The organism is Azotobacter bryophylli (genome assembly GCF_042643485.1).
GTDB classification, from domain to species: Bacteria; Pseudomonadota; Gammaproteobacteria; order Pseudomonadales; family Pseudomonadaceae; genus Azotobacter; species Azotobacter bryophylli.
Genome location: NZ_JBHRSJ010000012.1, coordinates 54,998 through 110,656, shown reverse-complemented (window position 1 = coordinate 110,656; position 55,659 = coordinate 54,998). Strand labels below are relative to the sequence as shown.

The 55,659-nt window shown below is 67.9% G+C and carries 53 protein-coding genes, 1 pseudogene and 1 riboswitch (2 of these 55 only partly in view); of the genes and pseudogenes, 30 read left to right on the top strand and 24 right to left on the bottom strand.

The annotated features are described in order from the left end of the window. From pilO to ACFOJE_RS06690, 8 genes are all read left to right on the top strand, one after another. A protein-coding gene (pilO, locus tag ACFOJE_RS06725; protein WP_377813519.1) for a type 4a pilus biogenesis protein PilO crosses the window boundary here: on the top strand, positions 1-339 show its 3' portion. It extends 285 nt beyond the left edge of the window; 339 of the gene's 624 nt are visible here — the last part of the coding sequence; its start codon lies beyond the left edge, outside the window; its stop codon occupies positions 337-339. After that, a complete protein-coding gene (pilP, locus tag ACFOJE_RS06720; RefSeq protein ID WP_377813518.1) occupies positions 336-860 on the top strand; it encodes a type 4a pilus biogenesis lipoprotein PilP in 525 nt (174 codons plus the stop codon). The genes pilO and pilP overlap by 4 nt, the downstream gene beginning before the upstream one ends. 53 nt (positions 861-913) lie before the next feature. Continuing rightward, on the top strand, positions 914-3,034 hold the full coding sequence (gene pilQ / locus ACFOJE_RS06715) for a type IV pilus secretin PilQ (RefSeq protein ID WP_377813517.1): 2,121 nt from the start codon (positions 914-916) through the stop codon (positions 3,032-3,034). Positions 3,035-3,038: 4 nt separating this feature from the next. Continuing rightward, positions 3,039-3,557, top strand: coding sequence for a shikimate kinase AroK (aroK, locus tag ACFOJE_RS06710; protein ID WP_377813516.1), 519 nt, complete (start codon positions 3,039-3,041; stop codon positions 3,555-3,557). 51 nt (positions 3,558-3,608) lie between these two features. Next, a complete protein-coding gene (gene aroB, locus ACFOJE_RS06705) occupies positions 3,609-4,712 on the top strand; it encodes a 3-dehydroquinate synthase (RefSeq protein ID WP_377813515.1) in 1,104 nt (367 codons plus the stop codon). A 7-nt stretch (positions 4,713-4,719) separates the two neighbouring features. Continuing rightward, positions 4,720-6,318, top strand: coding sequence for an AAA family ATPase (locus tag ACFOJE_RS06700; RefSeq protein ID WP_377813514.1), 1,599 nt, complete (start codon positions 4,720-4,722; stop codon positions 6,316-6,318). 190 nt (positions 6,319-6,508) lie between these two features. Then, positions 6,509-10,954 (top strand): glutamate synthase large subunit, encoded by a 4,446-nt coding sequence (gene gltB, locus ACFOJE_RS06695; RefSeq protein WP_377813513.1) that lies wholly within the window; start codon positions 6,509-6,511, stop codon positions 10,952-10,954. Positions 10,955-11,062: 108 nt separating this feature from the next. Then, positions 11,063-12,484, top strand: coding sequence for an FAD-dependent oxidoreductase (locus ACFOJE_RS06690; RefSeq protein WP_377813512.1), 1,422 nt, complete (start codon positions 11,063-11,065; stop codon positions 12,482-12,484). Positions 12,485-12,562: 78 nt separating this feature from the next. Here the strand turns inward: ACFOJE_RS06690 and ACFOJE_RS06685 are convergent, their stop codons facing one another. Genes ACFOJE_RS06685 through ACFOJE_RS06670 form a run of 4 tightly spaced genes read right to left on the bottom strand, consistent with a single transcriptional unit; the run spans position 12,563 to position 15,668 of the window. Next, entirely contained in the window at positions 12,563-13,075 is a 513-nt protein-coding gene (locus ACFOJE_RS06685) for a DUF3299 domain-containing protein (protein WP_377813511.1), read from the bottom strand. Positions 13,076-13,086: 11 nt separating this feature from the next. Then, positions 13,087-14,352: an ABC transporter permease gene (locus ACFOJE_RS06680; RefSeq protein WP_377813510.1), complete on the bottom strand. Its 1,266-nt coding sequence runs from the start codon at positions 14,350-14,352 to the stop codon at positions 13,087-13,089. A gap of 2 nt (positions 14,353-14,354) precedes the next feature. Then, complete coding sequence (locus ACFOJE_RS06675; RefSeq protein WP_377813509.1) at positions 14,355-15,062, bottom strand: ABC transporter ATP-binding protein; 708 nt, start codon at positions 15,060-15,062, stop codon at positions 14,355-14,357. A gap of 45 nt (positions 15,063-15,107) precedes the next feature. Next, positions 15,108-15,668 carry a DUF2796 domain-containing protein gene (locus ACFOJE_RS06670; RefSeq protein ID WP_377813508.1) on the bottom strand — a complete coding sequence of 187 codons (561 nt, stop codon included), beginning with the start codon at positions 15,666-15,668 and terminating at the stop codon, positions 15,108-15,110. A 115-nt stretch (positions 15,669-15,783) separates the two neighbouring features. On the opposite strand from ACFOJE_RS06670, the gene ACFOJE_RS06665 reads away from it, so the two are divergent. Then, entirely contained in the window at positions 15,784-16,122 is a 339-nt protein-coding gene (locus tag ACFOJE_RS06665; RefSeq protein ID WP_377813507.1) for a hypothetical protein, read from the top strand. 16 nt (positions 16,123-16,138) lie between these two features. Here ACFOJE_RS06665 and trxA read toward each other — a convergent pair whose 3' ends face one another. After that, positions 16,139-17,011, bottom strand: coding sequence for a thioredoxin (gene trxA, locus ACFOJE_RS06660; protein ID WP_377813506.1), 873 nt, complete (start codon positions 17,009-17,011; stop codon positions 16,139-16,141). A 209-nt stretch (positions 17,012-17,220) separates the two neighbouring features. Between trxA and yedE the strand changes: the two are divergent. Both yedE and yedF read left to right on the top strand, forming a co-directional pair. Then, a pseudogene (gene yedE, locus ACFOJE_RS06655) lies at positions 17,221-18,442 on the top strand (selenium metabolism membrane protein YedE/FdhT); the annotation flags it as partial. After that, positions 18,417-18,659 carry a sulfurtransferase-like selenium metabolism protein YedF gene (yedF, locus tag ACFOJE_RS06650; protein WP_377813880.1) on the top strand — a complete coding sequence of 81 codons (243 nt, stop codon included), beginning with the start codon at positions 18,417-18,419 and terminating at the stop codon, positions 18,657-18,659. The pseudogene yedE and the gene yedF, both read left to right, overlap by 26 nt. Before the next feature lie 10 nt (positions 18,660-18,669). Here the strand turns inward: yedF and ACFOJE_RS06645 are convergent, their stop codons facing one another. Both ACFOJE_RS06645 and ACFOJE_RS06640 read right to left on the bottom strand, forming a co-directional pair. Continuing rightward, positions 18,670-19,329 carry a class I SAM-dependent methyltransferase gene (locus tag ACFOJE_RS06645; protein WP_377813505.1) on the bottom strand — a complete coding sequence of 220 codons (660 nt, stop codon included), beginning with the start codon at positions 19,327-19,329 and terminating at the stop codon, positions 18,670-18,672. After that, positions 19,326-19,784, bottom strand: a complete 459-nt coding sequence (locus ACFOJE_RS06640) for a YbaY family lipoprotein (RefSeq protein WP_377813504.1) — start codon at positions 19,782-19,784, stop codon at positions 19,326-19,328. The genes ACFOJE_RS06645 and ACFOJE_RS06640 overlap by 4 nt, the downstream gene beginning before the upstream one ends. Positions 19,785-19,893: 109 nt before the next feature. Between ACFOJE_RS06640 and nrdR the strand changes: the two genes are divergently transcribed. The 12 genes from nrdR to ACFOJE_RS06580 all read left to right on the top strand — a co-directional run bounded on the left by nrdR (position 19,894) and on the right by ACFOJE_RS06580 (position 28,825). Beyond that, positions 19,894-20,358: a transcriptional regulator NrdR gene (gene nrdR / locus ACFOJE_RS06635; RefSeq protein WP_377813879.1), complete on the top strand. Its 465-nt coding sequence runs from the start codon at positions 19,894-19,896 to the stop codon at positions 20,356-20,358. After that, a complete protein-coding gene (gene ribD / locus ACFOJE_RS06630; protein ID WP_377813503.1) occupies positions 20,355-21,458 on the top strand; it encodes a bifunctional diaminohydroxyphosphoribosylaminopyrimidine deaminase/5-amino-6-(5-phosphoribosylamino)uracil reductase RibD in 1,104 nt (367 codons plus the stop codon). Before nrdR ends, ribD begins: the two co-directional genes overlap by 4 nt. A 69-nt stretch (positions 21,459-21,527) precedes the next feature. Then, positions 21,528-21,680: riboswitch (FMN riboswitch) on the top strand. 136 nt (positions 21,681-21,816) lie between these two features. After that, positions 21,817-22,479 carry a riboflavin synthase gene (locus ACFOJE_RS06625; RefSeq protein ID WP_377813502.1) on the top strand — a complete coding sequence of 221 codons (663 nt, stop codon included), beginning with the start codon at positions 21,817-21,819 and terminating at the stop codon, positions 22,477-22,479. Between the two features lie 11 nt (positions 22,480-22,490). Continuing rightward, complete coding sequence (gene ribBA, locus ACFOJE_RS06620; protein ID WP_377813501.1) at positions 22,491-23,570, top strand: bifunctional 3,4-dihydroxy-2-butanone-4-phosphate synthase/GTP cyclohydrolase II; 1,080 nt, start codon at positions 22,491-22,493, stop codon at positions 23,568-23,570. Positions 23,571-23,664: 94 nt separating this feature from the next. After that, complete coding sequence (gene ribH, locus ACFOJE_RS06615; protein ID WP_377813500.1) at positions 23,665-24,141, top strand: 6,7-dimethyl-8-ribityllumazine synthase; 477 nt, start codon at positions 23,665-23,667, stop codon at positions 24,139-24,141. Further along, on the top strand, positions 24,138-24,626 hold the full coding sequence (gene nusB / locus ACFOJE_RS06610; RefSeq protein WP_377813499.1) for a transcription antitermination factor NusB: 489 nt from the start codon (positions 24,138-24,140) through the stop codon (positions 24,624-24,626). Before ribH ends, nusB begins: the two co-directional genes overlap by 4 nt. A gap of 9 nt (positions 24,627-24,635) precedes the next feature. Continuing rightward, a complete protein-coding gene (gene thiL / locus ACFOJE_RS06605; RefSeq protein WP_377813498.1) occupies positions 24,636-25,601 on the top strand; it encodes a thiamine-phosphate kinase in 966 nt (321 codons plus the stop codon). 4 nt (positions 25,602-25,605) lie between these two features. Continuing rightward, entirely contained in the window at positions 25,606-26,079 is a 474-nt protein-coding gene (locus tag ACFOJE_RS06600) for a phosphatidylglycerophosphatase A family protein (protein WP_377813497.1), read from the top strand. Between the two features lie 86 nt (positions 26,080-26,165). Then, entirely contained in the window at positions 26,166-26,813 is a 648-nt protein-coding gene (locus ACFOJE_RS06595; protein WP_377813496.1) for a retropepsin-like aspartic protease family protein, read from the top strand. A 123-nt stretch (positions 26,814-26,936) separates the two neighbouring features. Further along, on the top strand, positions 26,937-27,569 hold the full coding sequence (ribA, locus tag ACFOJE_RS06590) for a GTP cyclohydrolase II (protein WP_377813494.1): 633 nt from the start codon (positions 26,937-26,939) through the stop codon (positions 27,567-27,569). An 18-nt stretch (positions 27,570-27,587) separates the two neighbouring features. After that, positions 27,588-28,028: an MFS transporter gene (locus ACFOJE_RS06585; RefSeq protein WP_377813493.1), complete on the top strand. Its 441-nt coding sequence runs from the start codon at positions 27,588-27,590 to the stop codon at positions 28,026-28,028. Then, positions 28,028-28,825, top strand: a complete 798-nt coding sequence (locus tag ACFOJE_RS06580; RefSeq protein ID WP_377813492.1) for a cobalamin-binding protein — start codon at positions 28,028-28,030, stop codon at positions 28,823-28,825. Before ACFOJE_RS06585 ends, ACFOJE_RS06580 begins: the two co-directional genes overlap by 1 nt. Here the strand turns inward: ACFOJE_RS06580 and ACFOJE_RS06575 are convergent, their stop codons facing one another. After that, positions 28,826-29,224, bottom strand: a complete 399-nt coding sequence (locus ACFOJE_RS06575; protein ID WP_377813491.1) for a Rho termination factor N-terminal domain-containing protein — start codon at positions 29,222-29,224, stop codon at positions 28,826-28,828. A gap of 139 nt (positions 29,225-29,363) precedes the next feature. Between ACFOJE_RS06575 and ACFOJE_RS06570 the strand changes: the two genes are divergently transcribed. Continuing rightward, positions 29,364-30,245: an esterase/lipase family protein gene (locus ACFOJE_RS06570; RefSeq protein ID WP_377813490.1), complete on the top strand. Its 882-nt coding sequence runs from the start codon at positions 29,364-29,366 to the stop codon at positions 30,243-30,245. Position 30,246: 1 nt separating this feature from the next. On the opposite strand, the gene ACFOJE_RS06565 is transcribed toward ACFOJE_RS06570, so the two are convergent. The 13 genes from ACFOJE_RS06565 to ACFOJE_RS06505 all read right to left on the bottom strand — a co-directional run bounded on the left by ACFOJE_RS06565 (position 30,247) and on the right by ACFOJE_RS06505 (position 46,148). Then, positions 30,247-30,603 (bottom strand): DUF6152 family protein, encoded by a 357-nt coding sequence (locus tag ACFOJE_RS06565; RefSeq protein WP_377813489.1) that lies wholly within the window; start codon positions 30,601-30,603, stop codon positions 30,247-30,249. 96 nt (positions 30,604-30,699) lie between these two features. After that, positions 30,700-31,965 (bottom strand): Hsp70 family protein, encoded by a 1,266-nt coding sequence (locus tag ACFOJE_RS06560; protein ID WP_377813487.1) that lies wholly within the window; start codon positions 31,963-31,965, stop codon positions 30,700-30,702. A gap of 103 nt (positions 31,966-32,068) precedes the next feature. Then, positions 32,069-34,882, bottom strand: a complete 2,814-nt coding sequence (locus ACFOJE_RS06555; RefSeq protein WP_377813486.1) for a hybrid sensor histidine kinase/response regulator — start codon at positions 34,880-34,882, stop codon at positions 32,069-32,071. 114 nt (positions 34,883-34,996) lie between these two features. Continuing rightward, positions 34,997-36,277, bottom strand: a complete 1,281-nt coding sequence (purD, locus tag ACFOJE_RS06550) for a phosphoribosylamine--glycine ligase (protein WP_377813485.1) — start codon at positions 36,275-36,277, stop codon at positions 34,997-34,999. Positions 36,278-36,400: 123 nt separating this feature from the next. Then, positions 36,401-38,008, bottom strand: coding sequence for a bifunctional phosphoribosylaminoimidazolecarboxamide formyltransferase/IMP cyclohydrolase (purH, locus tag ACFOJE_RS06545; RefSeq protein ID WP_377813484.1), 1,608 nt, complete (start codon positions 38,006-38,008; stop codon positions 36,401-36,403). A 76-nt stretch (positions 38,009-38,084) separates the two neighbouring features. Beyond that, positions 38,085-38,405, bottom strand: coding sequence for a DNA-binding transcriptional regulator Fis (gene fis, locus ACFOJE_RS06540; RefSeq protein WP_377813483.1), 321 nt, complete (start codon positions 38,403-38,405; stop codon positions 38,085-38,087). Then, a complete protein-coding gene (gene dusB / locus ACFOJE_RS06535) occupies positions 38,402-39,400 on the bottom strand; it encodes a tRNA dihydrouridine synthase DusB (protein ID WP_377813482.1) in 999 nt (332 codons plus the stop codon). Before dusB ends, fis begins: the two co-directional genes overlap by 4 nt. Positions 39,401-39,565: 165 nt before the next feature. Continuing rightward, a complete protein-coding gene (locus ACFOJE_RS06530; RefSeq protein WP_377813481.1) occupies positions 39,566-40,783 on the bottom strand; it encodes a DUF3426 domain-containing protein in 1,218 nt (405 codons plus the stop codon). Positions 40,784-40,909: 126 nt separating this feature from the next. Then, entirely contained in the window at positions 40,910-41,788 is an 879-nt protein-coding gene (gene prmA, locus ACFOJE_RS06525; RefSeq protein WP_377813480.1) for a 50S ribosomal protein L11 methyltransferase, read from the bottom strand. Positions 41,789-41,907: 119 nt separating this feature from the next. Beyond that, positions 41,908-43,251, bottom strand: coding sequence for an acetyl-CoA carboxylase biotin carboxylase subunit (gene accC / locus ACFOJE_RS06520; protein ID WP_377813479.1), 1,344 nt, complete (start codon positions 43,249-43,251; stop codon positions 41,908-41,910). 17 nt (positions 43,252-43,268) lie between these two features. Further along, a complete protein-coding gene (accB, locus tag ACFOJE_RS06515; RefSeq protein WP_377813478.1) occupies positions 43,269-43,733 on the bottom strand; it encodes an acetyl-CoA carboxylase biotin carboxyl carrier protein in 465 nt (154 codons plus the stop codon). Positions 43,734-43,756: 23 nt separating this feature from the next. Next, positions 43,757-44,200, bottom strand: a complete 444-nt coding sequence (aroQ, locus tag ACFOJE_RS06510) for a type II 3-dehydroquinate dehydratase (protein WP_377813477.1) — start codon at positions 44,198-44,200, stop codon at positions 43,757-43,759. Between the two features lie 133 nt (positions 44,201-44,333). Further along, positions 44,334-46,148, bottom strand: coding sequence for a protein-disulfide reductase DsbD (locus ACFOJE_RS06505; RefSeq protein WP_377813476.1), 1,815 nt, complete (start codon positions 46,146-46,148; stop codon positions 44,334-44,336). A 187-nt stretch (positions 46,149-46,335) separates the two neighbouring features. Between ACFOJE_RS06505 and ACFOJE_RS06500 the strand changes: the two genes are divergently transcribed. The 4 genes from ACFOJE_RS06500 to speA all read left to right on the top strand — a co-directional run bounded on the left by ACFOJE_RS06500 (position 46,336) and on the right by speA (position 50,365). Continuing rightward, a complete protein-coding gene (locus ACFOJE_RS06500; RefSeq protein ID WP_377813475.1) occupies positions 46,336-47,406 on the top strand; it encodes a DUF2333 family protein in 1,071 nt (356 codons plus the stop codon). Continuing rightward, the gene (locus tag ACFOJE_RS06495) at positions 47,406-47,933 is read left to right on the top strand and encodes an NUDIX hydrolase (protein WP_377813474.1); all 528 of its coding nucleotides are present in this window, start codon (positions 47,406-47,408) and stop codon (positions 47,931-47,933) included. Before ACFOJE_RS06500 ends, ACFOJE_RS06495 begins: the two co-directional genes overlap by 1 nt. A gap of 85 nt (positions 47,934-48,018) precedes the next feature. Then, positions 48,019-48,390, top strand: a complete 372-nt coding sequence (locus tag ACFOJE_RS06490; RefSeq protein ID WP_377813473.1) for a translation initiation factor Sui1 — start codon at positions 48,019-48,021, stop codon at positions 48,388-48,390. A gap of 55 nt (positions 48,391-48,445) precedes the next feature. After that, entirely contained in the window at positions 48,446-50,365 is a 1,920-nt protein-coding gene (gene speA, locus ACFOJE_RS06485; protein ID WP_377813472.1) for an arginine decarboxylase, read from the top strand. A gap of 58 nt (positions 50,366-50,423) precedes the next feature. Here speA and ACFOJE_RS06480 read toward each other — a convergent pair whose 3' ends face one another. The 3 genes from ACFOJE_RS06480 to ACFOJE_RS06470 form a co-directional block, all read right to left on the bottom strand. Next, positions 50,424-51,767, bottom strand: a complete 1,344-nt coding sequence (locus ACFOJE_RS06480) for an MATE family efflux transporter (RefSeq protein ID WP_377813878.1) — start codon at positions 51,765-51,767, stop codon at positions 50,424-50,426. A 50-nt stretch (positions 51,768-51,817) separates the two neighbouring features. Then, the gene (locus tag ACFOJE_RS06475; protein WP_377813471.1) at positions 51,818-52,111 is read right to left on the bottom strand and encodes a hypothetical protein; all 294 of its coding nucleotides are present in this window, start codon (positions 52,109-52,111) and stop codon (positions 51,818-51,820) included. A gap of 73 nt (positions 52,112-52,184) precedes the next feature. After that, a complete protein-coding gene (locus ACFOJE_RS06470; protein WP_377813470.1) occupies positions 52,185-53,036 on the bottom strand; it encodes a universal stress protein in 852 nt (283 codons plus the stop codon). A 240-nt stretch (positions 53,037-53,276) separates the two neighbouring features. Here ACFOJE_RS06470 and selA point away from each other — a divergent pair, with 240 nt between their 5' ends. After that, entirely contained in the window at positions 53,277-54,683 is a 1,407-nt protein-coding gene (gene selA, locus ACFOJE_RS06465) for an L-seryl-tRNA(Sec) selenium transferase (protein WP_377813469.1), read from the top strand. Then, on the top strand, positions 54,680-55,659 hold the 5' portion of the coding sequence (gene selB, locus ACFOJE_RS06460) for a selenocysteine-specific translation elongation factor (RefSeq protein WP_377813468.1). The gene runs 937 nt beyond the window's last position; only the first 980 of its 1,917 coding nucleotides appear in the window; the start codon lies at positions 54,680-54,682; the stop codon falls past the right edge of the window. The genes selA and selB overlap by 4 nt, the downstream gene beginning before the upstream one ends.

Sequence of the window (55,659 nt, the reverse complement as noted above, 5' to 3'; positions counted from 1 at the left end):
TTCGGCGCAATGTTGAGGCAGCTGCCCAGCGACACCGAGGTCCCCGGACTTCTCGAAGATATAACTCGTACCGGATTGGGTAGCGGCCTCGAGTTCGAAGAGATCAAGTTACTCAATGAAGTTACCCAGCAGTTCTATATCGAACTGCCGATCCAAATATCCGTAGTTGGTGCTTATCACGATCTGGCTACTTTCGTTAGTGGCGTTTCCAGCTTGCCTCGAATCGTCACTTTGCATGATTTCGAAATTAAGCCTGTGAAGAGCGGTGACTCTTCGAAGTTGCGCATGAGCATTCTGGCCAAGACTTATCGATATAACGACAAGGGGCTGCAGAAATGAAAGGCGCCCGTTTGATATTTGTTGCAGTTGTCGCGGGGCTTGCAGGTTGCGGTACGGGTAACGATTTTCAGGATTTGCAGGCTTATATGGATGAGGTCCGCGCGCGACCGAAGGGAAGTATCGAGCCATTGCCGATTTTCCAACCCTACGAAGCCTTCACCTACAGTGCATCGCTGCTGCGCAGTCCATTCCAGCCGCCGCTCAAGATCGAACTGGCCCAGCGTCAGAAGGGCTCCAAGGACATCAAGCCCGACGAGAACCGGGTCAGGCAATACCTCGAGGGCTTCAATATCGAGATATTCGAGATGGTCGGCACCTTGTCCAACGAGACCGGCATGTATGCCCTGGTCAGTGGGGCGGGCGGCGTTCACCGGCTGAAGGTCGGCGACTACTTGGGGCGCAATTATGGCCGTGTGGTCAATATCGGCGAGTCTGCCATAGAAGTGGTGGAGATCGTTCCGGACGGAGAAGGCGGTTGGCTCGAGCGTCCGCGCACTCTCACGTTGAAAGAGCGCTCGTAGAGAGAGAATTCCGCATGAATACCAATTCCCGTTCTGCATTACGGAACCCCTCAATGAATACCACTCTTTCGCGTCTCGGCCTTTCGGCTCTGGCTGGGTTGATGTCGCCGCTGCTGCTGGCGGCCGATCTGAAAGGCCTCGATGTGGCCGCTCTGCCCGGCGATCGGGTCGAGCTCAAGTTTTCCTTCGACGAACCCGTGCAGGCGCCACGCGGATATACCATCGACCAGCCGGCTCGTATCGCTCTGGATCTACCCGGGGTATCCAACAAGCTCGGAACCAAGAATCGCGAACTGGGCGTCGGAAATGCCCGTAGCGTCACCCTGGTCGAGGCCCAGGGGCGTACTCGGGCGATCGTCAATCTGACCTCCCTGGTTCCGTACAGTACCCGGAGCGAGGGTAACAACCTCTATGTGGTGGTAGGAGAAGCGGCGGGAGCAGCGCACCAGGCGCGTTCAACCCAGCCGGCGACGGTGCAGGCACCAGCCCCCAAGGTCAAAGAGTACGCGCCGGTCGGCAAAGCCATCCGGGCGATCGATTTCCAGCGCGGCGAACAGGGGGAGGGCAATGTCGTCATCGACTTGTCCGATCCGGGTATGAGCCCTGCTATCCAGGAACAGGGGGGCAAGATCCTGCTGGATTTTGCCGGAGCCCAGTTGCCGGAGTCCCTGCGTGTGCGGCTGGATGTCAAGGATTTCGCCACCCCGGTGCAGTTCGTCAGCGCCTCCAGGCAGGGGGACAAGAGTCATATCGTCATCGAACCAAGCGGTGCATATGACTATCTCGTCTACCAGGCTGACAATCGGCTGACTGTCAGCGTCAAGCAGCTCGCCCCGAAAAGCACGGCCGGCGTCAACCCCGACCGCTTTGTCTATAACGGCGAGAAGCTATCGTTGAATTTCCAGGATATCGATGTCCGCTCGGTGCTGCAGTTGATCGCGGACTTCACCAACCTGAACCTGGTGGCCAGTGATACGGTGCAAGGCAATATCACCCTGCGTTTGCAGAATGTGCCCTGGGATCAGGCGCTCGATCTGGTGCTCAAGACCAAGGGGCTGGATAAGCGTAAGGTCGGAAACGTCCTGCTAGTGGCTCCGGCCGATGAAATCGCGGCGCGCGAGCGGCAGGAGCTGGAAGCGCAGAAGCAGATCGCCGAGCTGGCTCCCCTGCGCCGTGAACTGGTGCAGGTGAACTACGCCAAGGCGGCGGATATCGCCAAGCTGTTCCAGTCCGTGACCAGTACGGATGAAAGCACCGATGAGCGCGGCTCAATCACTGTGGACGAGCGTACCAACAACATCATTGCTTACCAGACCCAGGATCGGCTCGACGAATTGCGGCGGATCGTCGCCCAACTGGACATCCCGGTGCGTCAGGTGATGATCGAGGCGCGTATCGTCGAGGCCAGTGTCGATTACGACAAAAGCCTGGGGGTCCGTTGGGGCGGCTCCTACAGCAATGGTAATGGCAGGCTGTACGGGTTGAGCAGCAGTTCCTCTTCTAGCTCCAGTTCCAGCACCAGCTCGGGCTCGAGTGGTTCCACCTCGGGTACTACCACGAGCAGCACTGGCTCACTGACCTCGACGCTGGTTGACATGGGGGTAAAAAGCTTCACTTCGGGTATCGGTCTCGGCTACGTCGGCAACAATCTGACCTTGGACCTACAGTTGTCGGCCATGGAAAAGAGCGGTAACGGCGAGATCATCTCTCAGCCCAAGGTCGTCACGGCCGACAAGGAGACCGCGAAGATCCTCAAGGGGTCGGAAGTTCCCTACCAGCAGGCCAGCTCCAGTGGCGCGACCAGCGTCTCGTTCAAGGAGGCGGCCCTGTCGCTCGAGGTGACCCCGCAGATCACTCCGGACAACCGCATCATCATGGAGGTGAAGGTCACCAAGGACGCGCCGGATTACGCCAATGCGCTCAACGGCGTACCGCCGATCAACAAGAACGAAGTCAATGCCAAGGTGCTGGTCGCGGACGGCGAAACCGTCGTGATCGGTGGCGTGTTCTCCAACGATCAGGAGAAGACGGTGGAGAAGGTACCCTTCCTGGGCGACCTGCCGTACCTCGGCCGTCTGTTCCGCCGCGACGCGGTGACCGACTCCAAATCCGAGCTGCTTATTTTCTTGACACCACGTATCCTTAACAATCAGGCAATAGCTGTGAGTCGTTGAGTCAGTGCGTAATGTGATCCTCGTGGGCCCGATGGGGGCTGGAAAGAGCACCATCGGGCGCTTGCTTGCCAAAGAGTTACGGTTGTCGTTCAAGGACTCCGATAAGGAGATCGAGCAGCGTACCGGAGCCAATATTCCCTGGATCTTCGATGTGGAGGGGGAAGCCGGGTTTCGCGAGCGCGAGCAGGCGATGCTCGCTGAGCTTTGCCAGACAGACGGGATCGTGCTGGCCACCGGCGGCGGGGCGGTCCTCCGCCCCGAGAATCGCCAAGCATTGAGTTCCGGCGGTCGCGTGATCTACCTGCATGCCTCGGTGGAGCAGCAGTTGGAGCGGACCTCCCGTGATCGCAATCGCCCCTTGTTGCGCGCTGCCGATCCAGGGCGTGTGCTCGGTGAATTGATGACAATCCGGGATCCTCTCTACCGGGAAATCGCCGATCTGGTGGTGGAAACCGACGAGCGTCCGCCGCGTATCGTGGTGGAGGAGATTCTAGAGCGTCTGCGTGCCCTTCCTGCTCGTTAAAGCGGGCGCGCAACTGCGCTATCCTAGCGCCCTTTCCAGCGAGGGGGCATCATGCAGACTTTACAGGTTGATCTCGGCGAGCGCAGTTATCCGATCTATATCGGCGAGGACCTGCTGAGCAAGGCGGAGTACATAGTGCCGCATCTGGCCGGCCGCCAGGTCGCAGTGGTCACCAACGAGACGGTCGCTCCGCTCTATCTGGACAAGCTGACCAGCGCCCTGTCGTCACGGAACGTGACTCCCATCGTGCTGCCCGATGGCGAGGCCTTCAAGCAGTGGGAAACCCTGCAGACCATCTTCGATGCGTTGCTGAAGGCGCGCCATGACCGACGCACCACCCTCATCGCCCTCGGCGGCGGCGTGATCGGCGATATGGCCGGCTTTGCCGCGGCCTGCTATCAGCGTGGGGTGGATTTCATCCAAATCCCGACCACACTGCTTTCCCAGGTCGACTCCTCCGTAGGGGGTAAGACCGGCATCAATCACCCGCTGGGCAAGAACATGATCGGCGCCTTCTACCAGCCGAAGGCCGTAGTCATCGATACCTCTACCCTGGCCACCCTGCCGGCACGCGAGCTTTCCGCCGGACTGGCCGAGGTGATCAAGTACGGGCTCATCTGCGACGAGCCTTTCCTGACTTGGCTGGAAGCCCATATGGATGCGTTGCGTGCATTGGAAGGCTCGGCGCTGAGCGAAGCCATCGCCCGCTCCTGTGCCGCCAAGGCACGGGTAGTCGGTGCGGACGAGCGCGAGACGGGAGTCCGCGCCACTCTCAACCTGGGGCACACCTTCGGACATGCCATCGAGACGCACATGGGCTATGGCGTCTGGTTGCATGGCGAAGCCGTCGCCGCGGGCACGGTCATGGCTCTGGAGATGTCCCGCCGCCTGGGCTGGATCGACGAGGCCGAACGCGATCGCGGAATCCGCTTGCTGCAGCGGGCCGGTCTACCCGTGACCCCTCCGGCGGAAATGACCCCCGAGGACTTCCTCGAGCACATGGCCATCGACAAGAAAGTGCTGGATGGCCGGCTTCGCCTGGTGCTGCTCAAGCGCCTGGGCGAGGCGGTCGTGACCGGCGATTTCCCTCGCGAGACCTTGCACGCCACCTTGGCCGCCGACTACCGGGTCATGGTGGAACAGATCAGTCAATGAGACGACTATGTCCAGTTCGCATGTAGATGAAGCTCTTCTGAGCCATTACGACTTCACGCACGACCCGTTCGCGGCACGGACGCCTGGTTTCAGGTTCTTCCCGGCGCAGCGCAAGCCTCTGCTCGGGCAACTGCACCACCTGGCGCGCTACAGCCAATTGCTGCTGGTGGTCAGTGGGCCCACGGGCAGCGGCAAGACGCTGCTGCGCCAGGCGCTGGTGGCCAGCAGCAACAAGCAGGCGGTCCTGAGCGTCGTCGTCTCCGGCAAGGCTTCGGTACAGGTGGAGGGCATCCTGCGGCAGATCGCCATGGGGCTGGGCTTGGCTCGCTCCGACGAGCAGTCGATTCTGGCGCAGGTGGAGGAACTGGTCGCCGTGGGGCAGGAGGTCTACGTCCTCGTCGACGACGCCGAGCTGCTCGAGACCGGGGCCCTCGAAGCGTTGCTGGCTCTGGCCGAGGGCAGCGCCATGGGGCGGCCGCATGTCTTCCTGTTCGGCGAGCCGGAGCTTGTGTCGCGACTGCAGGCCCTGAGCGACGGCGAGGAGCGTTTCCATGCGCTGAAGCTCAAGCCCTATACCCTGGAGGAAACCCGCGACTACCTCGCCCAGCGCCTTGAGGGGGCCGGGGGGGATATAGAGCTATTCAGCGACGAGGATATCGAGCGCATCCACCAGCAATCGGAAGGCTGGCCGGGCGAGATCAACCGGGTTGCCCGCGAGGTCCTGGACGAGGGCATGTATGCGCAGCGCAAGCAGGCGGTCGATGGCGATCGGCGCGGTGGATCGGGATTGCCGAAGAAGCATCTGCTGGCATTGGGGGTGGTCACGCTGGCCGTCGCCGCCGCCTGGTTCGTGCGTACCGGCCCGGGACCCGCGGTACCGGATGCTGGGGCTCAATCCTCATCCGGGGGCGTCGGAGAAGGTGCGCCGGCGATCCAGTTCGCCGGGAGCCACACGGCACCCCAGGCGGCGCCTGCAGCGGAAGAGGCGCAGCCGGTGATTCGCGAGCCTCTGGCTCTGGCGGCAGGGGAGGATGACGCTGAAGACGGGGCGGGCGCCGAAGACGGTCCGTCCGGAGTTCCCGCGGCGGTGTCGGTCCAGGCTCCGGTGCGTGGAGCAGAAAAGCCGGAGTCGGCGCCGGTAGCGGTCGCATTCCCCCAGGCGACGAAGCCGGCACCGGCTCCTGCTCCTGTTCCACCGCCGGCCTTGGGGCCTGCACCCAAGCCAGCAGCCGCGCCGGCGCCCAAGCCGATGCCGGTTGCTGCACCGACGCCAGCTCCCGCTCCCAAGCCGACCGCCGAGCCGCTCGGTGCTCCGCCGGCAAACGACTGGTATCGGGCCCAGGCTTCGGGAAGCTATTCCCTGCAGGTCCTCGGCACCTACTCGGAAAGCAGCGCCCAGTCTTTCGTGCGAAGCCAGGGCTCGGGCTATCGTTACTTCAGGAAGATGCACCAAGGCAGGCCGTTCTTCGTGGTGACCTATGGCAGCTTCGCCACCCGGGCCGAAGCGCAGGCGGCCATCAAGGCGCTGCCTCCAAAGGTGCAGGCCAGCAACCCCTGGCCGCGCAGTTTCGCCAGTATCCAGCAGGAGGCGGCATCGGCGCGCTGAGGGCGTGCTAGCACGGCATCCGTTATTTATCTTTCAATTACGCGACACTCAGGTTCGTAAAGACGACCCGAACATTTGAGGTGCAGGGGCTGGTGTGTAACAATGCCTGCCCTTTTGCCTGCGCACGCCGGATGCCATCCCGCTCGCACGGCAAGCCTGTTCGAAAGCTTAGAGCCTGGTGAGAGTGTTTATGAAAGCAGGTCTGTACCATCCTGAAGAATTCAAGGATAACTGCGGCTTCGGTCTGATCGCCCATATGCAAGGCGAGGCGAGTCATCACCTGCTGCAAACCGCCATCGAAGCCCTGACCTGCATGACCCATCGCGGCGGGATCAATGCCGATGGCAAGACCGGCGACGGCTGCGGCCTGCTGCTGCAGAAGCCGGACGCCTTCCTGCGCGCCAAGGCGCAAGAGCATTTCAATGCCGAACTGCCCGGCCAGTACGCCGTCGGCATGCTGTTCCTCAGCCGGGACGCCGGCAAGGCCCAGGCGGCGCGCGAGCGCGTGAACGCGGAAATCGCCGCGCAGGGCCTGAGCCTGGTGGGCTGGCGCGAAGTACCGGTGGATACCTCCGTTCTCGGCCCGCTGGCCCTTGAGCGCCTGCCGCGCATCGAGCAGGTATTCGTCGGCGGCGAAGGTCTGTCCGACCAGGATTTCGCCGTCAAGCTGTTCTTCACCCGTCGCCGCGCGGAAGTGGCGCTGGCGAGCGACGGCGATTTCTACTTCTGCAGCCTGTCGCACAAGGACATCGTCTATAAAGGCCTGATGATGCCGGCCGATCTGGCCCAGTTCTTCCCGGATCTGGGCGACGAGCGCATGGCCACGGCGATCTGCGTGTTCCACCAGCGCTTCTCTACCAATACCCTGCCGCGCTGGCCTCTGGCCCAGCCGTTCCGCTTCCTCGCCCACAACGGCGAGATCAACACCATCACCGGCAACCGCAACTGGGCCCAGGCTCGCCGCCTGAAGTTCGCCAACGAGCGGCTGCCCGACCTGGAGAGCCTATCGCCGCTGGTCAACCGTACCGGTTCGGACTCCTCCAGCATGGACAACATGCTGGAGCTCCTGGTCACCGGCGGTATGGATCTGTTCCGCAGCCTGCGCATGATCATTCCGCCGGCCTGGCAGAACGTCGAGAACATGGACGCCGACCTGCGCGCCTTCTACGAATACAACTCCATGCACATGGAGGCCTGGGACGGCCCGGCCGGCGTGGTGCTGACCGACGGCCGCTATGCGGTCTGCCTGCTCGACCGCAACGGTCTGCGTCCGGCGCGCTGGGTCACCACCAAGAACGGCTACATCACCCTGGCCTCGGAAGTCGGCGTGTGGAACTACGCGCCGGAAGACGTCATCGGCAAGGGCCGGGTCGGCCCGGGCCAGATCCTCGCGGTGGACACCGAGACCGGCGAGATCCTGCACACCGACGATATCGACAACCGCCTGAAGTCGCGCCATCCCTACAAGAAGTGGCTGCGCGAGAACGCCCTGCGCATCCAGGCCACTCTGGACGAGGACGAGGGCAGCTCGGCCTACGACGCCGAGCAGCTCAAGCAGTACATGAAGATGTTCCAGGTCACCTTCGAGGAGCGTGACCAGGTGCTGCGTCCGCTGGCCGAGCAGGGCCAGGAAGCGGTCGGCTCGATGGGCGACGACACCCCGATGGCGGTGCTGTCCAAGCGCGTGCGCTCGCCGTTCGACTACTTCCGCCAGCAGTTCGCCCAGGTCACCAACCCGCCGATCGACCCGCTGCGCGAAGCCATCGTCATGTCCCTGGAGACCTGCCTGGGCGCCGAGCGCAACATCTTCGAGGAGAGCGCCGACCACGCCAACCGGGCCATCCTGACCACGCCGGTGATCTCCCCGGCCAAGTGGTACAGCCTGATGAACCTAGACCGCCCGGGCTTCGAGCGCTATCACATCGATCTGAATTACGACGAGAGCCTCGGTCTCGAGGCGGCGGTGCGCAACTTCGCCGATCAGGCCGAGGAAGCGGTGCGCAGCGGCAAGGTACTGCTGGTGCTGTCCGACCGTCACATCGCCCCCGGCAAGCTGCCGGCGCACGCCTCCCTGGCGGTCGGCGCCGTGCACCACCGCCTGGTCGAGAAGGGCCTGCGTTGCGACTGCAACATCCTGGTGGAAACCGCCACTGCCCGCGATCCGCACCATTTCGCCGTGCTGCTGGGTTTCGGCGCCACCGCGATCTACCCGTTCCTCGCCTACGAGGTGCTGGCCGATCTGATCCGTACTGGCGAAGTGCTGGGCGATCTGGACGAAGTCTTCAAGTACTACCGCAAAGGCATCTCCAAGGGCCTCTTGAAGATCCTCTCCAAGATGGGCATTTCCACCGTGGCTTCCTACCGCGGCGCCCAGCTGTTCGAGGCGGTCGGTCTGGACGACGAGGTGGTGAATCTGAGCTTCCGCGGCGTCTCCTCGCGCCTCAAGGGCGCGCGTTTCGTCGATATCGAGGCCGAGCAGAAGCTGCTGGCCGCCGAGGCCTGGAGCAAGCGCAAGCCGATCCAGCAGGGCGGTCTGCTCAAGTTCGTCTACGGCGGCGAATACCATGCCTACAACCCCGACGTGGTGAACACCCTGCAGGCCGCCGTGCAGCAGGGCGACTACGCCAAGTTCAAGGAGTACAGCGCGCTGGTCGACCAGCGTCCGGTATCCATGCTGCGCGACCTGCTGAAGGTCAAGGAAGCCGCCCAGCCGCTGGCGCTGGAAGAAGTCGAGCCGCTGGAAGCGATCCTCAAGCGCTTCGACTCCGCCGGCATCTCCCTCGGCGCCCTGTCTCCGGAGGCCCACGAGGCGCTGGCCGAAGCGATGAACCGCCTGGGCGCACGTTCCAACTCCGGCGAGGGCGGCGAGGACCCGGCCCGCTACGGCACCGTGCGCAGCTCGAAGATCAAGCAGGTCGCCACCGGCCGCTTCGGCGTGACCCCGGAATACCTGGTCAACGCCGAAGTGCTGCAGATCAAGGTCGCCCAGGGTGCCAAGCCCGGCGAAGGCGGCCAGCTGCCGGGCGGCAAGGTCAACGGTCTGATCGCCCGCCTGCGCTACGCGGTGCCCGGCGTGACCCTGATCTCGCCGCCGCCGCACCACGACATCTATTCCATCGAGGACCTGGCGCAGCTGATCTACGACCTCAAGCAGGTCAACCCGAGCGCGCTGGTATCGGTCAAGCTGGTGGCTGAAGCCGGCGTCGGCACCATCGCCGCCGGCGTGGCCAAGGCCTATGCCGACCTGATCACCATCTCCGGCTACGACGGTGGCACCGGCGCATCGCCGCTGACCTCCATCAAGTACGCCGGCGCGCCCTGGGAGCTGGGCCTGGCCGAGACCCACCAGACCCTGCGCGGCAATGACCTGCGCGGTCGGGTCCGGGTGCAGACCGACGGTGGTCTGAAGACCGGCCTCGACGTGATCAAGGCGGCCATCCTCGGCGCCGAGAGCTTCGGCTTCGGTACTGCGCCGATGATCGCCCTGGGTTGCAAGTACCTGCGCATCTGCCACCTGAACAACTGCGCCACCGGCGTCGCCACCCAGAACGACAAGCTGCGCAAGGAGCACTTCATCGGCACCGTCGAGATGGTGATGAACTTCTTCACCTACATCGCCGAAGAAACCCGCGAGTGGCTGGCCAGGCTGGGCGTGCGCAGCCTCGGCGAGCTGATCGGCCGCACCGACCTGCTGGAAGTGCTGCCGGGCGAGACCGCCAAGCAGCAGAACCTCGACCTGAGCCCGCTGCTCGGCAGCGACCAGGTGCCGGCGGACAAGCCGCAGTTCTGCCAGGTCGAGAAGAACCCTCCGTTCGACGAAGGCCTGCTGGCCGAGAAGATGGTCGAGATGGCCCGGGGCGCGATCGCCGAGAAGAGCGGCGGCGAGTATGAGCTGGACATCTGCAACTGCGACCGCTCCATCGGCGCGCGGGTCTCCGGCGAGATCGCCAAGCAGCACGGCAACCAGGGCATGGCCGATGCGCCCGTCACCTTCCGCTTCAAGGGCACCGCGGGCCAGAGCTTCGGCGTGTGGAACGCCGGCGGCCTGAACCTGTACCTGGAAGGCGATGCCAACGACTACGTGGGCAAGGGTATGACCGGCGGCAAGCTGGTGGTCACCCCGCCCAAGGGCAGCCCGTTCAAGAGCCAGGAGTCGGCCATCATCGGCAACACCTGCCTGTACGGCGCCACCGGCGGCAAGCTGTTCGCCGCCGGCACCGCGGGCGAGCGCTTCGCCGTGCGCAACTCCGGCGCCCATACTGTGGTGGAAGGCACCGGCGACCACTGCTGCGAATACATGACCGGCGGTTTCGTCTGCGTACTGGGCAAGACCGGCTACAACTTCGGTTCCGGCATGACCGGCGGCTTCGCCTACGTGCTCGACCTGGACAACGGCTTCGTCGACCGGGTGAACCATGAACTGGTGGAGATCCAGCGCATCAGCGGCGAGCCGATGGAAGCGCACCGCAGCCATCTGCAGGAGGTGCTGGCCGAGTACGTCGCCGAGACCGGCAGCGAGTGGGGCGCCAACCTGCTGGAGAACCTGGACGATTACCTGCGCAAGTTCTGGCTGGTCAAGCCCAAGGCGGCAAGCCTGAAGTCGCTGCTCTCCAGCACCCGGGCCAACCCGCAATAAATCGCAGCTACAGGCGACAGGCTCCCAGCGATCGGCCGCGGAGCCTGGCCCAAACGTATTAAGCCGCCTGCGGCGTGCAGCCTGCAGCCGCTGTTATGAGGTTTTGAAATGACTGAACGTCTGAACAACGATTTCCAGTTCATCGAAGTCGGGCGCAAGGATCCGAAGAAGAAGCTGCTGCGCCAGCGCAAGAAGGAATTCGTCGAGATCTACAATCTGTTCAAGCCGCAAGAGGCCAGTGAACAGGCCCACCGTTGCCTGGGCTGCGGCAACCCGTACTGCGAGTGGAAGTGCCCGGTGCACAACTACATCCCGAACTGGCTGAAGCTGGTTTCGGAGGGCAATATCCTCGCCGCCGCCGAGTTGTCGCACCAGACCAATACCCTGCCGGAAGTCTGCGGCCGGGTCTGCCCGCAGGATCGTCTGTGCGAGGGCGCCTGCACCCTGAACGACGGTTTCGGCGCGGTGACCATCGGCTCGGTGGAGAAGTACATCACCGACACCGCCTTCGCCATGGGCTGGCGCCCGGACATGTCCAAGGTGGTGCCGACCGGCAAGCGCGTCGCCATCATCGGCGCGGGCCCCGCCGGCCTCGGCTGCGCCGACATCCTGGTGCGCAACGGCGTGACCCCGGTGGTGTTCGACAAGAACCCGGAAATCGGCGGCCTGCTGACCTTCGGCATCCCCGAATTCAAGCTGGAGAAGACCGTGCTCAGCCGTCGCCGCGAGGTCTTCGCCGGCATGGGCGTCGAGTTCCGCCTGAACACCGAGGTGGGTAAGGACGTCTCCATGCAGCAGCTGCTCGACGAGTTCGACGCGGTGTTCATGGGCATGGGCACCTACACCTACATGCAGGGCGGTTTCCCCGGCGAGGACCTGCCGGGCGTGCACGATGCACTGGATTTCCTGATCGCCAACGTCAACCGCAACCTGTGCTTCGAGAAGTCGCCGGAAGACTTCATCGACATGAAGGGAAAGAAGGTGGTGGTGCTCGGTGGCGGCGACACCGCCATGGACTGCAACCGCACCTCGATCCGCCAGGGCGCCAAGAGCGTGACCTGCGCCTACCGTCGCGACGAGGCGAACATGCCGGGCTCGCGCCGCGAGGTGAAGAACGCCAAGGAGGAGGGCGTGAAGTTCCTCTTCAATCGCCAGCCCATCGCCATCGTCGGCGAGGACAAGGTGGAAGGCGTCAAGGTGGTGGAAACCCGCCTGGGCGAGCCGGATGCCCGTGGCCGTCGCAGCCCCGAGCCGATTCCGGGCTCCGAGGAGATCCTCCCGGCCGACGCCGTGGTGATCGCCTTCGGCTTCCGTCCGAGCCCGGCGCCCTGGTTCGAGGAGTTCCAGATCAAGACCGACAGCCAGGGCCGGGTGGTCGCGCCGATGCACGACAACCAGTTCAAGCATCAGACCAGCAACCCGAAGATCTTCGCCGGCGGCGACATGGTCCGCGGTTCCGACCTGGTGGTCACCGCCATCTACGAAGGCCGCCAGGCCGCCGAAGGCATCCTCGACTACCTCGGCGTCTGAGCGCCGGCCGGAGCAGCAGTTCGCTGCGCTCCGGTCCCTTCGTCCCGCTGAAAGACGCCCGCCCCGTGCGGGCGTCTTTCATTCCGCCAGCTCGTATCGGTAGATCCGGCTCGCCTGCATCCCATAGCCGGCCTCGGCCAGTTCGCTGCTGCTGTGCTGCACCCTGAGCGGGCCTTCGACCCAGAACGGCTGATACAGCTCTTCCAGCCGTACGCCGCCGTCGCTGCGCACGTGCACGATCTGGTTCGAGGCCGGCGGCGGCACGTGGATGCAGGCGCCGAAGTAGGGCACCAGCAGGAAATCGACCACCCGGCCGTCCGCCTCGGTTTCCAGCGGCACTATGTAGCCGGGCAGCTTCACCAGCACCCCGTCCAGGGCCCGGACCACCGGGGCCTGCGGTGCGAGCTGCGGTGCCGGCGGGCCGGACTCGTCCAGGCCGGCGCCTGGCGTCGGGCCGTGCAGCGGCGCCTGGGGTTGCAGCACGGGCGGGGCGTCCGCCGGGATCAGTTCGGACCAGGTGAGATCCCGCGGCTCGGCTGCCCACAGCGGAGCGGCGCAGACCAGCAGCAGGGCGAGCAGCGAACGCGGCATAAGGTTCTCCTTCACAGGCGGATGGACAGGCCGTCGGCCAGCGACTGGCGGTAGGCGCGCCAGGCCGGCACCCCGCCCATCAGCAGGGCGACCGCCAGGATGGCGGCGAGCAGGCTCCACTCGTAGGCGCTGGGCAGGGCAAGCGGCAGATACAGACCGTAGGCCGCCTGCAGCGGCTCCCGGGCCACGAGGATGCCGAGGTAGAGCAGGGCCAGGCCCAGCAGCGTGCCGGCCAGGGCCAGGGCGAAGGCCTCCAGCACCAGCAGTCCGGCGATGTGCCAGGGGCGGGCGCCCACCGAGCGCAGGATGGCCATCTCCCGGCGGCGCTCGTTGAGGCTGGTGAGGATCGCCGTGAGCATGCCGATCAGCCCGGTCAGCACGACGAACAGCGAGACCACGAACAGCGCCCGCTCCGCCGTGCCCATCAGGCTCCACAGCTCCTGCAGGGCCACCCCGGGGAGGATCGCCAGCAGCGGCTCGCCGGCATAGTCGTTGATCTCGCGCTGCAGGGCGAAGGTGGCGATCCTGCTGTCCAGACCGAGCAGGAAGGCGGTGATCGCCCGGGGCTGCAGGTCCATGGCCCGAGCCTGCTCGGCGCTGATCCGGCCGGCTCCCCGGGCCGGCACGCCCTGCCGCCAGTCGATGTGCAGCGCCTCCATTCCCGCCAGGCCGATGTGCAGGGTGCGGTCCACCGGCGTGCCGGTGGGCGCCAGGATGCCGACCACTCGGAACGGCTTGTCGTCGTGGCGGGTCAGGCTGACCTTGGCCACGCCGTGGGCCAGCACGATCTCGTCGCCGAGCCGGTAGCGCAGCGCCCTGGCCACCTCGGCGCCGAGCACCACCTCGAATGGGTCTGCGGCGAAGGCGCGACCTTTGCTCAGCTCCAGCGGCCGGTCGCGGCCGTAACGGTAATGCTGGAAGTAGGCGGCGCTGGTGCCCAGCACCCGGTAGCCGCGGTGCGAGTCGCCGAGGGACAGCGGGATGGCCCATTTCACCCGCGGATGCCGGGCGAAGTGCTCGAAGCTGTCCCAGCGAACGTTGTTGGTGGCGTTACCGATGCGGAACACCGAATACAGCAGCAGGTTCACGCTGCCGGAGCGGGCGCCGACGATCAGGTCGGTGCCACTGATGGTGCTGGCGAAGCTGGCCCGCGCCTCGTTGCGCACCCGTTCGACGGCCAGGAGCAGGCACACCGAAAGGGCGATGGCGAACACCGTGAGCAGGGCGGTGAAGCGGCGGTTGGCCAGACTGGCCAGGGCCAGGCGCAGCAGGTACATGTTCAGACCTCCGCCGGGCGTGCGGCGCGATTGAGTTCGGCCAGCGACAGGCTGCGGTCGAACAGCCGCGCCAGGCTCTGGTCGTGGCTGACGAACAGCAGGCTGGAGCCGGCGTCGCGGCACTCGGCGAACAACAGATCGAGGAAGGCCTCGCGGCTGTCGGTATCCAGTGCTGAGGTGGGCTCGTCGGCGATCACCAGCTCGGGCTGGCCGATCAGTGCGCGGGCGGCGGCGACGCGCTGCTGCTGGCCGATGGAGAGGGCGTCGGCGCGGCGCTCAAGCAGCTCCTCGCGCAGCCCGAGGTGGGCCAGCAGGGCGGCGGCGGCCCGGTCGACGCTGCCGTAGCGCTGCCGGGCCCGTTCGGCGCGCAGCCGGGAGAAGCGGCAGGGCAGCTCGACGTTCTCCCGTACCGAGAGAAACGGCAGCAGGTTGAACTGCTGGAAGATGTAGCCGGTGTGATCGACGCGGAACCGGTCGCGGGCGCTGGCCGAGAGCGTGCCGAGGTCGGTGCCGAGCAGGCGGATGCTGCCGCGGGCTGGTTTCTGCACCCCGCCGAGCAGGCCGAGCAGGGTGGTCTTGCCGCTGCCGGAGGGCCCCTTGAGAAACAGGCTCTCGCCGCGGTTCAGGTGGAATTCGGCGATATCCAGCAGCTCGGGCTGGCCGGGCCAGGAGAAGCCCAGGTGGGAGAGTGCGATCAGGGGGGCGGTCATGGTTCGATGCTTCGCGGGCCTCGGCTAGGCTCCTCGTGGCGAGGGTCAGAAGTTCAGGCGGGGGTGCTGCGGGTCGAGCTCCTCGCCGCGCTGGCCGTGCGGGCCGATCAACTGGACCTGGATTCTCTGCGTGGCCGGGAAGGCCTCGAACAGCGCCGAGAGGTCCAGCCCGGCGAGCGCGCCCGGCTTGGCGCAGTCCAGCCGGTAGGTGGCGCGGATCTCGCTGTGCTCGAGCGCTTCGGTCTGCTCTTCCTCGAACAGTTCGCCCTCCAGCTCCTGACGGACGACCTGACAGGCCGCCGCGGTCGGGACGCCGAACAGGACCAGGGGCTTTGACAGACCTCCACGGGCGGTGACCACCAGGGCCTTGTCCGCCTCGTCGCGTGGGGCGTGCTCGAAGCCGACCAGGTTCATCGCCGGACTGGTGAATTCCAGCTCCAGGGTCGGGCCGTCCAGCGCCAGGTTCAGCTGGGCGCTGCCGTGCTCGTGGGCGGCCAGGCTCGCGTGCTCATGCGGATCGTGCCGCTGCTCGGGATGCGAATCGGCGGCCAGGGCGGCGGTCAGCGGCAGCAGGGCGAGAAACAGGGCGCGCAGCGAGCGGGGCATCGGGATTCTCCGGGGTTTCGTTACCTTATAACGGCTTTTGCCCGGGCATTCCAGAGCGGCTTGGCGCGGTCCCGGGGGCGTGGGAGCATGGTCGTCCCGAGCGAGGAGGGAGAGCATGAGAATACGCGGACATATCGGCGAGTGGCCGGTGGATCTGACCCTGGAACTGGACGATGGGGAGTGGGCGCGCCTGGCGTCGGCGTTATCCGCCGGGGCCGGCGCGGCGGCCGAAGCGCCGGTCGCCCCGGCCGGGCAGGCCGATCGGTTGTGGGAGACGGCGCAGCAGCTGCTGCGCGAGACCGGAGAGATGCAGGGGCCGGCGCTGCTCGCCGCTCTGCAGGCTCTGGCCGGCAGCCCGGAGGCCGGCAAGCGCCTGCTGGTGCGTCTGCGCCACAGCGCTCAGGTGCGGGTGGAGAGCGGCGCGGATGCGCCGGTCTACCGCTGGCAGGGCTGAGGGCGAGCCGGATCGGTCAGTAGATGGCCTGATACAGCTTGCGGCGGTACAGGGTGACCAGCGGGTGGTCGTTGCCGAGCAGGTCGAACACCTGCAGCAGGGTCTTGTGCGTCAGGCCGTCGGCGTAGCTGCGGTTGCGCACGAAGAGCCTGAGCAGCCCGTCCAGCGCCGCTTCGTACTGTTGCCGCGCCAGTTGCTGGATCGCCAGCTGGTAGGCGGCCTCGTCGTCTTCGGCGTTCTGCGCCAGACGGCTCTTCAGGCTGGCGACTTCCGGCAGGTCGGCGGCCTGGCGCAGGAAGGTCAGCTGCGCGCGAGCGCCGGCCAGGGCCTGCTTGTGTTCGTCGCCCTTCACCGCGTCCAGCACGGCCTCGGCTTCGGTCAGCTCGCCGCGTTCGGCCAGGCAGCGGGCGTAGAGGATGAGGGCGGGGGCGTTGGTGTTGTCCTCGCTCAGCAGCTGCTTGAGCAGGTTCTCCGCCTCGCCGATCTGCCCGGCGGCGAACAGCGCCTGGGCGCTCTCCAGCAGATCGGCTTCGGGCGCCACCGGTTGCGCCACATGGGGCTCCAGCATGGCGCGGATCGCCGATTCCGGCTGGGCGCCGGCGAAGCCGTCCACCGGCTGGCCGTCCTTGAACAGCACCACGGTGGGCAGGGTGCGGATGCCGAAGCGCATGACGATGTCCTGCTCCACGTCGCAGTTGACCTTGGCCAGCAGCAGCTCGCCCTGGTAGCTCTCGGCGATCTGCGCCAGGAGCGGCATCAGCGCCTTGCAGGGAGCGCACCACTCGGCCCAGAAATCGACCAGTACCGGCTTGTGGAAGGAGTTCTCGATCACCAGCTGCTCGAAGCCGGCGGCGCCGGACACATCGAAGATATAGGGGGTTGCGCTCATCGTGACTCTCGAAAGGGCATGCGGAGGATGAAGGTTCTGCATGGTAAGTGGGGATGGCCGCGACGGAAAGCAAGCCAGCTCGACGATCCGTCGACACCGGTGCGGGAGGGGGCGATGGGCGGTCCGGCAACGTTCGGCTTACCAGTTGGCCTCGCGGCGACTAGAATCCCGCGCCTTTCACCCTCCCATCTTTAATTTCAGGAGTCCGCATGTCCGCTCTGTCCGAGTTCCGACAACGTTACCTGGTGCGATTCTGGTCGCCGCTGCCGGCGCTGGTCGCACTGGGTGTCGCATCCGCCTATTATTTCGCCATCACTGGCACCTTCTGGGCCGTCACCGGGGAATTCACCCGCTGGGGCGGACACGTCGCTTCCTGGTTCGGCTACCAGCCGCAGGAGTGGAGCTACTTCAAGCTGCTCGGTCTCGCCGGCACTCCGCTGGACCGCATCGACGGGGTGATGATCGTCGGCATGTTCGCCGGCGCCCTGTGCACGGCGCTCTGGGCCGGCAACGTCAGCCTGCGCTGGCCGACCAGCAAGCGTCGCCTGCTGCAGGGGCTGATCGGCGGTATCGTCGCCGGCTTCGGCGCGCGCCTGGCCATGGGCTGCAACCTGGCGGCCTTCTTCACCGGAATTCCGATGTTCTCCCTGCACGCCTGGGCCTTCATGCTGGCCACGGTGGGCGGCGCCTGGATCGGCGTGAAGATCTGTCTGCTGCCGTTCCTGCGCACGCCGCTGAAGGTCGGCAGCCAGGCCAGCTCGCTGTTCGCCGATCCCGCCGCCGTCGAGCGGCGCACCCGCGTCCAGGCGCGCCTGGGCATGGCGGTGCTGGCCGCCGCGCTGCTCTTCGCCGCCTGGCGCTTCGAAGTGTCGATCGCCCTGGGCATGGCAGTCCTGTTCGGCCTGTTCTTCGGCGGCATGATCGAGCGCGCGCAGATCTGCTTCACCAGCGCCGCCCGCGATCTCTGGACCACCGGCCGCACTCGCGTCGCCCTCGGCATCCTGCTGGGCATGGCGGCGGCCTGCGTCGGCACCTTCGCAGCCATCGGCCTGGGCGCCGCGCCGAAGATCTTCTGGATGGGGCCGAACGCCGTCATCGGCGGCCTGCTGTTCGGCATCGGCATCGTGCTCGCCGGTGGCTGCGAGACCGGCTGGATGTACCGGGCGATGGAAGGCCAGATGCATTTCTGGGTGGTCGGCCTCGGCAACGTGATCGGCGGCACCCTGGTCGCCATCTACTGGGACGAGCTGGGAACCGCCCTGGCGCTACCCTATCCGAAGATCAACCTGCTGCAGAGCTTCGGCCGCGGCACCGGCCTGCTGCTGACCTTCGCCGGTCTGGCCCTGGCCATGCTGCTGGTCCAGCTCAACGCCCGTCGTTTCCAAGTCATCCGGAGTCCCGCCCCATGAGCCAAGCCAAACCGACCCTGTCCCTCGATCTGCGCGGCGAACACTGCCCGTACAACGCCATCGCCACTCTGGAAACCCTGGCCACCATGCAGCCGGGCGATCTGCTGGAGGTGGTCACCGACTGCTCGCAGTCGGTGAACGGCATTCCCGAGGACACCAAGGCCAAAGGCTACAACTGCCTGTCGGTGGAGCAGCACGGTTCGCTGTTCCGCTTTCTGATCGAGGTGCCGCGCGGCTGATGCGCGCCGCTCAGCCTGGGCGCCGGGCGTGGTACAGGCTGACCCGGCGGAACTCCGTCGGCTCGGCCAGATCCGGCCAGGTGCAGGCCTCGAGCGTATCCAGGCGCCGGTACAGCGGGTGGGCGAAGTCGCGCACCCGCGAATCGGCGACCAGCACCTCCCTGCCGCGACCGAGGAACTGGTCCAGCAGCGGCAGGTTTCCCCGGTCGTAGAGCACGTCGGCGACGATCACCAAGTCGAAGCGGTCGGCCTCGGCGAAGAAGTCCGCCGAGTAGCCCAGCTCCACCCCGTTCAGTTCGGCATTTGCCCGGCACGCCGCTAAGGCCTGCGGATCGAGATCGCAGGCCACCACCTTGGCGGCGCCCAGCCTGGCTGCGGCGATGGCGGCGACCCCGCTGCCGGCGCCGAAATCCAGCACGCGCCGTCCGCGCACCCATTCCGGTCTCCGCTCCAGCCAGCGCGCCAGCGCCAGACCGCTGGCCCAGCAGAAGCTCCAGTAGGGCGGCTCCTCGAGGATGCGCCGGGTTTCCTCGGCGCTGAAGGCGCGGTCCATGTTCGCCGGATCGATCAGCCACAGGCGCAGGTTGGTTCCGGGCAGGGGCGTGGCGATCAGGCGGGCGTCGCCTAGCAGTTCTTCCAGCGCGCGTTGCAGGTGTGCCGGCGCGCTCACGGCGCCGGCACCAGGCGCAGGTCGCCGAGGGCCTGGTTGTCCATGGCCGGAATGCGCTGCGCCGGCAGGCGCATGATCAGTCGGCCGGACTGACTGACCCGGCCGCGCAGCTCCAGGTGCACGTCCGGTTCGTCGCCGCGCGGCGCGAAGCGAAGGTTGAACGGCAGCGGCTGGCCGGTGCCGTCGAGCTGGGCGACCGCCACCAGGTCCCGCGGGCGCTCGTTGTCGTCGACCAGCAGCAGCGCCAGCTCCACCTCGCTGTTGGCCGGTGCGCCGTGCAGGCGGCCGGTCAGCTCACGCAGGTAGCTCGGCAGGGCCCCGGGCTCCTTGGCGCGGACGCTCTGCTGCATCTTCGGCGGCGGCGCCGGCTCCTGCGGCGGCGGGCTCTGCGGCTTGCTGGTGCAGCCGGCAAGCAGGGCGGCCAGGGTGAGCAGGGCGAGGGGGCGCAGCGACATCAGGGGCTCCTTGGGGACGGATTCCGGGCCCTGTATAGCGCAAAGCCGCTCGCTTGTCTTGAGCGCGGGATGCGCTACCATGACCGCTTTTCAGCCACCGACCGCCTCCATGCACTGTCCATTCTGCGGCGCCCACGATACCAAGGTCATCGACTCGCGACTGGTCGCCGAGGGCGATCAGGTCCGCCGTCGCCGCGAATGCCTGGCCTGCGGCGAGCGCTTCACCACCTTCGAGAGCGCCGAGCTGGTGATGCCGCGGCTGATCAAGCAGGACGGCAGCCGCCAGCCGTTCGACGAAGACAAGCTGCGCGCCGGCATGCAGCGGGCGCTGGAGAAGCGCCCGGTGAGCATCGAGCGGCTGGAAGCGGCGATCGGCCGGATCAAGCACCGGCTGCGCGCCACCGGGGAGCGCGAGGTCAAGTCGCGGGTGCTCGGCGAGCTGGTGATGGCCGAGCTCAAGCAGCTCGACGAGGTCGCCTACATCCGTTTCGCCTCCGTCTACCGGCGCTTCCAGGATCTCAACGAGTTCCGCGAGGAAATCGAACGTCTGTCGCGGGAGCCCGCCAAGGAATGAACGATCACGCCTACATGGCCCGCGCGTTGGAACTGGCGCGCAAGGGGCTGTACTCGACCCATCCCAATCCGCGGGTCGGCTGCGTCATCGTCCGCGACGGCGCGATCGTCGGCGAAGGCTGGCACGTGCGCGCCGGCGAGCCCCATGCGGAAGTCCACGCCCTGCGTCAGGCCGGGGAACTGGCCCGCGGCGCCGCCGCCTACGTCACCCTGGAGCCCTGCAGCCACCACGGACGCACGCCGCCCTGCGCCGAGGCGCTGGTGAAGGCGGGGGTCGGCCGAGTGGTGGCGGCCATGCAGGACCCGAACCCGCTGGTCGCCGGACGCGGCCTGGCGCTGCTGCGCGATGCCGGCATCGAGGTGCGCAGCGGCGTGCTGGAGAGCGAGGCACGGGCGTTGAACGCCGGCTTCGTCAAGCGCATGGAGCAGGGTCTGCCGTTCCTGCGGGTCAAGCTGGCCATGAGCCTGGACGGCCGCACGGCCATGGCCAGCGGCGAGAGCCAGTGGATCACCGGACCCCAGGCGCGGGCCGCGGTGCAGCGCCTGCGCGCCCGCTCCAGCGTGGTGCTGACCGGCGCCGATACCGTGCTGACGGACAGGGCGCGCCTCACCGTGCGCGGCGCGGAGCTGGGCCTGGAGGCCGAACAGGCCGCTCTGGCGCTGCAGCGTCCGCCTTTGCGGGTGCTGATCGACGGGGGCCTGCGGGTACTGCTGGATGCGCCGTTCTTCCAGGCCGGCCCGGCGCTGGTGGCTACTGTCGATGGCGGCGAGCGCGAATCCTACCAAGCCGCCGGTCACGATCTGCTGGCGCTGCCGGGCGCGGACGGCCGGGTGAATCTGCCGGGGCTGCTGCGCGAGCTGGCCGCGCGCGGCGCCAACGAAGTGCTGGTGGAGGCCGGCCCGCGCCTGGCCGGTGCCTTCGCCCGGCTCGGGCTGGTCGACGAGTACCAGATCTTCGTCGCCGCCAAGTTCCTCGGCTCCAGCGCCCGGCCGCTGCTGGAGCTGCCCCTGGAGCGGATGGCCGAGGCGCCCGAGCTGAGGATCGCGGATATCCGCGCGGTGGGCGACGACTGGCGGATCGTCGCCGTCCCGCGGGTCTAGCTCCCGCGCGCATTCGGGCTGCAAGAAGCGGACAACTGTGATAAAACCCCCTGCGGGCCCGAACGGCCCCTACGTTCTCAGGGCGGGGTGCGATTCCCCACCGGCGGTAATGGCGCCAGGCGCCTAGCCCGCGAGCGCTTGCGACGGGACAACCCGGCAAGGTCAGCAGATTCCGGTGCGATTCCGGAGCCGACGGTATAGTCCGGATGAGAGAGAGCGGGATCTTCCGACGGGTGCCAGCCGGCATCCGTGAGTCCCCTTATCGATCCAAGATGCCCTGTTTTTCCAAACAGGAGTTCGTCATGCAGCATTCCCACCCCCTCTTCCTCGCGCGCCCAGGCCGCGCTTCGGAGGCGTCATGTTCACCGGCATAATCGAGGCCATCGGCACCATTCGCGCACTCAGCCCGAAGGGCGGTGACGTGCGCGTCTACGTTCAGACCGGCAAGCTCGATCTGGCCGACGTCAAGCTGGGCGACAGCATCGCGGTGAACGGCGTCTGCCTGACCGCCGTCGAGCTGCCGGGCGACGGCTTCTGGGCCGACGTCAGCCGCGAGACCCTGGCGCGCACCGCCTTCATCGACCTGAAAGCCGGCAGCCGGGTCAACCTGGAAAAGGCCCTGACCCCGACCAGCCGCCTCGGCGGGCACCTAGTCAGCGGCCACGTCGACGGCGTCGGCGAGGTGATCTCCCGCGAGGACAACGCCCGCGCCGTGCAGTTTCGCATCCGTGCGCCGCGCGAGCTGGCGCGCTACATCGCGCTGAAGGGCTCGATCACCGTCGACGGCACCAGCCTGACGGTCAACGGGGTGAACGGCGCCGAGTTCGAACTGACCATCGTCCCACACACCCTGGCCGAGACCGTCATGGCCGACTATCGACCCGGACGGCAGGTGAATCTGGAAGTCGACCTGTTGGCACGCTATTTGGAACGCCTGCTGCTCGGCGACAAGGCCGCCGACCCGCAACCCTCGCGCCTGACCGAAGGCTTTCTGGCCGAACACGGCTACCTGAAGAAGTAAGGAGTGGCCAGATGGCACTCAACACCATTGACGAACTGATCGAAGACATCCGCCAGGGCAAGATGGTCATCCTCATGGATGACGAGGACCGCGAGAACGAAGGCGACATCATCATGGCCGCCGAGTGCGTGCAGGCCGAGCACATCAATTTCATGGCCCGCTTCGCCCGCGGCCTGATTTGCATGCCGATGAGCCGCGAGCGCTGCGAGCAGCTCAATCTGCCGCTGATGGCACCGCGCAACGGCTCCGGCTTTGGCACCAAATTCACCATTTCCATCGAGGCCGCCGAGGGCGTCACCACCGGCATCTCCGCCGCCGACCGCGCGCGCACCGTGCAGGTCGCCGCGGCCAAGGACGCCAAGGCCGAGGACATCGTCAGCCCCGGCCACATCTTCCCGCTGATGGCTCAGCCCGGCGGCGTGCTGGCCCGCGCCGGGCACACCGAGGCCGCCTGCGATCTGGCGCGCCTGGCCGGCTTCCAGCCGTCCGGGGTGATCTGCGAGATCATGAACGACGACGGCACCATGGCCCGCCGTCCCGAACTGGAAGTCTTCGCCGCCGAGCACGGCCTGAAGATCGGCACCATCGCCGAGCTGATCCACTACCGCCTGACCCACGAGCGCACCGTCCAGCGGATCGCCGAGCAGCCGCTGGACAGCGAGCTTGGCCGCTTCAACCTGGTGAGCTACCGCGACGAAGTGGAGGGCGACGTGCACATGGCGCTGGTCATGGGCGAGGTCAAGGCCGACCAGCCGACCCTGGTGCGGGTGCACAACATGGACCCGCTGCGCGACCTGCTGATGGTCCATCAGCCCGGCCGCTGGAGCCTGCGCGCGGCGATGGCCGAAGTGGCCCGGGCCGGCAGCGGCGTGGTGCTGCTGCTCGGTCATCCGCTGAGCGGCAACGAGGTCCTCGCCCATCTGCGCGAGGGCAGTCCGCGCTCGCCGCTGACCTACAGCACCGTGGGCGTCGGCTCGCAGATCCTGCGCGACCTCGGCGTGCGCAAGATGCGTCTGATGAGCTCGCCCATGCGGTTCAACGCGATATCCGGATTCGACCTGGAAGTTGTAGAATACCTGCCCGCTGAATGATCCCACCGGCCGGCCCTTCCCGCCGGGCGGGGCCAGCTTCAATTCTCGGGATGCGCCGCGGCGTGTCCCGGTTCTTTAGAGACGAGATTCGCCAATGACCCTGAAGACCATCGAAGGTACCTTCACTGCCGCCAAGGGCCGCTACGCCCTGGTGGTCGGCCGCTTCAACAGCTTTGTCGTGGAAAGCCTGGTGCAGGGGGCCATCGATACCCTGGTGCGCCACGGCGTCAGCGAGAGCGAGCTGACCATCGTCCGCGCCCCCGGTGCGTTCGAGATCCCCCTGGTGGCGCAGAAGGTCGCCCAGCGCGGCGAATTCGACGCCATCATCGCCCTCGGCGCGGTGATCCGCGGTGGCACCCCGCACTTCGAATACGTCGCCGGCGAATGCACCAAGGGTCTGGCCCAGGTTTCCCTGCAGTTCGGCGTGCCGGTGGCCTTCGGCGTTCTGACCGTCGACTCCATCGAGCAGGCCATCGAGCGCTCCGGCACCAAGGCCGGCAACAAGGGCGCCGAAGCGGCCCTGTCCGCTCTAGAAATGGTCAGCCTGCTGGCGGCCCTGGAGGCCAAGTGAGTCCGAATCACGACGACAGCCCGAAGGACCAGGCAGCCAAGCCGGCCAAGGGCAAGGCCGCCGCGCGTCGCCAGGCGCGCAGTCTGGCCATGCAGGCGCTGTATCAGTGGCATATTGCCGGCCAGCCGCTCAACGAGATCGAGGCGCAGTTTCGCGTCGACAACGATTTCAGCAAGGTCGACGGTGCCTACTTCCACGAGATCCTGCACGGCGTACCGCGGCAGAAGAGCGAGATCGATGAGGATTTCCGGTCCTTCCTCGACCGCCCGCTGGACGAGATCGACCCGGTCGAGCTGGCGATCCTGCGGCTGTCCACCTACGAGCTGCGCAACCGCCACGACGTCCCCTACCGGGTGGTGATCAACGAGGGCATCGAGCTGGCCAAGGTGTTCGGCGCCACCGACGGACACAAGTTCGTCAACGGCATCCTGGACAAGCTGGCGCCGCGCCTGCGTGCCGCTGAAGTGCGCGGCGGCAAGCGCTAAGCGGGTTCGATGGGCGAGTTCGAGCTGATCCGTCGCTACTTCTCCGCCGCCGCCTGTGCCCAGAAGACCGCGGGCGTGGCCTATGGCATCGGCGACGACTGCGCCCTGCTGGAGATCCCACCGGGCGAGCAGCTGGCGATATCCACCGACACCCTGGTCGTCGGGGTACATTTCCCCGACGGCTGCGATCCCTTCCTCCTCGGCCAGCGTGCCCTGGCGACCACCGCCAGCGACCTGGCGGCGATGGGCGCCAGGCCCATCGGCTTCACCCTCGCGCTGACCCTGCCGGAGGCCGATCCGGCCTGGCTGGAGGCCTTCGCCCGTGGTCTCGACCACAAGGCCCGCTCCTGCGGGCTGGCGTTGATCGGCGGTGACACCACCCGCGGCCCCCTGTGTCTGACCCTGACCGTCATGGGGCGGGTGCCCCAGGGCCTGGCGCTGCGCCGCGACGGCGCCAGGCCGGGCGATCTGCTCTGCGTCGGCGGTCCGCTCGGCGATGCGGCCGGCGCGCTGCAGCTGATCACCGGGCGGCGCCAAGCCGCGGCGGCGATCGCCGAGCCGCTGCTGGCGCGCTACTGGGCACCGCGACCGCAGCTCGCGCTGGGCCTGGAACTGCGCGGCAAGGCCAGCGCCGCGCTGGACGTTTCCGACGGTCTGCTCGCCGATTGCGGACACATCGCCAGGGCTTCCGGGGTCGCGCTGTATATCGAGCAGGAGCGCCTGCCGCTGTCGGAGGCCCTGAGCGCGCTGCTCCACCGCGAGGAAGCGCTCGCCTGCGCCCTGAGCGGCGGCGACGACTACGTGTTGGCCTTCACCCTGCCGGAGGCGTTCCTCGCCGAGCTGCAGGCCCAATGGCCGATCCAGGTGATCGGCCGGGTCGAAGTCGGCGAGGGCGTGCATCTGCTGGATGGTTCCGGCCGGGAAATCGAAGCGAGGCGCCAGGGCTACCAACATTTCGGGGGTTCGAGTGACTGACTCCATGAGCGTGCCGCATTCGGTGTGGCGCAACCCCTGGCATTTCCTGGCCTTCGGCTTCGGCTCCGGAACCCTGCCGAAGGCCCCCGGCACCTGGGGCTCGCTGGTCGCGCTACCGTTCATTCCACTGTGGCAGATGCTGCCGGACTGGGGCTACTGGCTGATGCTCGGCCTGACCATGCTGTTCGGCTTCTGGCTATGCGGCAAGGTCGCGGCGGATCTCAATGTGCACGACCACGAGGGCATCGTCTGGGACGAGATGGTCGGTATGTGGATCACCCTCTGGCTGGTGCCGGAGGGCTGGCAGTGGCTGTTGCTGGGATTTTTGATGTTCCGCCTGATGGACATCGCCAAGCCCTGGCCGATCCACTGGATCGACCGACACGTGCACGGCGGTGTCGGCATCATGCTGGACGACGTGCTGGCGGGCGTGTTCGCCTGGCTGGCGATGCAGGCGCTGATCTGGGCACTGGCCTGATGGCGTAGCGGCCGAGACGCCTGGCGGATCAGCCAAGCCGATCCCGCTCCGGCGCCATTCATTCGACTGGGAATTCGAGGGCAAGGATGTACCGTTTCCGTTCGTTCGTCGCCGGCCTGGCGCTGGCATTCTCCTCCGTTCTGCCGGCTGCGCCGCAGGTCCAGGTGGTCGGGCTGTTTCCCAATGCCGCGGTGCTCAAGGTGGACGGCCAGCGGCAGCTGGTCAAGGCCGGCCAGGTCGGTCCCGGCGGGGTGCGGGTGATCAGCGCCGATAGCCGCGGCGCGGTACTGCTGGTCGACGGGGAGCAGCGCAGCTACGGTCTCTCCCGCGAGTACAGCGACGGTTTCGCCGCGCCGCGCAAGGCGCGTCTGAGCGTCGCCCGCGGCGAAGGCGGGCACTATTGGGTCGCCGGCTCCATCGGCGGCCAGCCCCTGCAGTTCCTGGTGGATACCGGCGCCACGTCGGTGGCCCTCAACGAAGGCCAGGCGCAGCGCCTGGGGATCGATTACCGGAACACCGGCCGGCCGATCCGGGTGAATACCGCGAGCGGCGTGGCGCAGGGCTGGCAGATCAAACTCGACCGGGTCAAGGTCGGCACGCTCGAAGTGTTCGGCGTCGAGGCGGTGGTTCTGCAGGGCGGCTCGCCCGGCACGGCCCTGCTCGGCATGAGCTTCCTCAACCGCGTGCGCTGGCGGGAAGAGCAGGGGGCGCTGCTGCTGGAGTCCAAGCTCTAGGCTGCGGAAGCTGGCAAAGCGGCACCGATGTTGCATCGATAGGAATGATCGATAATCAGGCAGCCCTATAGCAGGGCGTGACTGTTACAATGAATTCTTGCCGTCTCTTTCAGGAGTAATCCGGTGTCCGTCGTCTTCGTCGCCGCATCCAAGCTGCCCACGCCGTTCGGCGTTTTCACCATGCATGGCTTTCTCGAGGAAGCCAGCGGCAAGGAGCACGTGGCTCTGACGCTGGGCACGGTGGATGACGGCGCGCCGGTGCTGGGGCGTTTGCATTCCGAATGCCTGACCGGCGACGCCCTGTTCAGCCTGCGCTGTGATTGCGGCTTCCAGCTCGAGGCGGCGCTGCGCGCCATCGCCGCCGAAGGGCGCGGCGTACTGCTGTATCTGCGCCAGGAAGGGCGTGGCATCGGTCTGCTGAACAAGATCCGCGCCTACCAGCTGCAGGACACCGGCGCCGATACCGTCGAGGCCAACGAGCGTCTCGGCTTCCGGGCCGACCAGCGCGACTACGCCATGTGCCTGCCGATGCTGGAGCACCTCGGCATCTCCGCGGTCAAGCTGATGACCAACAACCCGCGCAAGGTCAAGGCTTTGGAGAGCTACGGCATCCGCGTGGCCGAGCGGGTGCCGCTGCAGACCGGGCTCAACCCGCACAACCGCAAGTACCTGGCGACCAAGGCCGGCAAGCTCGGACATCTGCTCGGCAGCCTGCATCAGGCCGAAGCCGAGGCGGAGACCCTGTCCGGGAACTGATCCCGGCGGAGATTGCCGATGAGCGAAGCCGCATCGCCCCCGATCCGGCGCCAGTGGCGCTGGCGCCTGATCCGCGCCTGGTGGATCCAGCTGCTCCTGACCCTGTTGCCGGTCGTCCTGCTCTCGCTGCTGCCCGGCCTCCGCCTGGACGGCGACGCGCAGCTGGGCATGCCGCTGTTCGCGCTCGGGCTGGTCTCGCTGTTCGTCACCCTGCCGCTGTTCCGCGCCTACAAACATGCTCTGATCGCCACCGAGAAGTCCTTCGGCGGCGAGGCCGAGTCCGCCGCCTGGGCGCATCTGGCCCGGCGCCGGCGCAACGCCCTGCTCGGCGCCGCGCTGCCGGCCTGGATCGGTGCGGGAGCGCTGGTGCTCGGGCTGGAGAGCATTCCGGCGCTCTTGCTGACCTTCGGCAGCCTGCTTCTGCTGTATCTCTACCGTCTGCCGCGCCAACTGGCCTGATGCGCCTGCTGCTGGTCGTCCTGCTGAGCCTCGCGTTGCCGCTGACGGCCGCCGAGCGGGTGGTCAGCCTGGCGCCGTCGATGACCGAGCTGATGCTGGAGCTGGGAGCCGGCGAGCGCCTGGTCGGCCTGCTGGATGCCGGCGAGCGCCCGTCGGCACTGGCCGGGCTGCCCTCGGTGGGGAACTACGGCCGGTTCGAGGTGGAAACCCTGCTCGCTCTGGACCCCGATCTGATCCTGCTCTGGCCGGGCGGCGTTTCCGCGGCGCAGCGGGAGCAACTGGTCGCTTTCGGCATTCCGCTGTTCGAGGCCGAGCCGCATCGGCTGGAGGATATCGCCGACCAAGCCGAGGCGCTGGGCGCGAGAGTCGGGCGAGGCGAGCGCGCGCGCCAGTTGGCCGACGGCTTTCGCCGGGAACTGCGCGAGTTGCGCCAGCGCTACCGGCGCACGGCGCCGTTGCCGGTGTTCTATCAGGTCTGGGATCAGCCCCTGTACACCATCGGCGGCCGCCAGGTCATCAGCGATGCGCTCGAGGTCTGCGGGGCGCGCAACGTCTTCGCCGATCTCGCCCTGCCGGCGCCGCAGGTATCCCTGGAGGCGGTGCTGGCCCGCGATCCGGCGGTGATCCTGGTCGACCGGCCGGAGCAGGTCGCCGTCTGGCAGGCCTGGCCGCAGTTGCGTGCGGTGCGCGACGGGCGAGTCTGGGTGGTGCCCGACCGCGGCCTCGAGCGGCCGAGCCTGCAGATGCTCCAGGCGACCCGCCAGCTCTGCCAACTACTCGACCGGGCAGGCCCCTGATCAGCTCAGCGCTTCGATCAGCTCCGCCTTGCGCATGCGCGAGCGACCGCGCACGCCGAGTTCCGCGGCGCGTTCGAGCAGGTCGGCGCGGCTCAACTCGGCCAGCGAGGTGCTCCCGGACTCGCGCCGGGCCTGCGCCGAACCGCGGTTGGGCGAGTGCCCCTGGCGGGTCGCCGCCGCCCGGCGGGCGGAATCCTTGCGGTCGGCCCGCTTGGCGGTTTCGTTCTTCCGGCGTCCCGAGCCACTCTTCTCGCCGCCGCCGGACTGCTTGTTCACCGTCGCCCAGGCCCGGGCTTCGGCCTCTTCCTCGGGAACGCCACGTGCCTCGTAGCTTTCCTCGATATGGGCGGCCTTGCGCTTCTGCTTGTCGGTGTACTTGGACTTGTCGCCTTGGGGCATGTCGGTACTCCTCTAGGGGGAAGCCACAACGGTTTCGACTGGCGAATCGGGCAAAGTTACGCGGCGGCCGGCGCCGCGAAGCGCCCATCGGACCGGCGTCGGAGTATGGTTGGCGAGTGCGAGCGCGAAGGAGGCGAGCATGGGCGAGTCGGCGAGACCGCGTTACCCCATCCTGTTGGTGCCCGGCCTGCTGGGCTTCGTGCGGGTGGCCGGGTTTTCCTACTGGGGCGGCATCGACGTCGCCCTGCAGCGCCAGGGGGCTACGGTCTATCCGGTGCGCCTGTCCGCGCTGCACGACAACGAGGCGCTGGGCGAGCAGCTGCTGGTACGCATCGCCGGGATTCTCGCTGCCAGCGGTGCGTCCCGGGTCAACCTGATCGGCCACAGCCAGGGCGGTCTGGCGGCGCGCTACGCGGCGGCCAGGTGCCCGGCCTGGGTCGCCTCGGTGACGGCGGTGGCTTCGCCGAATCGGGGCTCCGAGGTGGCCGATCTGCTGCACCACCGGCTGCAGCCCGACGGTCGCCGCGAGCGCCTGCTGGCCGGGGCCTTCGAGGGGGTGGCGCGGATCATGGAACGTCTGGAAGGCATCGGGCCGCGACTTCCCCTCGACGGCCCGGCGTCCCTGCTGGCGCTGTCCAGCGAAGGCATGGCGGCGTTCAACGCGCGCTATCCCCAGGGCCTGCCGAAGCGCTGGGGCGGCGAGGGTGCCGAGGAGGTCGACGGCGTGCGCTACTACTCCTGGAGCGGCATCCTCCAGCCGCAGATCGAGCGAGGTCTCAGGCGCCTCGATCCGGGACACCTCCTGTGCCGGCGGCTGGCCCGGCTGTTCCAGCACGAGGCCGGGCAGAACGATGGGATGGTCGGGCGCTTCAGCTCCCACCTGGGCAAGGTCATCGGGTCGAACTATCCCTTCGATCACCTGGACATCGTCAACCAGCGCCTCGGCCCGGTCGGGCTGGGAGCGGACCCGGTCGGTCTGTTCGTCGAGCACGCCCGCCGCCTGGCCGAGGCCGGGCTGTAGCCTAGCGCAGCTCCAGGGTGCGGCCGTCGAGGACGATGCGCTCGGCGCGCAGTTCCGGGGTGCCGTCCTTGCGCGGGTGGCCGACCAGGGTGACCGGCCGGCCCGGCTTCAGGTCCGTGCTCGTCATGCCGCGCGACTCCAGGCGCGAGAGCGGGCCCAGCACCACGGTCCACTCCTTGCCTTGGTAATCGAGGCTGACCCGGGCCTGCGGGTCTTCGTAGCGCACCTCCTTCAGCGGTCCCCTGAGGATCAGCGTCTGGCCGGTGTCGTAGGCGCCCCAGTCCTGGTTCGCCAGCACCATGACGGCAGCGGGCAGCAGGGCGAAGCTGGCAGGCAGCAGGAAGCGGTTCTTCAGCATGATGGCCACCCCGGATCGAAACAGCCTTGACCCAGCAACCATAGGCCAGAATCGTCAGGCCTACCGTGCCGCGCCTAGACGGTCGGGCGCCCGGCCTCAGCCGTAACGCTTGTGCGCCTCGATGGCCAGGCCGCTGCCGATGCTGCCGAAGGCGTTGCCCTCCACCTGGCGGGCGTTGGGCAACATGGCCGCGACGCTCCGGCGCAGCGCGGGAATGCCGCTGGAGCCGCCGGTGAAGAACAGCGTGTCGACCTGCTCCTCGGCGATGCCAGCATCGGCCAGCAGAGCCCCGATGCTGCCGCGCACCCGCTCCAGGAGCGGCTCGATGGTGCCCTCGAACAGCTCGCGGTCGAGATCGGCAGCCAGGCCCGCCTCGATACGCGACAGGTCGATGCGCCGCTGGGTGGTCTCGCTCAGGGCGATCTTGCTGTCTTCCACCTGCATCGCCAGCCAGTGTCCGGCGCGCTGTTCGATCAGCTTGAACAGGCGGTCGATGCCGGTCGGGTCGAGGATGTCGTAGCGCATGCTCTTGAGCGCCAGTTGGGTCTTCTGCGCGTAGACCGCGTTGATGGTGTGCCAGGTGGCGAGATTCAGGTGGGTGCTGGTCGGCATCGGGGCGTCGCTCTTCATCCGGCCGCCGTAGCCGAACAGCGGCATCACCCCCTGCAGGCTGAGCTGCTTGTCGAAGTCGGTGCCGCCGATGTGCACGCCGCCGGTCGCCAGGATGTCGCCCTGGCGGTCGGCCACGGCGCGCCGCTCGGGAGCCAGGCGCACCAGGGAGAAGTCCGAGGTGCCGCCGCCGATGTCGACGATCAGCACCAGTTCCTCGCGCTCGATCGCCGACTCGTAGTCGAAGGCCGCGGCGATCGGCTCGTACTGGAAGGAAACCTCCTTGAAACCGAGCTTCTTCGCCACCTCGCTCAGGGTGTCCGCGGCTTCCCGGTCGGCCTGCGGATCGTCGTCGACGAAGAACACCGGGCGGCCCAGCACCACTTCCTCGAACGGCCGTCCGGCGACCGCCTCGGCGCGCTTCTTCAGCTCGCCGAGGAACAGACCGAGAATTTCCTTGAACGGCAGGGCGCTGCCGAGCACCGCGGTCTCGCTCTTCAGCAGCTTGGAGCCGAGCAGGCTCTTCAGCGAGCGCAGCAGGCGGCCCTCGTAGCCTTCCAGGTACTCGTGCAGGGCGAGCCGGCCGTAGACCGGGCGGCGCTCCTCGAGATTGAAGAAGACCACCGAGGGCAGGGTGAACTTGTCGTCTTCGAGGGCGATCAGCGGCTGCTGATCGGGCCGCAGCCAGCCGACGGTGGAGTTGGAGGTACCGAAGTCGATACCGCAGGCGCGGGCGGGGAGGGCGATGGTCATGCAGAGGCTCGATCGGGAAAACGGCCGCGCATTCTAAGCGAGAGCGGCGCCGGATGCTGCCTGTCGCCGCGCACGATCGTCGGACACTGCGGAGGACGTACGTTCAGCGACTGAGGCTGAGCACCTGGCGCTGGCGCTCCTTGCGTTCCACCCACTGCTCGATCAGCTCGCGCAGCTGCGACAGCTCCACCGGCTTGGCCAGGTGTCCGTCCATGCCGACCTGCCGGGCATGTTCCCGGTGCTCGCTGAGGATGTGCGCCGTCAGGGCGACGACCGGAGTGCGCGGGCGATGCTCGAGGGCTTCCCAGGCGCGCAGCTGCTCGGTGGCGGCGAAGCCGTCGAGGATCGGCATCTCGCAGTCCATCAGCACCAGGTCGTACTGCTTTGCCTTCATCGCCTGCAGGGCTTCCTCGCCGTTGCTGGCGGTGTCCGGTTGCAGGTTGAGCTTGCGCAGCATGCCGCGGATGACTTTGGTGGAGATGCTGTTGTCCTCGGCGACGAGGATCTTGAAATCGCTCGGCACCTCCAGCGGTGCGCTCTCGCCCAGGGCTTCCGGCTGCAGGTTGTGCTCCCGGCGCTGGCCGAGCTGCTCGGCCAGGGTAGTCTTCAGGGTATAGCCGGCCACCGGTTTGGCCAGGCAGCACTGGATGCCGGCGTTGCGCGCGGTGATCCGGCCCGGGGCGTCGCTGGCGCCGGTCAGCATGATCAGCAGGATGTCCTGGTTCAGGCCCGGGTCCTCCTTGATCTTCTGCGCCAGCTGCAGGCCGCTCATGCCGGGCATGCCCTGGTCGAGGAGGACGACGTCGAAGTATTCGCGCAGGTTGGCCTTGGTCCGCAGCAGAGCCAGCGCCTCCTTGCCGGAGGAGACGGTGCTGACCTTCATGCCCCAGGCGCTGCACTGCTGCAGGAGCACCTTGCGGCAAGTATCGTTGTCGTCCACCACCAGCAGGCGTGCGTCCTGCAGCGGGCTGTCGAGGTCCGCGACCGGGTGCTCCAGACGCGCCGGGTCGAGGGGCAGGGACAGCCACACCGTGGTGCCGCGGGTCGGCCCGACGTCGATGCCGTAGCTGCCGTGCATCAGGGAGACCAGCTGGCGGGCGATGATCAGGCTCAGGCTACCGTCGATCTGTGCGGCGGAGAGCAAATCGCTGCTGCGCACGCGGTCTTTCAGCAGGGCTTCGCGCTTGGCCGCCGGCATCGCCTCGCCGCTGTCCTGCACGGCGATGTGCAGGCGCGGCTGCGGGCCGCCGGTGTCCAGCGAGACCTTGAGCAGGATGTCGCCTTCGTCGGTCTGGCGGAAGGCGTTCTCGATCAGGCTCAGCAGAACCTGGCGCAGGCGCGTCGGGTCGCCGTTGACCACGCGCGGCACCTGCGGCTGGATGAAGCCGATCAGTTCGACCTTCCGCTGCTCGGCCTTGGCGCGGAAGATGCCCAGGCAGTCCTCGATCAGGCCGTTGAGGTCGTACTGCACGTCGTCCGGTTCGATCTGCCGGGACTCCAGGCGTGAGATGTCGAGGATGTCGTTGATCAGGCTGAGCAGTTCGTTGCCCGAGCTGTTGATGGTCTGCACGTAGTCGTACTGCTTGGCGGTCAGCGGCGTGCCGAGCAGCAGTTCGGTCATGCCCAGCACCCCGTTCATCGGCGTGCGGATCTCGTGGCTCAGCTTGGCGAGGAATTCCGACTTGGCCCGCAGCTCGGCCGAGGTCGCGGCTTCGTTGGTGTGCTGGGCGGCGGTTTCCCGCTCGATGCCGCGCTGCCGTTCGGCCATCGCGAAGGTCAGCATCAGGCCGCTGAGGGCGGTGAAGGCGAAGAGATCGAGCATCAGCCAGACCGGGCTGTTCTGATTGAAATCGAACGGCATGGTCAGGTAGGTGGTGAAGCCCAGATGGAGGAACAGCATGCCGACCAGCACCAGGCGGGCCGGGCGGTAACCGTTCAGCCAGTGGTAGGCGGGTACCAGGGTCACCGTCAGGGCCGCGGGCACGATCAGCAGGTTGTGCAGCCAGCCCTGGTCGTAGAGCCCACTGAGGAGCATGGCCAGGCCGATCAGGACGGCCTGGCCGCGCAGGAGCCAGTCGAACGCCCGGCTGCGCTTGGCTCGGTCGAAGAAGCTGTCGGAGAACAGCAGCAGGAACAGGAAGCTGCCCAGGGCGCTGGCATCCGCGATCAGGCTCTGTCGGAGGCTCAATTGCGGCAGCCAGAGGGCGAGCAGGCCGAAGTGGCTGGTGGTGCTCAAGAGCAGCGAGCCCTGCGCCAGGGACAGCCAGAGATTGCAGTTGGCCTTGTTGTAGAAGAAGCGGATCAGGTTGTACACCAAGCCGATGGCCAGGGTGCAGAGCAGCGCGCCGAGCAGGTAGGCGGAACGCCCTTCGGCGAGCAGGCCGGCGGTGTCCAGGGTGCCGAACCAGGCGAGCGCCATCTGGTGCGGGTTGCTCAGCCGCAGCCAGACTTCGCGCGTCTCCCCGTCGTTCGGCAGGGGGAACAGGTAGGAGGACGATGCGTAAGGGCGCGAGTCCAGGGGGCGCACCGCGCCGGTCTCGAGCTTCTGTTCGAGTTTGCCGCCCTTCAGCAGGTAGAAATCGAGGCGCTCGATGCGCGGGCCGAACATCCACAGCCAGCGCGGCTCGGCGTGCGCGGGAATCGGCACCTGGAGCCAGACCGCCTGGTCGCTGGCCGGCAGGGTGAGGGAGCGGCGGTCGAGGGGACTGAACAGCTCGCGGCGGTCTGTCACGTCCTCCAGCCTCAGGTGGCCACCCTGGTCGAAGAATATCCACCATTGGTTGGCGCGCGTGGGGCTTTCGGCGGACACGGAGACCTGTTCCGGACGAAGCAGGTTGCCCGCGACGAACGGCAGAGTCGCCAGCGCTATCAACAGCAGACAGATGGCCAGCGTTGTGGCATTCCAGAGCCGACGCACTGCGGTGTCCCTTCCTGAAAGAACGGCGAAATTATAGCCAATCGCTCGTTGTGAGGTAACCGCCAGAAAGGCTGCCGGAGGGCAGCCTTTCTGGCACTCGAACGCTGCGGATCTTCAACTCTCCCGGGCGATGGCGCGGTAACCGATGTCCCGGCGATAGAAGCAGCCTTCCCAGTCGATTTTCTCCGCCAGGGCATAGGCGTTGCGCTGGGCGGCGGATACCGTCTCGCCAAGGGCGGTGGCACAGAGCACGCGACCGCCGGCGGTGACCACCTGGCCATCGGCGACTGCGGTGCCGGCGTGGAACACCTTGCCCGGCAGCTGGGCGGCGGCCTCCAGACCGGAGATGACGGCGCCCTTGGCGTAGTCGCCCGGATAGCCCCCGGCGGCCAGCACCACACCCAGGCTCGGCCGCGGATCCCACTGCGCTTCGATCTTGTGCAGCGCCTTGGCCAGTGCCGCCTCCACCAGCAGCACCAGGCTCGACTGCAGGCGCAGCATCACCGGTTGGGTTTCCGGATCGCCGAAACGGCAGTTGAACTCGATGACCTTGGGCGCCCCCGACTTGTCGATCATCAGGCCGGCGTACAGGAAGCCAGTGTAGACGTTGCCTTCCGCCGCCATGCCGCGGATGGTCGGAAAGATAATCTCGTCCATCACCCGCTGGTGGACCGCGGGCGTGACCACCGGTGCCGGCGAGTAGGCGCCCATGCCGCCGGTGTTCGGGCCGGTGTCGCCGTCGCCGACGCGCTTGTGATCCTGGCTGGTGGCCATCGGCAGCACGTGCTCGCCGTCGACCATGACGATGAAGCTGGCTTCCTCGCCGTCGAGGAACTCCTCGATCACCACGCGCGCGCCGGCGTCGCCGAAGGCGTTGCCGGAGAGCATGTCGCGCACCGCTTCCTCGGCTTCCTCGAGGGTCATGGCGACGATCACGCCCTTGCCGGCAGCCAGGCCGTCGGCCTTGACCACGATGGGCGCGCCCACCTCGCGCAGGTAGGCCAGGGCCGGCTCGACCTCGGTAAAGTTCCGGTAGGCGGCGGTGGGGATGTTGTGGCGGGCCAGGAAGTCCTTGGTGAAGGCCTTGGAGCCTTCCAGCTGGGCGGCACCGGCGGTCGGGCCGAAGATGGCGAGGCCGCGCGAGCGGAACAGATCGACCACGCCCTTCACCAGCGGCACTTCCGGACCGACGATCGTCAGTTCCACGTTCTTCTCGGCGAAGTCGGCCAACTGCTCGAGGGCCAGCACGTCGAGGGCGACGTTCTCGCACTTGGGCTCCAGGGCGGTGCCGGCGTTGCCGGGGGCGACGAAGACTTTCGCGACGCGCGGGTCTTGCGCCACTTTCCAGGCCAGGGCGTGCTCGCGGCCGCCGCTGCCGATGATCAGTACGTTCATGTTTCTCTCCTCGGGGAGGTGGACCTGGGGTCCAGCGGTGGAAAACGCTGTGCGGTTTTCCACCCTACGATGTCTGGCGTGTTGCGTAGGGTGGATGGCCGCAGACATCCACCGTCCGGTCGATCAATGACGGAAGTGGCGCATGCCGGTGAAGACCATCGCCATGCCGGCCTCGTCGGCCGCGGCGATCACCTCGTTGTCGCGCAGCGAGCCGCCCGGCTGGATCACCGCGGTGATGCCGGCCTTGGCCGCGTTGTCGATGCCGTCGCGGAACGGGAAGAAGGCGTCGCTCGCCATCACCGCGCCCGGCACCGACAGGCCGGCGTGTTCGGCCTTGATCGCGGCGATGCGCGCGGAGTTGACCCGACTCATCTGCCCGGCGCCGACGCCGACGGTCTGGCGGTTCTTGGCGTAGACGATGGCGTTGGATTTGACGAACTTGGCCACTTTCCAGGCGAAGATCAGGTCGTGGATTTCCTGCTCGGTCGGTGCGCGCTTGGTCACCACCTTGAGGTCGGCCTCGGTGATCATGCCGATGTCGCGGCTCTGCACCAGCAGGCCGCCGTTGACGCGCTTGTAGTCCAGACCATTGACGCGCTCGGCCGGCCACTGGCCGCACTCGAGCAGGCGCACGTTGGCCTTGGCGGCGACCACTTCGCGGGCCTCGGCGCTGACGGACGGGGCGATGATCACCTCGACGAACTGGCGCTCGACGATGGCCTTGGCGGTATCAAAGTCCAGCTCGCGGTTGAAGGCGATGATGCCGCCGAAGGCGGATTCGCTGTCGGTGGCGTAGGCCAGGTCGTAAGCCTTGCGGATGCCGCCTTCGTTCTCCGGCACCACGGCCACGCCGCACGGGTTGGCGTGCTTGACGATCACGCAGGCCGGCTTGACGAAGCTCTTCACGCATTCCAGCGCGGCGTCGGTGTCGGCCACGTTGTTGTAGGACAGCTCCTTGCCCTGCAGCTGCTTGGCGGTGGCGACGCTGGCCTCCAGCGGGTTGGCCTCGACGTAGAAGGCCGCCTTCTGGTGCGGGTTCTCGCCGTAGCGCATGTCCTGCGCCTTGATGAACTGGCTGTTGAAGGTGCGCGGGAACTCGCTGCGGCCTTCGGTGGACAGGGTCTCGGCCGCCTGGTCGATGGTGCCCAGGTAGTTGGCGATCATGCCGTCGTAGGTGGCGGTGTGCTCAAAGGCCTTGAGCGCCAGGTCGAAGCGCTGGGCGTAGGTCAGGCCGCCGTTCTTCAGGGACTCGACCACGCCGGCGTAGTCGGAGGCGTTGACCACGATGGCCACGTCCTTGTGGTTCTTCGCCGCGCTGCGGACCATGGTCGGGCCGCCGATGTCGATGTTCTCGATGGCGTCGGCCAGGGTGCAGTCCGGCTTGGCCACGGTGGCGGCGAACGGGTAGAGGTTGACCGCCACCAGGTCGATCGGCTGGATGCCGTGTTCGGCCATGACCGCGCCATCCTTGTCGCGACGGCCGAGGATGCCGCCGTGGATCTTCGGATGCAGGGTCTTCACCCGGCCGTCCATCATTTCCGGGAAACCGGTGTAGTCGGCCACTTCCACGGCGTTCACGCCGTTTTCGCGCAGCAGCTTGAAGGTGCCGCCGGTGGAGAGGATCTCGACGCCGAGGGCGGCGAGTTCGCGGGCGAAGTCGACGACGCCGGTCTTGTCGGACACGCTGATCAGCGCGCGGCGGACGGGGAGGCGGGTGGTTTGGTCGGTCATAAACACAGTCCTAAGGGCTACAGGCTGCAGGCGTCAGATCGCGGGCGGGGTGCGCACGCGGCCGGGCACCGCTTTTTCAAAGAAGGTCGTACTGCTTCAGTTTCTTGCGCAGGGTGCCGCGATTCAGACCGAGCAGCTCGGATGCCTTGGTCTGGTTCCCCTTGACGTAGTGCATCACGGTTTCCAGCAGCGGTGCCTCCACTTCGGAAAGCACCAGATTGTAGACATCCGTGACGGATGCGCCTTCGAGATGGGCGAAATAGTTGTGCAGCGCCTTCTCCACGCTGTCGCGCAGGGTGTGGCCCTCGGCGCTCGGCGTGTTCAGGTGCTGTTTCAGGTTGACGTTGTCGCTCACGGGCGTTGTTCCACTTACTAAATTCTCGGTCATCGTCGTCATGCGGCCACTCCTTCCACCTCGTCGTGCCGTTCGGCGAAGAACTGTCGAACGTGGGCGCTTTGCGCGTCCGTGGTATCCAAACGATTGAAGTGGGCGCGAAACTCCCTGGCGCCCGGCAGGCTTGCCAGATACCAGCCGACGTGCTTGCGGGCGATGCGGATACCCATTTCTTCCCCGTAAAAGAGGTGCAGTGCGGTCAGGTGCTCCAGCAGGATGCGTTCCCTTTCCTCCAGTGACGGCGCCGGCAGTCGCTTGCCGGTATTCAGGTAGTGCTCAATCTCGCGGAAGATCCATGGCCTTCCCTGGGCCGCGCGACCGATCAGCAGGCCGTCGGCGCCCGTGGCGTCGAGCACCTGGCGGGCCTTCTCCGGCGAGTCGATGTCGCCGTTGGCGAACACCGGAATCGTCAGGGCCTGCTTGATCGCGGCGATGGTGTCGTATTCGGCCTGCCCCTGGTACAGGTCGGCGCGCGTCCGGCCGTGCACCGCCAGGGCGGCGATGCCGGCGTCCTCGGCGATCCTGGCGATGCGCAGGCCGTTGCGGTTGGCGTGGTCCCAGCCGGTGCGGATCTTCAGGGTCACCGGCACCTCAACTGCCTTGACCACCGCTTCGAGAATCTCCGCGACCAGCGCCTCGTCGCGCATCAGCGCCGATCCGGCGGCCTTGTTGCAGACTTTCTTCGCCGGGCAGCCCATGTTGATGTCGATGATCTGCGCCCCCAGTTCCACGTTGCAGCGGGCCGCCTCGGCGAGCATCCGCGGATCGCCGCCGGCGATCTGCACCGAGCGCGGCTCCGGATCGTCCGCGTGCAGCAGGCGCAGGCGCGACTTGCGGCTGTGCCACAGGCGGGTATCGCTGGTGACCATCTCCGACACCACCAGGCCGGCGCCGAGACGGCGGCAGAGGGCGCGGAACGGACGGTCGGTGACCCCCGCCATGGGGGCGAGGACCAACCGGTTCGGTAATGTGTAGGGGCCGATGCGTACCATCGACATAGGTCTTCCCTGTTGGAGACTGGATTCAGGTCGATCGGGGACTCAAAAAAGGGTGGGCATGATACCCGCTCCCCATGAACGGTTAAAAGCAGTTTTGCACAAATTATGAACAATCGCCGGCCGGGCGCCGGGGCGGGCGGGCGCCCGCCGGCGAGCGCCGGAGGCTCATTCCGGAGAATGGAAGCTTAGGCTGTAATTCACCGCCTGGGGCCCCGGGTCGAGGATTTCCAGGGCGATGTGGATGGGGGTCTGCGGCGGCATCTGCTCCTGTCCGGCCAGCTCCCCGCCGAGGTATTCACCCGGTTTGAAGCGCCGGCTGGCAACCACCAGTCCGCTCAGGTCGGTGAAGCGCAGTTCGAGCAGGGGGAACGGCTGGGCGAAGGACGCACGGTTGTAGATGATCGCGTCGACCACCAGGGCGCCGCTGAATTCCGGATGCTTGCGCACAACCAGATTGCTGCTCTTGATCTGGCCGATGTCGACCCTGGGCGGCAGGCTGCAGCCCAGCATCGGGCAGAGCTCTTCGAACCAGGGCCGATAGTCCTCCTGCCGAGCCAGTTCGTCGAAGTGGTACCAGACGTACTGGCCAGCCAGGGCAGCGGCGGCCAGCAGGTTCAGCAGTCCCCAGCCGAGCCAGCGGCCCCAGGGCTTGCGCGGCTTCTGCCAGTCCAGCTGCAGGGGCTCCTCGTCCAGTTCGAAGAGGGCCTCCGCCGGCTGCTCCGGTTGCTTGCGCCCGGTTCGCTCGGGGCTGGCGATCGGCTCTTCGTCCAGATCCGGCTCCGCCACCAGTCGGTCGTCGTGCTCGTCCTCCTCGACGATCAGGCGATCCAGGGACAGCGTGGGCTCGCTGCGCTCGCCCTTGCCGCTCGGCGTGATCAGCAGCGAGCTGGTCGGTGGCGGCGCCGGCTCCTCGTGCTCGGGAGGGGGGGCGGCGGCCGGCTTGGTCGGACGGAGCGTGGTGATTCTGGGTTCCTCGTCCCTGGTCCGCGCAGCCGGGGCGGGCGCCGGCTCGGCCGCGGCGGCCGAGCGCTCGAGCTGCTGCTGGCGCTCCAGGGCTTCCAGCTTGGCCAGTTCGGCGTCGAGGTCGAGGTTGTCCAGATCCAGATCGGCCAGGTCGAGGTCGTCGTGCGACCACAGCCCGGGCTGCGGCTGCTGACTGGCAGCCGCCGGCTTGTCGGTCGGCGCGGGCTCGGTCGCCGGTGCACGCGCGACGGCGGGGGCCGCTTCCTTCATGGCCGCAGACGTGAGCAGGTTCTGCGCGGCATTGAACACCTGCAGGCAGGTGCCGCAACGCGCCATGCCGCGCGCCGCGTCCAGCTGCGGTCGATTGACCCGGAAGCGGGTCTGGCAATGGGGGCACTGGGTGACGAAGGTGTCTGTCATGCGTTGATCCGATGGCCGGCACTTCGGGCGCCGGCCATCCACTGCCGGCGCTCTGCGATAGGGAGCTGGGGGCGCTAGTCTAACCCAGGCCCGGGAGGAGCGGCAGGGGCGCCGGCTCCGCGCGAATCAGCGGCGCACGCCGCCGATCCTCACCCAGCCGTCCTTTTCCGCGGTCGGCTCGAGCTCGAAGGCGTCGGCGTAGGCAGTGCGCACCTCCTCGGCCTGTTCGGCGAGGATGCCGGACAGCGCCAGGCGGCCGCCCGGCTTGACCAGCGAGGTGATCCGCGGCGCCAGTTGCACCAGCGGGCCGGCGAGGATGTTCGCCACCACCACGTCGGCCTGCTGCTGCGGCAGTTGCTCGGGCAGGTAGAGCGGGAAGCGCTCGGGGGCGATGCCGTTGCGGCCGGCGTTGTCGCGGGAGGCCTCCAGGGCCTGTGGGTCGATGTCGGTGCCGATCGCCCGCTCGGCACCGAGCAGCAGCGCGGCGATGGCCAGGATGCCGGAGCCGCAGCCGAAGTCCAGCACCGTGCAGCCGGCCAGGTCCTGGGCATCGAGCCACTCCAGGCACAGGGCGGTAGTCGGGTGGGTGCCGGTGCCGAAGGCCAGGCCCGGATCGAGCAGCAGGTTGACCGCCTCCGGCTGCGGCGCCTCGTGCCAGCTCGGCACTATCCACAGGCGGCGGCCGAAGCGCATCGGCTGGAAGTTATCCATCCAGCTGCGTTCCCAGTCCTGGTCCTCGATGCGCTCGATCTGGTGCTCCGGTAGCGCGGCGCCGGTCAGCAGTTCCAGGTGGGCGAGGAGGGGGGCGGGGTCCACGTCCGCCTCGAACAGGGCGAGCAGATGGGTGTGCGACCAGAGCGGAGTGGTGCCGAGATCGGGCTCGAAGATCGGCTGGTCCTCGGCATCCATGAAGGTCACCGAGACGGCGCCCACGTCGAGCAGGGCGTCCTCGTAGGTCTGGGCCTGTTCCGGGGTGATGGCGAGACGGACTTGTAACCAGGGCATGGCATACCTCATGGCAGAGCGGGCCCCGCTGCAGCGGGGCGGAAAATCGGCTGACTGGAAACGGAACGGGCCGCGCATCGCTGGGATGGCGGCCCGTCATTATCCACCGCTGGGCAGGCTTACTTGTCGGCCAGCTTGTGCTCCAGATAGTGGATGTTGACGCCGCCCTTGCAGAAGCTCGCGTCGCGGACCAGATCGCGGTGCAGCGGCACGTTGGTCTTGATACCGTCGACCACGATCTCGTCGAGGGCGTTGCGCATGCGCGCCATGGCCTCGTCGCGATCCTTGCCGTAGGCGATCAGCTTGCCGATCAGCGAGTCGTAGTTCGGCGGTACCGCATAGCCGCTGTACAGGTGCGAGTCGACGCGGATGCCGTTGCCGCCCGGGGCGTGGAAGTGCTTGACCCGGCCGGGGCTGGGCATGAAGGTCTCCGGGTCCTCGGCGTTGACCCGGCATTCCAGCGCGTGGCCGCGGATCACCACGTCCTCCTGGCGGATGGACAGCTTCTCGCCGCCGGCGATGCGCAGCATCTCCTTGACGATGTCGATGCCGGTGACCATCTCGGTGACCGGGTGTTCGACCTGCACGCGGGTGTTCATCTCGATGAAGTAGAAGTTGCCGTCTTCATAGAGGAACTCGAAGGTGCCGGCGCCGCGGTAGCCGATCTCGATGCAGGCGCGCACGCAGCGGTCCAGCACCTCGGCGCGGGCCTTTTCGTCGATGTGCGGCGCCGGGGCCTCTTCCAGCACCTTCTGGTGACGGCGCTGCAGCGAGCAGTCGCGGTCGCCCAGGTGGATGGCGTTGCCCTGTCCGTCGGACAGTACCTGTACCTCCACGTGGCGCGGGTTCACCAGGAACTTCTCCAGGTAGACCATGCCGTTGCCGAAGGCCGCTTCGGCCTCGGTGCGGGTCAGTCGCGCCGACTTGATCAGGTCCTCTTCCTTGTGCACCACGCGCATGCCGCGACCGCCGCCGCCGCCGGCGGCCTTGATGATCACCGGATAGCCGACGTCGCGGGCGATGGCTAGGGCCTCTTCCTCGTTTTCCGGCAGCGGACCGTCGGAACCGGGCACGGTGGGCACGCCGGCCTGCTTCATGGCGTGCTTGGCCGAAACCTTGTCGCCCATCAGGCGGATCACGTCGGCGGTCGGGCCGATGAAGGCGAAGCCGGATTTCTCCACCTGCTCGGCGAAGTCGGCGTTCTCGGCGAGGAAGCCGTAGCCCGGATGGATCCCGGTCGCGCCGGTCACTTCGGCGGCGGCGATGATGGCCGGGATGTGCAGGTAGGATTTGGCCGCCGGAGCCGGGCCGATGCACACGCTCTCGTCGGCGAGGCCCAGGTGCATCAGGTCGCGGTCCGCCGTCGAATACACAGCCACCGTCTTGATGCCCAGCTCCTTGCAGGCACGCAGGATACGCAGGGCGATCTCGCCGCGATTGGCGATCAGGACTTTTTCCAACATCGCAGGTTCTCCGCGGTTCAAACGATGGTGAACAGCGGCTGGTCGTATTCTACCGGCTGCCCGTTCTCCACCAGGATGGATTCGATGACGCCGCTGGTCTCGGCTTCGATGTGGTTCATCATCTTCATGGCTTCGACGATGCAGAGGGTGTCGCCCTTCTTCACGCTCTGGCCGACTTCGACGAAGACCTTGGCCGTCGGCGATGGCGAGCGGTAGAAGGTGCCGACCATCGGCGAACGCACCACGTGGCCGTTCAGCTGCGGAGCGGCTGGAGCTGCGGCTTCGGCGAAAGCGGCCGGAGCGGCGGCGAGCGCCGGGGCGGCGGCGGCGAGCGGGGCCGGGGCGGCGGCGTAGATCGGTTGGGCGATGGCCTTGCTGTTGCGGCTGATGCGTACCGATTCTTCGCCTTCGCGAATTTCCAGCTCGTCGATGCCGGACTCTTCCAGCAGTTCGATCAGTTTCTTGACTTTGCGGATATCCATTCAGGAATGCTCCCAGTTGAAAATCAGGGTCGTTCTAGGTGTTCGAGGGCGGCTTCCAGGGCCAGCCGGTAACCGATGGCGCCCAGGCCGCAAATCACTCCCACGGCGACATCGGAGAAGTAGGAGTGATGGCGGAACGGTTCGCGCTTGTGCACGTTGGACAGGTGCACTTCGGTGAATGGGATGCTCACCGCCAGCAATGCGTCACGTAGGGCTACACTTGTGTGGGTGAAAGCCGCCGGATTGATGATGATGTAATCCACTCCCTCGTTGCGCGCGGCGTGGATCCGCTCGATCAGCTCGTGTTCGGCATTGCTCTGCAGATGGAACAGGCGATGGCCGGCTTCGCGGGCGCGCTGCTCGAGATCCTGGTTGATCTGGGCGAGGGTGGTGGCGCCGTAGACGCCGGGCTCGCGGGTCCCCAGCAGGTTGAGGTTGGGCCCATGGAGCACCAGTAGGGTCGCCATGTCGGTGATGATCTCCCTTGTTACTGAAAAGCTGCGTCGCAGGCGCTCTCTGCGCGACCCGCCCGCTGGCGGGCTGCGAGCGACTGCCTGCTGCTGATTGGCATTTTAGCTGTAAATGTCCGCATTTTGCCCGCTATTTCTGGTTATTTCCGTCGGATAAACGCCGGGAAAGACTTTCCTGAAGGCGTTTTGCGAAGGCGGTCGCATCGATCTCCCCCACCACCCGCAGGTTTTTCTGCTCCTGGCCGTCGGCAGCGAAGAACTGGATCGCCGGCGGGCCGAACAGCTGGTAGCGATCAAGCAGGGTGCGCTGCGCGGGGGTGCTGGCGGTGATGTCGAAGCGGACCAGCCGGAAGTCGCCGAGGCGGGCGGCGACTTCCGCGGCGGAGAACACCTCGCGCTCGATCACCTTGCAGCTGATGCACCAGTCGGCGTACCAGTCGAGCAGCAGCGGCTGTCCGGCCGCCCTGGCCTCCTGCAGGACGGCATCCAGCGCGGCCGGGCTGTCGACGGTCTGCCAGGCACCGGCCGGCTGAGCGGCGGTGGCACCGAGCGGCGCGGGCGTGCCGAGCGGGCGCAGCGGGTCGGATTCGCCGCGCAGGGCGCCGGTCCAACTGGCCAGGGCGTAGACCAGCAGCAGGAGGCCGAATAACTGACCGAGCTTCTGCCGGTGGCTCTTGGCGGTGAATTCGAGGGCGCCGAGGAACAGCGCCACGCCGGCCGCCAGCAGCCCCCACAGGGCCAGGGCCAGCGGGCCGGGCAGCACGCGTTCGAGCATCCACACGGCGACCGCCAGCAGCAGCACGCCGAAGGCGTTGCGTACCGCGACCATCCACGGGCCGCTCTTGGGCAGCAGGGCACCACCGCCGGTGGCGAACAGCACCAGCGGGGCACCCATACCGAGGCCGAGGACGAACAGCTTGAGGCCGCCGCCCAGGGCGTCGCCGCTGCTGCTGATGTAGAGCAGGGCGCCGGCCAGCGGCGCGGAGACGCAGGGCGACACCAGCAGGCTGGAAACCACGCCGAGCGCCGCGGCGCCCCAGATCGAGCCGCCGCGGGTGTTGCCGGCCAGGCGGTCCAGCGGCGCGCGGAGGAAGGCCGGCAGGCGCAGCTCGTAGACGCCGAACATGGCCAGGGCGAACAGCCCGAAGAAGGCGGCGAAGGGCACCAGTACCCAGGGCGACTGCAGACGTGCCTGCAGGTTCAGCTCGGCGCCGAACGTCCCCATCAGGGCGCCGAGCAGGGCGAAGCAGGCGGCCATCGGCAGGACATAGGCCAGCGACAGGATCAGGCCGCGGGCGCCGCCGATCTGGCCGCGCAGCACCACCCCGGAGAGGATCGGCAGCATCGGCAGGACGCAGGGGGTGAAGGTCAGGCCGAGACCGGCGAGGAAGAACAGCGCCAGTGCCCGCCAGCTCCAGGCGCCGGCGCTATCGGCATCCGCGGCGGCTGCGCTCGGGACGATGCCCGCCCGGGGCTCGGCCGCCGGGGGGCCGCCGATCGCCAGTCGTTCGGTCTCCGGCGGGTAGCACAGGCCCTTGTCGGCGCAGCCCTGGTAGGTGACCTGGAGGGTGAACGGCTGACGGTCGGGATTGTCCAGCGGCAGCTCGATGTCGAGGATGCCGTGGTAGACCTCGACCTCACCGAAGAACTCGTCGGTCTTGCGCTCGCCGGCCGGCAGACGCGCCGCGCCGAGCCCGACCGTGGCGGGTTCCGCGCGGAACTGGAAGCGCTGGCGATAGAGGTAGTAGCCTTCTGCTGCGACGAAGCGCAGCCGGACCGCTTCCGGCGTGCTTTCCACCAGGCTCAGGCGGAAGGCCTGACGCACCGGCAGGAAGTCGCCGCTGTTGTTCAGCTCGCCGAAGGCGGCGCTCGGGCGGCTGTCGAACAGGCCGGCAGCGGCGGGCAGCGAGAACAGCAGCAGAAGCAGGATCAACAGGCGTCGCATGAACTTCTCGAAGCAACAAATCCTCACATGATACCGGAGCCGGCCGCCGACTGCAGGCGAGGGTGTAAGCGATTTTGTCGCGGCGCTGCACGGCGTCGGCGCATCCCTTATAGTGCTAGGCTCCCTGTTTCGCGCAACCGGCCCGTCGGATTGCGCCCGAATCTCCGAACGTAGGAAGGATTTAGTCATGCTGGACTGGATGAAACGCGCAGGCGGTACGCGCGACCGTGTCGACAACGCCATGGAGGACGTGGGCAGTTATTTCGGCAACCGCTGGCTCGGACGCTCCCTGGGGTTGTTGCTCGGCCTCTACCTGCTGGTGACCCTGTTGCTCGGCTGGTACTGGAGCCAGGAGCCGGAGCCTTTCCCGGTGCAGCAGAGCGCCGCCGCCGCGGCCGAGCAGGCGCAGCGGCAACTGGTCACGGGCTACACCACGGTCGCCACCCTGAAGCGGGTGTCCAGCACCCTGCTCGACAAGCCCGGCGGCTACCTGTCCAACGACATCGCCCCGCCCGGACTCTGGCTGGACAACATGCCGAGCTGGGAGTACGGCGTGCTGGTGCAGGTGCGCGATCTGTCGCGTTCGCTGCGCAAGGACTTCGCCCGCTCCCAGTCGCAGTCCACCGAGGACCCCGATTTGGCCAAGGCCGAGCCGCATTTAAACTTCGACAACCGCAGTTGGGCCCTGCCGGCCTCGGAGACCGAATATCGCGACGGCCTCAAGTTTCTCGACAGCTACCTGGCGCGCCTGAGCGACCCGGCCCAGCCGCAGGCGATTTTCTACGCCCGCGCCGACAACCTCAACAATTGGCTGGGCGACGTCTCGACCCGTCTCGGCTCGCTGTCGCAGCGGCTCTCCGCCAGCGTCGGGCGGGTGCGCCTGAATACCGACATAGCGCCGCAGGAAGCCGCCAGCAAGGGCCTGATCCCGCAGGTCAACGAGGAGATCGTCAAAACCCCCTGGCTGCAGATCGACAACGTGTTCTATGAGGCCCGCGGTCAGGCTTGGGCGCTGTCGCACCTGCTGCGCGCCATCGAGGTGGACTTCGCCGACGTGCTGGCGAAGAAGAACGCCACCGTCAGCGTGCGGCAGATCATCCGCGAGCTGGAGGCGGCGCAGGCGCCGCTGTGGAGCCCGATGGTGCTGAACGGCAGCGGCTACGGCATCCTCGCCAACCACTCGCTGGTGATGGCCAACTACATCTCCCGGGCCAACGCCGCGATCATCGATCTGCGCATGCTGCTGGCCCAGGGCTGATGGTCGATGCCGAACGGGAGGCGGCCCACCGCGCCGCCTCCGACGCCGAACGGGTCGCCTGGGTCGACGAGCGGGACCGCCCGCTCGGCGCGCTGCCCCGCGCCGAGCTGCGCGAGCGCCGGCTGATCGGCCGCGGCACCTTCATCCTGCTGTTCAACGGCGCCGGGCAGCTCTGCGTGCACCGCCGCACCCTGAGCAAGGCGATCTATCCCGGCTACTGGGATGTGGCCGCCGGCGGCATGGTGCAGGCCGGCGAGGACTACCCGGAGTCCGCCGCCCGCGAACTGGAGGAGGAGCTCGGCATCGCCGGGGTGGCGCTGCGCGAACATGGGCGCTTCTTCTTCGACGAGCCGGACAACCGCCTCTGGTGCGGGGTGTTCTCCGCGGTCTCCGACGCCCCACTGGTGCTGCAGCCGGAGGAGGTGCTGGAGGCGCGCTTCATCGCCCCTGCCGAGGCGCTGCGCGAGGCGCTCGAGTTGCCCTACTGCCCGGATTCCCTGGAAGCCCTGCGGCGTTATCTGGGATAGGCTCCGGCCTGTCCCCTGCGAATCGGGGCGAATGATTTCGCCCCTGGATTGTCATCGTTCGAACGTATTTCCGAGGATGCCTCCCTTGGCCAAGAAAGCCTCTTCCCTTTCCGCCCTCGGCGGTCTGGTCTACTCCACCGACGCCGGTCGCCACTGTCCCGATTGCGGCCAGCCGGTGGCCCAGTGCGTCTGCAAGCAGAACACGATACCCGCCGGCGACGGCATCGCCCGGGTGCGCCGCGAGACCAAGGGCCGCGGCGGCAAGACGGTGACCACCGTCACCGGCGTGCCATTGGCCGAGGCCGAGCTGAAGGAGCTGGCCAGCGCCCTCAAGCGCCGCTGCGGCACCGGCGGCGCGCTCAAGGACGGCGTCATCGAGATCCAGGGCGAGCACGTCGAGCTGCTGGTCGAGGAGCTCGGCAAGCGCGGTTTCAAGGCGAAGAAGTCCGGAGGCTAGCCGCCGCCCGGCGCGGCGCCGTATCCGGTTTGATATCCAGCCACAGGAGAGCCCGATGTCCGCACCACGACGTACACGCAAAGACGATGGCAGCCAGTGGACCGTGGCCGACAGCCGCACCGTCTACGGCATCCGCCACTGGGGTGCTGGCTATTTCGCGGTCAACGAGCGCGGGCACGTGGAGGCCCTGCCGAACCGCCGCGCCGAGCGGCCGGTCGACCTGCGCGAGCTGGTCGAGCAGTTGCGCCAGTCCGGCCTGTCGCTGCCGCTGCTGGTGCGCTTCCCGGACATCCTGCAGGACCGCGTGCGTCAGCTGACCGGCGCCTTCGATGCCCATATCGCGCGTCTCGGCTACGGCAACCGCTACACCGCGCTGTACCCGATCAAGGTCAACCAGCAGGAAGCGGTCATCGAGAGCATCATCGCCACGCCGAACGTCTCCATCGGCCTGGAAGCCGGCTCGAAACCCGAGCTGCTGGCCGTGCTGGCCCTGGCGCCGAAGGGCGGCACCATCATCTGCAACGGCTACAAGGACCGCGAGTTCATCCACCTGGCCCTGATCGGGCAGAAGCTCGGGCACAACGTCTTCATCGTCATCGAGAAGGAGTCCGAGGTGCAGCTGGTGATCGAGGAGGCGGCCGAGCTGAAGGTCGTCCCGCAGGTCGGCCTGCGCGTGCGGCTGTCCTCGCTGACCTCCAGCAAGTGGGCCGACACTGGCGGCGAGAAAGCCAAGTTCGGCCTGTCCGCGGCGCAGCTGCTGTCGGTGGTCGAGCGCTTCCGCGCCGCCGGTCTGGACCAGGGCATCCGCTTGCTGCATTTCCACATGGGCTCGCAGATCGCCAACATCGCCGACTACCGCAAGGGCTTCCGCGAGGCTATCCGCTACTACGGCGAACTGCGCGCCCTGGGGCTGCCGGTGGACCACGTGGACGTCGGCGGCGGCCTGGGCGTCGACTACGACGGTACCCGCTCGCGCAACGCCAGCTCGGTCAACTACGACGTGGACGACTACGCCGCCACCGTGGTCGACATGCTCAAGGAGTTCTGCGACCGCCAGGAGCTGCCGCACCCGCACATCTTCTCCGAGAGCGGCCGGGCGCTGACCGCCCACCATGCGCTGCTGGTGGTGCAGGTCACCGACGTGGAGCGGCACGACGACGATCCGCCGCAGCTGGACCCGCAGGCCGAGCATCCGGAGGTGCTGCAGGTGCTGATCGACCTGCTCGCCGGCCCCGGCGATCCGGAGATGGTCATCGAGACCTACTGGCGGGCGACCCATTACATCGGCGAGGTTTCCGCACAGTACTCGGTGGGCAAGCTCAACCTGGCGCAGAAGGCCCTGGCCGAGCAGTGCTATTACGCCCTCTGCCGGCGGCTGTACGACCTGCTGAAGGCGCGCCAGCGCTCGCACCGCCAGGTGATCGACGAGCTCAACGACAAGCTGGCGGACAAGTACATCTGCAACTTCTCGGTGTTCCAGAGCCTGCCGGACACCTGGGCCATCGACCAGATCCTGCCGATCCTGCCGCTGGACCGGCTCGACGAGGAGCCGCTGCGCCGTGCCGTGCTGCAGGACCTGACCTGCGATTCCGACGGCAAGATCAAGCAGTACGTCGACGAGCAGAGCATCGAGACCAGCCTGCCGGTGCACGAGCTGCGCGAGGGCGAGGACTACCTCTTGGGCATCTTTCTGGTCGGCGCCTATCAGGAGATCCTCGGCGACATGCACAACCTGTTCGGCGACACCGACTCGGTGAACGTCTACCAGCGCGCCGACGGCAGCATCTACCACGCCGGCATCGAGACCCACGACACCATCGAGGACATGCTGCGCTACGTGCACCTCTCGCCCGAGGAGCTGATGACCTGCTATCGCGACAAGGTCGCCGGGGCGCCGATCGGCACCCGCGAGCGCGCCCGCTTCCTCGACGCCCTGCGCCTGGGGCTGACCCGCTCGTCCTATCTGTCCGCATGAAGCGCACAGGGCGGGAAACGGCCGTAGGGCCCTTCCCGCCGATGGCGTCGGATCTGATTCACCCGGCTCTCTGGCCCTGTTCCGCCAGCCCCTGGCGCCACAGGCGCCGGGCGAACAGGCCTGTCGCCGCCCCGCGCAGGGCCATGAAGGCGAGAAAGGCCAGCCACAGGCCGTGATTGCCCAGCTCCCGCAGCAGCCAGGCCGCCGGTAGCGCCAGGAGCACGGCGAGCAGCATGGCGTCGCGCATCTCGCGGGCGCGGGTGGCGCCGATGAGCAGGCCGTCGAGCAGGTAGCTCCACACCGCGATCGGCGGTAGCGCCGCCAGATAGGGCAGGAAGGCCAGGGCCTGGCGGCGCACCGCCGGGATATCGGTCTGCAGGGCGACGAAAGCCTCGCCGGCGAACAGGAAGAACAGGGCGAAGCCCAGGCTGGCCAGCAGCGACCAGCCGCCGGCGACCACCAGCGCCCGGCGCAGGGCGAGGCGGTCGCGACCGCCGACGGCGTGTCCGCAGAGGGCTTCCAGGGCATGGGCCAGACCGTCGAGGGCGTGGGCGCAGAGCAGCAGGCCGTTGAGCAGCAGGGCGTTGGCCGCCACCGTCGTATCGCCGAGACGGGTGCCCTGCACGGTGAGCAGGAAGAACACCAGCTGCAGCAGCAGGCTGCGGATGAAGATGTCGCGGTTCACCGCCAGCAGCGGACGCCAGTTCCGCCAGCGGAGCAGGGCCGCCCGTGGCAGGCGGCCGGGGAAACGCCCCAGGGTTCTCCTCGCCAGCTGCAGGCCGAGCAGGGCGCCGCTCCATTCGGCGAGCACCGAGGCCCAGGCGGCGCCCGGCACGCCCCAGCCGAGGCCGAAGACGAACCACAGGTCCAGCACCACGTTGATCAGGCTGGTGGCCAGCAGCATGGCAAGCGGCGCGCGGGCGTTCTGCGTGCCGAGCAGCCAGCCGATCAGCGCATAGCCGGCCAGCACCGCCGGCAGGCCGCACAGGCGGATGTCGAAATAGTCGCGGGTCAGGGCGTCCAGGGCCGCCGAGGGCCGCATGAGCGCGAGGGCGAAGCTGCCGAAGGGCAGCGCCAGCAGACTCAGCAGCAGGGCGAAGGCGAGGCCGAGGACGAGTCCCTGCAGCAGCACCAGGCGCAGCGCGGCGCCGTCGGCGCGGCCGCAGGCCTGGGCGGCGAAGCCGGTGGTGCCCATGCGCAGAAAGCCGAAGGCCCAGCTCAGCAGGGTGTAGAGGCTGCCGCCCACCGCTACCGCGGCGAGCTGGTCGGCCTGCGGCAGATGGCCGACCACCGCGCTGTCGACCAGGGCCACCAGCGGCACGCAGAGGTTGGAGAGGATCATCGGCAGGGCCAGCGCGGCGACCCGTCGCTGGCTCGGCGCATGGCGCCAGGCGTCGCGCAGGGCCGTCCAGCCGCTCCCGGCCGGGCGGCCGTCCAGAGCCGTGCCGTCGCTCACTGGATCAGCCAGCTGAGCAGCCAGAGCCCGAGCAGCAGCTGGATCAGCCCGCCGACGAAGGCGCGGCGGAGCAGGGCGCGGACGCCGGCGACCAGCAGGGACAGGCCGACGATCAGGGCGATGATGCCGAGCAGCGAAGGGTTCATGCCCAGGGTGCGCGACAGGCCTTCGAGAAAGCCGCTGCCGGCGCGGGCGATGGCGTCGAACACGCCGCCCAGGGCCTCGACGACGAAGCGGATCAGGGCGCCCAGCGCCTCGCCGAGCCATTCGAAGAAGCTTTCTACCTGCATTGTGGATGTCTCTGCGCAAAGGGCGGCCTGGCCGGGAAAAACCGGCCAAGCATAACCCGGCGCCGCGGCGTTTTCAGCGCAGCAGCAGAAGCGGTGTGGTCGAGATGCGCAGCATGTGGTGGGTGGTGCTGCCGAGGAAGAACTGGCGAATCCGCGAATGGCCGTGGGCGCCCATCACCAGCAGGTCGAGACCGTGCTCCTGCTGGTAGTCGAGCAGGGTCTGCTCCACCTCGCCCTTGCGGATCTCCGTGGTCACCAGGAAGTCGGCGTTTTCCAGCAATTCCTCGGCGTCGGCCAGCGCCTCGCGATGCTCCTCGCTGTCCTTGCCGACCATCAGCAGGTGCAGCGGGAGGCCCTTGAACAGCGGGCTGGCGGCCAGCATGCGCACCGCCAGCTGGGCGTTCGGGCTGGCGTCGTAGGCCAGGAGCAGGCTGCCGGGCTCCTTGAACGTCTCCGGAACGATCAGCATCGGCCGTTGCAGGGTGCGGGTCACGCTTTCCAGATGGCTGCCGACGTGCAGGCCCTGCTGCCGGCTCTTCACCCCGCGGCGGCCGATCACCAGCAGGCGGATCTGCGGGGCCAGTTCCTGCAGGACCTCGACCAGATCGCCATAGCGCTGGCTCAGCTCCGGCGCTTCCAGGCCCGCGGCCAGGACGCGCGCACCGGCCGCCTCGAGCATCAGCTGGCCCTGCTCCAGGGCCAGCTTCCCGCGCTGCTCGTCGAGCTTGGACAGCTCGTCGAGCAGTTGCTCGCGGCTGCCGAGCCCGATGGCGCCGCTGAGATCGCCCGGCTCCGGATAGCGCCCGCGGTCCAGCACGTGGAGAAGGGTCAGCGGCGCGCCGGTGCGCCGGCAGGCCCAGATAGCGCAGTCGCAGACGGCCGAGGCAGCCGAGGAGCCGTCGATGCAGGCGATGATCCGGTTCATGCTGGGCTCCCTCAGTGGTCCGCAGAGGCGGGACCTCGACCAGAACACCATAGGCCAGCTTGCGGGGAGCGGCCACGCGGCGGCGACGGAGCGGGTCCTGACCACTGCGTCTATGCTGGTTGCGGGGACAAGCGAAGAAAAGGAGTCCTGCGTGCCAGGCATGCTTCTCGAACCCGGTCGGACCCAGACGGCCTCCTGCCTGCCGGTCTCCCGCACGGCGAATCTCCCGGGCGCTGCGCCATGACCAGCGCCCGCCTGCCTTCCCTGGACCGCCTGCTGCAGGCCGCGGCCTGCGCGCCGCTGGCGCAGCGCTACGGGCGGACGGCGCTGCTGAAGACCCTGCGCGACCTGCTCGACGAGTTGCGCGAGCCGGCGCGGCACGGCCGGCTGGCGGCGTTGGAGCTGTCCGAGGCGGTGCTCGCCGGGCGCGCCGGCGAACGTCTGGCGCGCAGGCACGCCAGCCGCGTGCGGCGGGTGTTCAACCTCACCGGCACGGTGCTGCACACCAATCTCGGCCGCGCCCTGCTGCCGGAGGAGGCGGTCGAGGCGATCTGCCGGGCCGCCCGCCATCCGCTCAACCTGGAATTCGATCTGGCGACCGGCAAGCGCGGCGACCGCGACGACCTGATCGAGGGCGTGATCCGCGAGCTGACCGGTGCCGAGGCGGTCACCGTGGTCAACAACAACGCCGCTGCCGTGCTGCTGACGCTGAACAGCCTGGGCGCGCGCCGGGAGGGCATCATCTCCCGCGGCGAGCTGATCGAGATCGGCGGCGCCTTCCGCATTCCGGACATCATGGCCCGCGCCGGGGTGAAGCTGGTCGAGGTCGGCACCACCAACCGCACCCACCCGCGGGACTACCGGGACGCCATCGGGCCGCGCACGGGCCTGGTGATGCGCGTGCACGCCAGCAACTACAGCATCCAGGGCTTCACCGCCAGCGTGCCCACCGCCGAGCTGGCGGGCATCGCCCATGCCCACGGCCTGCCGCTGCTGGAGGACCTGGGCAGCGGCAGCCTGGTCGATCTGAGCCGCTGGGGCCTGCCGGCCGAGCCGACGGTGCAGCAGGCCCTGGCGGACGGTGCGGACATCGTCACCTTCAGCGGCGACAAGCTGCTCGGCGGCCCCCAGGCCGGGCTGATCGTCGGTCGCCGCGAACTGATCCGGCGCATCAAGCGGAACCCGCTCAAGCGCGCCCTGCGGGTGGACAAGCTGACCCTGGCCGCTCTGGAGGCGGTGCTCGGCCTCTACCGCGATCCCGACCGCCTCGCCGAGCGGCTCACCAGCCTGCGCCTGCTGGCCCGGCCGCAGCCGGATATCCGCGCCCAGGCCGAGTGCCTGGCACCGCCACTCGCCGACGTCCTCGGCGCGGCCTGGCAGGTCGCCGCGGCGGATGCCCCGGGCATGATCGGCAGCGGTTCGCAACCGCTGGCGCGATTGCCCAGCGCCGCGCTGCGCCTGTGCCCGTTGCTGCCCCGGCGGCTGCGCGGGCGCGCCCTGTGCCGGCTGGAGGAGGCGCTGCGAGGCCTGCCGATCCCGGTGCTCGGTCGCCTGGCCGACGACGCACTGTGGCTCGACCTGCGCCAGCTGGACGACGAGCCGGCCTTCCTCGCCCAGCTGGCGCAGCTGCGGGCTGACCTCGAATGATCGTCGGCACCGGCGGGCACATCGACCACGGCAAGACCGCGCTGCTGGCGGCGCTCACCGGCCAGGCGGGGGACCGCCGGCGCGAGGAGCGCGAGCGCGGCATCACCATCGACCTGGGCTATCGCTACGCCGATCTGGGCGGCGGCGAGCCGACCGGCTTCATCGACGTGCCGGGGCACGAGCGCTTCGTCCGCAACATGCTGGCCGGCGCCAGCGGCATCGACCTGCTGCTCCTGGTGGTGGCGGCCGACGACGGGGTGATGCCGCAGACCCGCGAGCACCTGGCGATCGCCGAACTGCTCGGCATCCCCAAGGCCCTGGTGGCGCTGAGCAAAATCGACCGGGCGGTGCCCGAGCGCATTGAGGCGGTACGCGCGGAGGTCGCGGCGCTGCTGGCGCCGGGGCCCTTCGCCGGGGCCGCACAGTTTCCGCTGTCCAGCGTCACGGGCGCGGGCGTCGGGGCGCTGCGTCAGGCCCTGGCCGTGGAGGCTCGCCACATCCAGGCACGCAGCGACGCCGGCCACTTCCGCCTGGCCATCGATCGCGCCTTCAGCGTCAGCGGCGCCGGCGTGGTAGTCACCGGCACCGCCTTCGCCGGACGGGTCGCGGTCGGCGACGAGCTGCTGCTGAGCCCTTCCGGCCGCCAAGTGCGGGTGCGCGGGCTGCACGCGCAGAACCGCGCGGCGGATATGGGGCGGGCCGGCCAGCGGCTGGCGCTGAATCTGGCCGGGGAGCGCCTTTCCTTGGCGCAGATCCGCCGCGGCGACTGGCTGCTGGACGAGGTCCTGCATGCGCCGAGCGTCCGCCTGGACATCGAGCTGCGCCTGCTGCCGGAGGAGCGCCGCGCCCTCGGCCACTGGACGCCGCTGCACGTGCACCTGGGCGCCGGTGAGGCCATGGGGCGGGTCGCTCTACTGGAGGGCGGCAGCCTGGCGCCGGGCGGGCGCATGCTGGCCCAGCTGCTGCTCGATGCGCC

Bases quoted from the DNA above. Each gene is read 5' to 3' on its own strand.
- pilP (WP_377813518.1), top strand. From the start codon at position 336: ATGAAAGGCGCCCGTTTGATATTTGTTGCAGTTGTCGCGGGGCTTGCA.
- pilQ (WP_377813517.1), top strand. From the start codon at position 914: ATGAATACCACTCTTTCGCGTCTCGGCCTTTCGGCTCTGGCTGGGTTG.
- aroB (WP_377813515.1), top strand. From the start codon at position 3,609: ATGCAGACTTTACAGGTTGATCTCGGCGAGCGCAGTTATCCGATCTAT.
- ACFOJE_RS06700 (WP_377813514.1), top strand. From the start codon at position 4,720: ATGTCCAGTTCGCATGTAGATGAAGCTCTTCTGAGCCATTACGACTTC.
- gltB (WP_377813513.1), top strand. From the start codon at position 6,509: ATGAAAGCAGGTCTGTACCATCCTGAAGAATTCAAGGATAACTGCGGC.
- ACFOJE_RS06690 (WP_377813512.1), top strand. From the start codon at position 11,063: ATGACTGAACGTCTGAACAACGATTTCCAGTTCATCGAAGTCGGGCGC.
- ACFOJE_RS06685 (WP_377813511.1), bottom strand. From the start codon at position 13,075: ATGCCGCGTTCGCTGCTCGCCCTGCTGCTGGTCTGCGCCGCTCCGCTG.
- ACFOJE_RS06680 (WP_377813510.1), bottom strand. From the start codon at position 14,352: ATGTACCTGCTGCGCCTGGCCCTGGCCAGTCTGGCCAACCGCCGCTTC.
- ACFOJE_RS06675 (WP_377813509.1), bottom strand. From the start codon at position 15,062: ATGACCGCCCCCCTGATCGCACTCTCCCACCTGGGCTTCTCCTGGCCC.
- ACFOJE_RS06670 (WP_377813508.1), bottom strand. From the start codon at position 15,668: ATGCCCCGCTCGCTGCGCGCCCTGTTTCTCGCCCTGCTGCCGCTGACC.
- ACFOJE_RS06665 (WP_377813507.1), top strand. From the start codon at position 15,784: ATGAGAATACGCGGACATATCGGCGAGTGGCCGGTGGATCTGACCCTG.
- trxA (WP_377813506.1), bottom strand. From the start codon at position 17,011: ATGAGCGCAACCCCCTATATCTTCGATGTGTCCGGCGCCGCCGGCTTC.
- yedF (WP_377813880.1), top strand. From the start codon at position 18,417: ATGAGCCAAGCCAAACCGACCCTGTCCCTCGATCTGCGCGGCGAACAC.
- ACFOJE_RS06640 (WP_377813504.1), bottom strand. From the start codon at position 19,784: ATGTCGCTGCGCCCCCTCGCCCTGCTCACCCTGGCCGCCCTGCTTGCC.
- nrdR (WP_377813879.1), top strand. From the start codon at position 19,894: ATGCACTGTCCATTCTGCGGCGCCCACGATACCAAGGTCATCGACTCG.
- ribD (WP_377813503.1), top strand. From the start codon at position 20,355: ATGAACGATCACGCCTACATGGCCCGCGCGTTGGAACTGGCGCGCAAG.
- ACFOJE_RS06625 (WP_377813502.1), top strand. From the start codon at position 21,817: ATGTTCACCGGCATAATCGAGGCCATCGGCACCATTCGCGCACTCAGC.
- ribBA (WP_377813501.1), top strand. From the start codon at position 22,491: ATGGCACTCAACACCATTGACGAACTGATCGAAGACATCCGCCAGGGC.
- ribH (WP_377813500.1), top strand. From the start codon at position 23,665: ATGACCCTGAAGACCATCGAAGGTACCTTCACTGCCGCCAAGGGCCGC.
- thiL (WP_377813498.1), top strand. From the start codon at position 24,636: ATGGGCGAGTTCGAGCTGATCCGTCGCTACTTCTCCGCCGCCGCCTGT.
- ACFOJE_RS06600 (WP_377813497.1), top strand. From the start codon at position 25,606: ATGAGCGTGCCGCATTCGGTGTGGCGCAACCCCTGGCATTTCCTGGCC.
- ACFOJE_RS06595 (WP_377813496.1), top strand. From the start codon at position 26,166: ATGTACCGTTTCCGTTCGTTCGTCGCCGGCCTGGCGCTGGCATTCTCC.
- ACFOJE_RS06585 (WP_377813493.1), top strand. From the start codon at position 27,588: ATGAGCGAAGCCGCATCGCCCCCGATCCGGCGCCAGTGGCGCTGGCGC.
- ACFOJE_RS06580 (WP_377813492.1), top strand. From the start codon at position 28,028: ATGCGCCTGCTGCTGGTCGTCCTGCTGAGCCTCGCGTTGCCGCTGACG.
- ACFOJE_RS06575 (WP_377813491.1), bottom strand. From the start codon at position 29,224: ATGCCCCAAGGCGACAAGTCCAAGTACACCGACAAGCAGAAGCGCAAG.
- ACFOJE_RS06570 (WP_377813490.1), top strand. From the start codon at position 29,364: ATGGGCGAGTCGGCGAGACCGCGTTACCCCATCCTGTTGGTGCCCGGC.
- ACFOJE_RS06565 (WP_377813489.1), bottom strand. From the start codon at position 30,603: ATGCTGAAGAACCGCTTCCTGCTGCCTGCCAGCTTCGCCCTGCTGCCC.
- ACFOJE_RS06560 (WP_377813487.1), bottom strand. From the start codon at position 31,965: ATGACCATCGCCCTCCCCGCCCGCGCCTGCGGTATCGACTTCGGTACC.
- purD (WP_377813485.1), bottom strand. From the start codon at position 36,277: ATGAACGTACTGATCATCGGCAGCGGCGGCCGCGAGCACGCCCTGGCC.
- purH (WP_377813484.1), bottom strand. From the start codon at position 38,008: ATGACCGACCAAACCACCCGCCTCCCCGTCCGCCGCGCGCTGATCAGC.
- fis (WP_377813483.1), bottom strand. From the start codon at position 38,405: ATGACGACGATGACCGAGAATTTAGTAAGTGGAACAACGCCCGTGAGC.
- dusB (WP_377813482.1), bottom strand. From the start codon at position 39,400: ATGTCGATGGTACGCATCGGCCCCTACACATTACCGAACCGGTTGGTC.
- ACFOJE_RS06530 (WP_377813481.1), bottom strand. From the start codon at position 40,783: ATGACAGACACCTTCGTCACCCAGTGCCCCCATTGCCAGACCCGCTTC.
- prmA (WP_377813480.1), bottom strand. From the start codon at position 41,788: ATGCCCTGGTTACAAGTCCGTCTCGCCATCACCCCGGAACAGGCCCAG.
- accC (WP_377813479.1), bottom strand. From the start codon at position 43,251: ATGTTGGAAAAAGTCCTGATCGCCAATCGCGGCGAGATCGCCCTGCGT.
- accB (WP_377813478.1), bottom strand. From the start codon at position 43,733: ATGGATATCCGCAAAGTCAAGAAACTGATCGAACTGCTGGAAGAGTCC.
- aroQ (WP_377813477.1), bottom strand. From the start codon at position 44,200: ATGGCGACCCTACTGGTGCTCCATGGGCCCAACCTCAACCTGCTGGGG.
- ACFOJE_RS06505 (WP_377813476.1), bottom strand. From the start codon at position 46,148: ATGCGACGCCTGTTGATCCTGCTTCTGCTGCTGTTCTCGCTGCCCGCC.
- ACFOJE_RS06500 (WP_377813475.1), top strand. From the start codon at position 46,336: ATGCTGGACTGGATGAAACGCGCAGGCGGTACGCGCGACCGTGTCGAC.
- ACFOJE_RS06495 (WP_377813474.1), top strand. From the start codon at position 47,406: ATGGTCGATGCCGAACGGGAGGCGGCCCACCGCGCCGCCTCCGACGCC.
- speA (WP_377813472.1), top strand. From the start codon at position 48,446: ATGTCCGCACCACGACGTACACGCAAAGACGATGGCAGCCAGTGGACC.
- ACFOJE_RS06475 (WP_377813471.1), bottom strand. From the start codon at position 52,111: ATGCAGGTAGAAAGCTTCTTCGAATGGCTCGGCGAGGCGCTGGGCGCC.
- ACFOJE_RS06470 (WP_377813470.1), bottom strand. From the start codon at position 53,036: ATGAACCGGATCATCGCCTGCATCGACGGCTCCTCGGCTGCCTCGGCC.
- selA (WP_377813469.1), top strand. From the start codon at position 53,277: ATGACCAGCGCCCGCCTGCCTTCCCTGGACCGCCTGCTGCAGGCCGCG.